General features: G+C 72.4%; 36 protein-coding genes (2 of these 36 running past the window's edge). 9 read left to right on the top strand and 27 right to left on the bottom strand.

Features of this window, described 5'->3' with window-relative positions:
- The 14 genes from tuf to MRBLMI1_RS06580 form a co-directional block, all read right to left on the bottom strand.
- Positions 1–414 carry the start of an elongation factor Tu gene (gene tuf / locus MRBLMI1_RS06645; RefSeq protein WP_108317909.1) on the bottom strand. The gene continues 780 nt to the left of window position 1, outside the view, so only the first 414 of its 1,194 coding nucleotides appear in the window; it begins with the start codon at positions 412–414; its stop codon lies beyond the left edge, outside the window.
- 161 nt (positions 415–575) lie between these two features.
- Positions 576–2,690 (bottom strand): elongation factor G, encoded by a 2,115-nt coding sequence (fusA, locus tag MRBLMI1_RS06640; RefSeq protein WP_367728609.1) that lies wholly within the window; start codon positions 2,688–2,690, stop codon positions 576–578.
- Between the two features lie 87 nt (positions 2,691–2,777).
- Positions 2,778–3,248: a 30S ribosomal protein S7 gene (gene rpsG / locus MRBLMI1_RS06635; protein WP_022878284.1), complete on the bottom strand. Its 471-nt coding sequence runs from the start codon at positions 3,246–3,248 to the stop codon at positions 2,778–2,780.
- A gap of 5 nt (positions 3,249–3,253) precedes the next feature.
- The gene (gene rpsL, locus MRBLMI1_RS06630) at positions 3,254–3,622 is read right to left on the bottom strand and encodes a 30S ribosomal protein S12 (protein ID WP_013584051.1); all 369 of its coding nucleotides are present in this window, start codon (positions 3,620–3,622) and stop codon (positions 3,254–3,256) included.
- Between the two features lie 327 nt (positions 3,623–3,949).
- On the bottom strand, positions 3,950–4,939 hold the full coding sequence (locus MRBLMI1_RS06625; RefSeq protein ID WP_367728601.1) for a hypothetical protein: 990 nt from the start codon (positions 4,937–4,939) through the stop codon (positions 3,950–3,952).
- Complete coding sequence (locus tag MRBLMI1_RS06620) at positions 4,936–6,552, bottom strand: DUF5684 domain-containing protein (RefSeq protein WP_367728588.1); 1,617 nt, start codon at positions 6,550–6,552, stop codon at positions 4,936–4,938. The genes MRBLMI1_RS06625 and MRBLMI1_RS06620 overlap by 4 nt, the downstream gene beginning before the upstream one ends.
- Positions 6,549–9,044: a DUF3488 and transglutaminase-like domain-containing protein gene (locus MRBLMI1_RS06615; protein ID WP_367728586.1), complete on the bottom strand. Its 2,496-nt coding sequence runs from the start codon at positions 9,042–9,044 to the stop codon at positions 6,549–6,551. The genes MRBLMI1_RS06620 and MRBLMI1_RS06615 overlap by 4 nt, the downstream gene beginning before the upstream one ends.
- Positions 9,041–10,414, bottom strand: a complete 1,374-nt coding sequence (locus tag MRBLMI1_RS06610) for a DUF58 domain-containing protein (RefSeq protein ID WP_367728584.1) — start codon at positions 10,412–10,414, stop codon at positions 9,041–9,043. The genes MRBLMI1_RS06615 and MRBLMI1_RS06610 overlap by 4 nt, the downstream gene beginning before the upstream one ends.
- 73 nt (positions 10,415–10,487) lie before the next feature.
- On the bottom strand, positions 10,488–11,453 hold the full coding sequence (locus MRBLMI1_RS06605; RefSeq protein ID WP_367728583.1) for an AAA family ATPase: 966 nt from the start codon (positions 11,451–11,453) through the stop codon (positions 10,488–10,490).
- Between the two features lie 42 nt (positions 11,454–11,495).
- A complete protein-coding gene (locus tag MRBLMI1_RS06600; RefSeq protein ID WP_367728581.1) occupies positions 11,496–17,417 on the bottom strand; it encodes an Ig-like domain-containing protein in 5,922 nt (1,973 codons plus the stop codon).
- Positions 17,417–18,550 (bottom strand): serine/threonine-protein kinase, encoded by a 1,134-nt coding sequence (locus MRBLMI1_RS06595; RefSeq protein WP_367728577.1) that lies wholly within the window; start codon positions 18,548–18,550, stop codon positions 17,417–17,419. The genes MRBLMI1_RS06600 and MRBLMI1_RS06595 overlap by 1 nt, the downstream gene beginning before the upstream one ends.
- A gap of 105 nt (positions 18,551–18,655) precedes the next feature.
- The gene (locus tag MRBLMI1_RS06590) at positions 18,656–19,318 is read right to left on the bottom strand and encodes a spermidine/putrescine ABC transporter substrate-binding protein (RefSeq protein ID WP_367728575.1); all 663 of its coding nucleotides are present in this window, start codon (positions 19,316–19,318) and stop codon (positions 18,656–18,658) included.
- Positions 19,319–19,382: 64 nt separating this feature from the next.
- Positions 19,383–19,859 carry a hypothetical protein gene (locus MRBLMI1_RS06585; protein WP_367728573.1) on the bottom strand — a complete coding sequence of 159 codons (477 nt, stop codon included), beginning with the start codon at positions 19,857–19,859 and terminating at the stop codon, positions 19,383–19,385.
- Positions 19,860–19,865: 6 nt separating this feature from the next.
- Positions 19,866–20,969 (bottom strand): ABC transporter, encoded by a 1,104-nt coding sequence (locus tag MRBLMI1_RS06580; protein ID WP_367728572.1) that lies wholly within the window; start codon positions 20,967–20,969, stop codon positions 19,866–19,868.
- A gap of 152 nt (positions 20,970–21,121) precedes the next feature.
- Between MRBLMI1_RS06580 and MRBLMI1_RS06575 the strand changes: the two genes are divergently transcribed.
- On the top strand, positions 21,122–21,703 hold the full coding sequence (locus tag MRBLMI1_RS06575; protein WP_367728571.1) for a hypothetical protein: 582 nt from the start codon (positions 21,122–21,124) through the stop codon (positions 21,701–21,703).
- A 13-nt stretch (positions 21,704–21,716) separates the two neighbouring features.
- Here MRBLMI1_RS06575 and MRBLMI1_RS06570 read toward each other — a convergent pair whose 3' ends face one another.
- The 5 genes from MRBLMI1_RS06570 to pxpA form a co-directional block, all read right to left on the bottom strand.
- Positions 21,717–22,325 carry a hypothetical protein gene (locus tag MRBLMI1_RS06570; RefSeq protein ID WP_367728569.1) on the bottom strand — a complete coding sequence of 203 codons (609 nt, stop codon included), beginning with the start codon at positions 22,323–22,325 and terminating at the stop codon, positions 21,717–21,719.
- Between the two features lie 139 nt (positions 22,326–22,464).
- Entirely contained in the window at positions 22,465–26,340 is a 3,876-nt protein-coding gene (rpoC, locus tag MRBLMI1_RS06565; protein WP_367728567.1) for a DNA-directed RNA polymerase subunit beta', read from the bottom strand.
- 41 nt (positions 26,341–26,381) lie between these two features.
- The gene (gene rpoB, locus MRBLMI1_RS06560; RefSeq protein ID WP_367728564.1) at positions 26,382–29,879 is read right to left on the bottom strand and encodes a DNA-directed RNA polymerase subunit beta; all 3,498 of its coding nucleotides are present in this window, start codon (positions 29,877–29,879) and stop codon (positions 26,382–26,384) included.
- A 315-nt stretch (positions 29,880–30,194) separates the two neighbouring features.
- Positions 30,195–31,793 (bottom strand): 5-oxoprolinase/urea amidolyase family protein, encoded by a 1,599-nt coding sequence (locus tag MRBLMI1_RS06555; RefSeq protein WP_367728563.1) that lies wholly within the window; start codon positions 31,791–31,793, stop codon positions 30,195–30,197.
- On the bottom strand, positions 31,787–32,539 hold the full coding sequence (gene pxpA / locus MRBLMI1_RS06550; protein WP_367728561.1) for a 5-oxoprolinase subunit PxpA: 753 nt from the start codon (positions 32,537–32,539) through the stop codon (positions 31,787–31,789). Before pxpA ends, MRBLMI1_RS06555 begins: the two co-directional genes overlap by 7 nt.
- 381 nt (positions 32,540–32,920) lie before the next feature.
- Here pxpA and MRBLMI1_RS06545 point away from each other — a divergent pair, with 381 nt between their 5' ends.
- Complete coding sequence (locus MRBLMI1_RS06545) at positions 32,921–34,585, top strand: ABC transporter ATP-binding protein (RefSeq protein WP_367728557.1); 1,665 nt, start codon at positions 32,921–32,923, stop codon at positions 34,583–34,585.
- Between the two features lie 51 nt (positions 34,586–34,636).
- Here MRBLMI1_RS06545 and MRBLMI1_RS06540 read toward each other — a convergent pair whose 3' ends face one another.
- Together MRBLMI1_RS06540 and MRBLMI1_RS06535 are read right to left on the bottom strand one after the other, a co-directional pair.
- A complete protein-coding gene (locus tag MRBLMI1_RS06540; protein WP_367728556.1) occupies positions 34,637–35,563 on the bottom strand; it encodes a DnaJ domain-containing protein in 927 nt (308 codons plus the stop codon).
- Positions 35,564–35,919: 356 nt separating this feature from the next.
- The gene (locus tag MRBLMI1_RS06535; RefSeq protein ID WP_367728548.1) at positions 35,920–36,987 is read right to left on the bottom strand and encodes an enoyl-CoA hydratase/isomerase family protein; all 1,068 of its coding nucleotides are present in this window, start codon (positions 36,985–36,987) and stop codon (positions 35,920–35,922) included.
- A gap of 179 nt (positions 36,988–37,166) precedes the next feature.
- On the opposite strand from MRBLMI1_RS06535, the gene MRBLMI1_RS06530 reads away from it, so the two are divergent.
- Both MRBLMI1_RS06530 and MRBLMI1_RS06525 read left to right on the top strand, forming a co-directional pair.
- Positions 37,167–38,228 carry an ABC transporter ATP-binding protein gene (locus MRBLMI1_RS06530; RefSeq protein ID WP_367728546.1) on the top strand — a complete coding sequence of 354 codons (1,062 nt, stop codon included), beginning with the start codon at positions 37,167–37,169 and terminating at the stop codon, positions 38,226–38,228.
- Positions 38,225–39,043, top strand: coding sequence for an ABC transporter permease (locus MRBLMI1_RS06525; protein ID WP_367728544.1), 819 nt, complete (start codon positions 38,225–38,227; stop codon positions 39,041–39,043). Before MRBLMI1_RS06530 ends, MRBLMI1_RS06525 begins: the two co-directional genes overlap by 4 nt.
- A gap of 138 nt (positions 39,044–39,181) precedes the next feature.
- Here the strand turns inward: MRBLMI1_RS06525 and MRBLMI1_RS06520 are convergent, their stop codons facing one another.
- On the bottom strand, positions 39,182–42,670 hold the full coding sequence (locus MRBLMI1_RS06520) for a family 43 glycosylhydrolase (protein WP_367728542.1): 3,489 nt from the start codon (positions 42,668–42,670) through the stop codon (positions 39,182–39,184).
- Between the two features lie 232 nt (positions 42,671–42,902).
- Here MRBLMI1_RS06520 and MRBLMI1_RS06515 point away from each other — a divergent pair, with 232 nt between their 5' ends.
- Positions 42,903–45,584 carry a LamG-like jellyroll fold domain-containing protein gene (locus MRBLMI1_RS06515; protein ID WP_367728540.1) on the top strand — a complete coding sequence of 894 codons (2,682 nt, stop codon included), beginning with the start codon at positions 42,903–42,905 and terminating at the stop codon, positions 45,582–45,584.
- Between the two features lie 551 nt (positions 45,585–46,135).
- Here MRBLMI1_RS06515 and MRBLMI1_RS06510 read toward each other — a convergent pair.
- The 3 genes from MRBLMI1_RS06510 to MRBLMI1_RS06500 form a co-directional block, all read right to left on the bottom strand.
- Positions 46,136–46,312, bottom strand: coding sequence for a hypothetical protein (locus MRBLMI1_RS06510; RefSeq protein WP_367728538.1), 177 nt, complete (start codon positions 46,310–46,312; stop codon positions 46,136–46,138).
- A gap of 87 nt (positions 46,313–46,399) precedes the next feature.
- Positions 46,400–49,345, bottom strand: a complete 2,946-nt coding sequence (locus MRBLMI1_RS06505; protein ID WP_367728536.1) for an immunoglobulin-like domain-containing protein — start codon at positions 49,343–49,345, stop codon at positions 46,400–46,402.
- Between the two features lie 167 nt (positions 49,346–49,512).
- The gene (locus MRBLMI1_RS06500; protein WP_367728534.1) at positions 49,513–49,902 is read right to left on the bottom strand and encodes a hypothetical protein; all 390 of its coding nucleotides are present in this window, start codon (positions 49,900–49,902) and stop codon (positions 49,513–49,515) included.
- 108 nt (positions 49,903–50,010) lie between these two features.
- On the opposite strand from MRBLMI1_RS06500, the gene cofG reads away from it, so the two are divergent.
- From cofG to cofC, 4 genes are all read left to right on the top strand, one after another.
- The gene (gene cofG / locus MRBLMI1_RS06495) at positions 50,011–52,467 is read left to right on the top strand and encodes a 7,8-didemethyl-8-hydroxy-5-deazariboflavin synthase CofG (RefSeq protein ID WP_367728533.1); all 2,457 of its coding nucleotides are present in this window, start codon (positions 50,011–50,013) and stop codon (positions 52,465–52,467) included.
- Positions 52,464–53,954 (top strand): flavin-containing monooxygenase, encoded by a 1,491-nt coding sequence (locus tag MRBLMI1_RS06490; RefSeq protein ID WP_367728531.1) that lies wholly within the window; start codon positions 52,464–52,466, stop codon positions 53,952–53,954. The genes cofG and MRBLMI1_RS06490 overlap by 4 nt, the downstream gene beginning before the upstream one ends.
- Complete coding sequence (gene fgd / locus MRBLMI1_RS06485; protein ID WP_367728528.1) at positions 53,951–54,961, top strand: glucose-6-phosphate dehydrogenase (coenzyme-F420); 1,011 nt, start codon at positions 53,951–53,953, stop codon at positions 54,959–54,961. Before MRBLMI1_RS06490 ends, fgd begins: the two co-directional genes overlap by 4 nt.
- Positions 54,962–55,063: 102 nt before the next feature.
- Positions 55,064–55,699 carry a 2-phospho-L-lactate guanylyltransferase gene (gene cofC / locus MRBLMI1_RS06480; protein ID WP_367728526.1) on the top strand — a complete coding sequence of 212 codons (636 nt, stop codon included), beginning with the start codon at positions 55,064–55,066 and terminating at the stop codon, positions 55,697–55,699.
- Positions 55,700–56,077: 378 nt separating this feature from the next.
- Here the strand turns inward: cofC and cofD are convergent, their stop codons facing one another.
- Positions 56,078–57,043 (bottom strand): 2-phospho-L-lactate transferase, encoded by a 966-nt coding sequence (gene cofD, locus MRBLMI1_RS06475; protein WP_367728524.1) that lies wholly within the window; start codon positions 57,041–57,043, stop codon positions 56,078–56,080.
- A 415-nt stretch (positions 57,044–57,458) separates the two neighbouring features.
- Positions 57,459–57,671 carry the end of a glutamate-1-semialdehyde 2,1-aminomutase gene (hemL, locus tag MRBLMI1_RS06470; protein ID WP_367728522.1) on the bottom strand. The gene runs 1,116 nt beyond the window's last position, so 213 of the gene's 1,329 nt are visible here — the last part of the coding sequence; its start codon lies beyond the right edge, outside the window; its stop codon occupies positions 57,459–57,461.

Genomic DNA, 57,671 nt, shown 5'->3' with positions numbered 1-57,671 from the left:
CAGCGCGACGAGCAGGTAGGGGACGCCGACCTGCTTGGCGAGCAGAACGTGCTCACGGGTCTGAGCCATCGGGCCGTCGGTGGCGGCGACCACGAGGATCGCGCCGTCCATCTGAGCGGCACCGGTGATCATGTTCTTGATGTAGTCGGCGTGACCCGGGGCGTCGACGTGAGCGTAGTGACGCTTCGGGGTCTCGTACTCGACGTGCGAGATGTTGATGGTGATACCGCGCTGGCGCTCTTCCGGCGCCGAGTCGATCGACGCGAAGTCACGCTGGACGTTGGTGGCCGACGGGAACTTGTCGGCGAGCACCTTCGAGATGGCAGCGGTGAGCGTGGTCTTGCCGTGGTCGACGTGACCGATCGTTCCGATGTTCACGTGCGGCTTGGTCCGCTCGAACTTGGCCTTAGCCACTGGGTCCTCCTCAGGACGTTGGTTGCGAGGTCGCGGGCGCTGGATTGCGACCGGTTCTTCGCGGGGATGGTTCTCAGATTACTAGAGAGTCGGTATTCAGTTTGAGCGGATGCCGGGAACCCGAGCAGAACCCGGGGTCCCCGGCATCCGTGAGAGCGGTGTTACTCGCCCTTGTTCTTCTGGATGATCTCGTCGGCCACGGCCTTCGGGACATCGGCGTAGCTGTCGAACTCCATCGAGTAGACGGCACGGCCCGAGGTCTTCGAGCGCAGGTCGCCGATGTAGCCGAACATCTCGGACAGCGGCACGTTGGCCCGGACGACCTTGACGCCGGCGGCGTCCTCCATCGACTGGATCTGGCCACGACGCGAGTTCAGGTCGCCGATGACGTCGCCCATGTACTCCTCGGGAGTACGGACCTCGACAGCCATGATCGGCTCGAGGATCGTGGGGTTCGCCTTGCGGACGGCCTCCTTGAAGCCCATCGAGCCGGCGATCTTGAACGCCATCTCGGACGAGTCGACGTCGTGCGAGGCGCCGTCGAGGAGGATCGCCTTCACGCCCACCATGGGGTAGCCGGCGAGCACGCCGACGTTCATGGCGTCCTGGAAGCCCTGGTCGGTCGGCGAGATGTACTCGCGCGGGATACGACCACCGGTGACCTTGTTCTCGAACTCGTAGGTCTTGTCGGCCGTGACCTCGAGCGGCTCGATCGCGAACTGGATCTTCGCGAACTGACCCGAACCACCGGTCTGCTTCTTGTGCGTGTAGTCGTGACGGTCGACGGTCTTGCGGATCGTCTCGCGGTACGCGACCTGCGGCTTGCCGACGTTGGCCTCGACCTTGAACTCGCGCTTCATGCGGTCCACGAGGATGTCGAGGTGCAGCTCGCCCATGCCCTTGATGACGGTCTGACCGGTCTCGGCGTTCTGCTCGACGCGGAACGTCGGGTCCTCTTCGGCGAGCTTCTGGATGGCGACACCCAGCTTCTCCTGGTCGGCCTTGGTCTTGGGCTCGATGGCGACCTCGATGACCGGCTCCGGGAACGTCATCGACTCGAGGACGACCTGGTTCGCCGGGTCGCACAGGGTGTCACCGGTGGTGGTGTCCTTGAGGCCGATGACCGCGTAGATGTGGCCCGCGGTGACGGACTCGACCGGCATCTCCTTGTTGGCGTGCATCTGGAAGATCTTCCCGATGCGCTCCTTCTTGCCCTTGGTCGCGTTGACGACCTGGGCCCCGGAGTCGAGGTGACCCGAGTAGACGCGGATGTAGGTGAGGCGACCGAAGAACGGGTGCGTCACGATCTTGAACGCCAGGGCCGCGAAGGGCTCCTCGCGGTCGGCGTGGCGCTCGATGACGACCTCTTCGTCCTTGGGGTCGTGAGCCTCGATGGCCGGCACGTCCAGGGGCGAGGGGAGGTAGTCGACGACCGCGTCGAGCATCGGCTGCACACCGCGGTTCTTGAACGCCGAACCGCACAGCACGGGGTAGACCTCGCTGGCGATCGTCATCTTGCGGATGGCGCCCTTGATCTCCTCGTGGGTGAGCTCCTCGCCGCCGAAGTACTTCTCGAGCAGCGCGTCGTCGGACTCCGCGACGGTCTCGAGGAGCTTCTCGCGGTACTCGTTCGCCTTCTCGACGAGGTCGGCCGGGATCTCCTGGATCTCGTACTTGGCGCCCATGGTCACGTCACCCTTGGCGTCACCGGGCCAGACCAGCGCGCGCATGTAGACGAGGTCGATGACGCCGACGAAGTCGTTCTCGGCACCGATCGGGAGCTGGATGACCAGCGGCTTCGCCTTGAGGCGGTTGACGATGGTGTCGACCGTGAAGTAGAAGTCGGCGCCCAGCTTGTCCATCTTGTTGACGAAGCAGATGCGGGGGACGTCGTACTTGTCGGCCTGACGCCACACGGTCTCGGACTGGGGCTCGACGCCCTCCTTGCCGTCGAAGACGGCGACGGCACCGTCGAGGACGCGGAGCGAGCGCTCCACCTCGACCGTGAAGTCCACGTGACCGGGGGTGTCGATGATGTTGATCTGGTTCTTTTCCCAGAAACAGGTGACGGCGGCGGAGGTGATCGTGATGCCACGCTCCTGCTCCTGCTCCATCCAGTCGGTGGTGGCCGCACCGTCGTGCGTCTCGCCGATCTTGTGGTTGACGCCCGTGTAGAACAGGATGCGCTCGGTCGTCGTCGTCTTGCCGGCATCGATGTGCGCCATGATGCCGATGTTGCGGACCTTGTGGAGGTCGGTGAGCACGTCTTGTGCCACGGGTGTCTTCCTTACCTGTTGGGAGGTTGATGCCGGGCCCATCGGAGGGTCCGCGACCGGGGTGCGGTCACGGACCCTCCGCGGGTTTTACCAGCGGTAGTGCGCGAAGGCGCGGTTCGACTCGGCCATCTTGTGGGTGTCCTCGCGGCGCTTGACCGCGGCACCGAGGCCGTTCGAGGCGTCGAGGATCTCGTTCTGCAGACGCTCGGTCATCGTCTTCTCACGACGACCCTTCGCGTAGCTCACGAGCCAGCGCAGCGCGAGGGTGTTCGCGCGGTGCGGCTTGACCTCGACCGGAACCTGGTAGGTCGAGCCACCGACGCGGCGGCTCTTGACCTCGAGGGTGGGGCGCACGTTGTCGAGCGCCTTCTTGAGGGTGGCGACGGCGTCCTGGCTGTTCTTCGCCTCGACACCGCGGAGGGCGTCGTAGACGATCGACTCGGCCAGCGACTTCTTGCCGTCGACGAGGATCTTGTTGACGAGCTGGGTGACGACGGGAGCGCCGTACACCGGGTCGTTGACGACGGGACGCTTCGGGGCGGGACCCTTACGAGGCATGGTTCTCAGCCCTTCTTCGCGCCGTAGCGGCTGCGAGCCTGCTTACGGTTCTTGACAGCCTGGGTGTCGAGCGCACCGCGGACGATCTTGTAACGGACGCCGGGGAGGTCCTTCACACGACCACCACGGACGAGCACGAGCGAGTGCTCCTGCAGGTTGTGGCCCTCGCCGGGGATGTAGGCGGTGACCTCGGTGCCGTTGCGGAGCTTCACACGAGCGACCTTGCGCATCGCCGAGTTCGGCTTCTTCGGGGTGGTCGTGTACACGCGGGTGCACACGCCGGCCTGCTGGGGGTTCGACTTCAGCGCGGGAGCCTTGGTCTTCGAGACCTTCGGCGAGCGGCCCTTGCGAACCAACTGCTGAATGGTTGGCACGTTCTCTCCTTGATTGTGCTGCACGGTGACAGCGTCGTGTCTCCCCCGACTCGTCGCGCATCTTGCGATTCGTGACGTGTCGGGCTCACGTGTGATCCACCGCGCGCCAGAATGATCGGACGCGGGAGTGGTGGATATGCCGTGGGGGTGGCCTGTTCGCAGACCCGTCCCTGAGATGTGGGAGCCTTCGTCGCCTGGTGTCGTACCGAGGCACGACGCAGCGCGCGCGAGTGCGCACACCCGCTCAATGATACGCGCGTTTCCGCGGGGCGGCAAACGTCCGGCGCCACTCCGGGTGGGAGGATCCTGGATGCCGCCCGGGACGGCTCAGAACGCGAGGACGGCGACGGCGATCGCGGCCGCCGTCACGGCGAGCAGCACCCCGGCGGCGACGAGGAGGAGCACCACCGCGCCCCGGCGTCCGGAGCGCGGCCGGACGGCGCCGGCGTCGCCCGCGCCCGCGGCACGGACGGGGACCGCGCGACGCTCGACGCGGATGGCCCCGTCGTCCCGAGGCCCGTACGTGTCGCGGTCCAGCGGGTCGGGCGTCCGCGCCGACCGCCGCGCGAGGTCGCCGAGGACGGGATCGGGCTCGGCCCGCCGGAGAGCGGCCCGCGTCCCCGGCGGGGGGTCGGGCGCGGCCGCGGGACCGGCGGTGCGCACGTCCCCGGGGCGGGTCCGCCGTTCCGTCTCATCCCGGCCCTCCGCGCGACGCGTACCCACCGCGGCGTCCGCGACGTCGTCGAGGGCCGCGGCCCGGGTCCGCCGGGTGCGGGCACCCGTCGTCGTGTCGTCGAGAACGGCAGCACCGGATGCCCGGGGGCCCGTCGTCGTGTCGTCGTCGTCGGCGGGACGCGAGGACCGACTGACGACAGCCGTCGCGTCGAGCGGGTCCTCGTCCTCCCCCGCGGGGCTCGACTCCCCCGAGTCGCCGGTCGGGACGGTCGGGCGCGGGCGCGACCGCACCGTCTCCTCCTCCGGCCCGTCGACCGACGGGCGGGGCTGCGAGCGCACGGTCACCTCGTCGGGCAGGTCCGGCGGCGCGAGCGGGCGCGACTCCCCCGCATCGTCGGCCGGCACCTCCGCGCGCGGGCGCGAGCGCACCGTCTCCTCGTCGGGCACGTCCGCGCGCGGGCGCGAGCGCACCGTCTCCTCGTCGGGGACGCCCATCGGCGGGCGCGAGCGCACCGTCGCTTCGTCCACAGCGTCGTCGTCCGGGGCGACGTCGACCGAAGCCGGGACCGCCGGCCACGGACGGAGACGGCCGGCCCAGAGGGTGACGTCGTCGACGTCGTCGGGCCCGTCCGCGCTGGTCACGCCTCGCTCCGCGACAGGCGGACCTCCGCGTCGCCGAGGAAGAAGCGCTCGCCCGCCTCGATCTCCTCGCCGGGAGGCGCCTCGACCTCGGTCCCCATGAGGGTGGCGAACAGGACGCCGTTCGTGGACCCGAGGTCGGTGACGTACCAGGTGTCCGATCGCAGCTCGAGACGCGCGTGCGTCTTCGAGACCGTGCGCGTCTCGTCCGAGATCGCGACGAGCTGCGCGTCGGGGTAGGCGGGATCCGGGGACGGGCGACGGCCGAGGATCACGACGGTCGAGGTGATGTCGACCGCGGTGCCGTTCGGCGGCACGAGCCGCCACGGGATGCGACGACGACGCGCGACCACGGTGCGGTCCATGGCCTCGAAGTCGTCCTCGCCGGGCACCTCCGGCTGCGTGTAGAGCGCGGAGACCGATGTCCGGGCGGAGCGCGGCGCCCCCGCGTCCGGCGCGCCGACCACCGCCGACACCGCCTCGGACGGCTCGGGGAAGTCGTCGTGCAGGTCGTCGTCGACGGTCGGGGTCGGGTCCGAGGGCGGCGCCGGACGGGTCAGCGGAACGCTGCCGATGGGAGCGACGGGAGTGCCCTCCCCTCGGCGCGGCACGTCCGCCCACGGGGCGTCGGACGCGTCGTCGCGCGTCTGCGGCTCTTCCGGCGCGGCGTCGGGGGCGACGGCGGAGGGGGCGACGACGGCGGGGGTCTCACCTGACGAGGGGTTCCCGCGCCGGACGGGCGCGTCGACGAGCGGAGCGGCCGAGATCAGCTCGGGCCGGTCGTGGTCGAGATCCCCCGCATCGAGGTCGGCGGGCGCGGACGTCGCCGGGCCGTCGTCGGCCGGGGCCGCGACGGGGGCGGCGGACGCGTTCTCGTCGCGCGTCGCCGAACGGGACGAGTCCGCGCGGCGACCGACGCCCTCGTCCGCGGGCGCACTGTCGCGCATCGCGTCGAGCGCCGCGAAGACGGAGGTGGGCGGAGCGGGGTCGTCCTCGACGGTGCGCGCGGGCGGCGCCCAGTCCACCGGGCCGGGGACCGCGTCGGACAGCGAGCCGGACGGCGCGGCGAAGGGGAGCGCCACCGGCTCGGAGAGCGGGGACGGCTCATGGCGGGGACCCGACGCGGAGCCGATCGGCGTCGCGGGGCCCTCGGGGGCGGCATCCGGGATCCATCCGCCGATGAGCGGGACGTAGGGACCGTCGAGGTCCTGCCGCCGGCGGGCGGGGTCGAGGTCCCCAGCCGTCCCGGACGGGCCCTCCCAGCGGGCGGAGCCGAAGCCGAGGATGCTCGCCCACACCGGGAACAGCACCACGCCCAGGACGGTCATGCCGCCGCCCGCGCCGAAGGCGGTCGAGACACGGTGCAGCACGATCACCCAGATGACGGCGAAGGCGATGAGGCCGAAGAACGGCACGAGGTTGATGAGGACCAACCACGGCGAGAAGCCGCCGACGCGCAGCAGCGTCGCGGTGTTCAGGACCGGCACCCAGGCCTTCCAGGCGTCCTCGCCGGTCTTGCGGAAGAGGGCCGCGAGCGCGAGCCCCACCCAGACGTACAGGATGACGATGAGCACGAGGGTCAGCAGTCCGAGGACCACCGAGGTCGAATCGTTCATGTGCTGCGGCGCGACCGATCGTCGGTCCGGCGCCTCCCCCTCTCGTCCCGGTGCGGAGCTGCGCGCCGAGACGGGCGCGGAGCCAGGAGCCGCACGAACGATCTCAACGATACGGCCGCGCGGAGCCGTCGCCAGAAGCCGCGCTGACGGAGCAGCTCACGCCGATCCGCCTCGACGATGCGCCAGAAGCGCTCCACCTCGTCGGCGGTCACCGTCGCGGGCGAGAAGACGGCACGGTCGGCGTCCTCCGCGAGCCGCTCCCCCGACGACGTCGCGAACGCCGTCGCCACCTCGCGGCGGGTCGGCGCGCGCGGCACGACCCGTCCGGCGTCCACTCCGGCGTCGACGTACTCGTCCCACCCTCCGGCGATCGCGGCGCGGGGGTTCGGGTCGCGGCGCCGGCCGCGACGCCGCAGGACCTTGGCGAGGACGATCGCGAGGGACGGGCCGAACAGGACGAGCAGGACGAGCAGCGAGAGTCCCGCGGCACGCAGGACGGGCCACAGCCAGGCGAGGTCGACGCCGTCGTCGGCGCGCGGGTCGTCGTCGAGACCGTTGTCCTCCTGGACGGGGTCGGGCGGGACGACCTCCTCCACCGTGTCGGGCCGCACCTCGGTGACGATCTCGGGATCCCGCTGCTCGGTGACCTCGAGGCTCGGCGACTGCTCCCACTGCGGCGTGACGTCGAGCGGCATCCATCGTCCGTCGACGCCGCGGACCTCGGTCCATGCCGTCAGGTCCTGCGCACGGCAGACGCCGTCGGTGCACGTGCTGACACCGGGATCGGGGGACGTCAGCCGCGCACCCACCACGACGCGGGACGGGAAGCCGAGCTCGCGCGCGATCAGCGCCGCCGCGACGGAGAACTGCTCGTCGTCGCCGACCGCGGCCACGTAGTTGCCGGTGGTCTCGGCGCGGGCGTCGCCCTCGCGCTCCAGGAGCCGCGAGAACATCAGGTCGATGCGGGCGAGGGAGTGTCCCGACGCGCTGGGCTGCAGCTGGTACCCGGGGAGCTCGGCGGTCCACGCGGGGGCCGGCGCGCCCTCGGCCGGCAGCAGGCCGTGGCTGAGGTATCCGCGGTCGCGCAGCAGTCGCACGAGCGCGTCCAGTGCCGCGCCGCCCTCGCCGGTCGCGTGCTCCTCCACCCAACGACGCAGGTTGTCGCCCCCGCGCGTCGCGTCGCCGGCCCCGGGCGCCTCGAGTGCGGCCAGGTCCGTCGTCGCGGGCTCGACCGCCGAGAGGACGTAGCCGTCGCCCGGCTCCAGACCGCCGTCGGCCGTCTGGACGCCGGCCTGCGCCCCGGCGCTGTAGTAGAAGCTGTCCGCGAGGAGCGTCTGCCGCTCGCCGTCGAACCGCACCCGGGCGAGGCTGCCCGCCGTCGGCATCCAGATCCCGTCCCATGCGTCGATGAGCACCCGCACGTCGACCTCGCGCCCCTCCCCCGGATCGATCCGGGAGGGCACGCGCACGAAACGCCCGCTCTCGGCGCCCGACGCGCGGAAGACCTCGCCGTCGTAGGCGTCGAGCGTCGCGACGCGGATCCGCTCCGGCAGGACGCCGTCGTCCCCGGTCACGGTGAAGAGCACCTCGTCGGCTCGCTCGTCGGAGAACATCGCGCGGTACTCCGCCAGCGGACTCACCGCGGCGGCGATCTGACGCTCCGGGCCGGTGGCCGCGCGCAGGACCTGGCGGTCGGCGTCCCGCGCGGCGGCGGGCACGACCGCGACCGCGGCGACGACGGCGACGGCGAGCATCGCCGCGCCGAGGGCCGTGCGACGGCGGTCCGCGGGCGACGAGCGGCGCGTCGTCGGCACGGGGCCGCTCTCGGCCGCACGGTCGAGGGCGCGCACGCGTTCGTCGTGCGCGCGCCAGGCGAGCCACAGCATCGCGGTGACCAGCGCCAGCAGACCCGTCGCGGTCTCGACGGGAGCGGGGACGGTGACCGGACCGATCGTCAGCGGGGCGCTCGTCGAGGTCCGACCGAAGAACAGGCCGAAGCCCGACATGGCCAGACCCGGCACCACCGCCGCGACGGCGAGCCGGTCGGTGCGCCACGACAGGCGCAGGGTGAGGGCCGTCCCGACGAGGAACACCACGAGCGCCGGGATCAGGAGGTTGCGGTACGTGCCGACCGGGAGGTCGACGGTGACGAGGTCCTTCCAGGCCAGCACGAGGCCCGCGAGCGCCTCCCCGAGCCCGCGGAGGATCTCCGCCGGACCGCCGAGCCGCGAGGGCACGGCGAGCGGCACCGCCAGCAGGACGAACGCGCCGCCGAGGGTCGCGGCCACGGTCCACCCGCTCCACCGCCGCCAGCCGGCGACCGCCGTCACGGCCCCGGCGACGACGGCGGAGACGGCCGCCAGGACGAGGAACGCGCCGCCCGCGTAGACCGGCCAGGCCGCCACCGCGGCGAGGGCCACGGCGGCCGCGGTGTAGAGCGCGCCGGAGACGACCCGCCGACGCGCCGCGGCGTCGCGGCGTCCCGCGCTCACGACGTCGCTCCGCGCACGAGCAGTCCCGCGAGGTCGTCGAGGGTTCCGATGGTCAGAACCGTCAGGCCCGACACCGCCTGCATGCGCGGGTGGGCCCGCTCGTCGCACACCACCGCGGCCACGGCCGTGTCGGCGGGGAAGGCGAGCGCGGCCTGCCGCAGCCGCGCGACGGGGACGAGGGATCCGGTGACGACGAACGCGATGGACAGGCGCTCGTTCGCCTCGGAGGTCAGCCGGCAGACGTCCTCGACCGCCATCGTGTTCTCGAAACGCTCCAGGGCGCTGAACCCGTCGAGCATGGCGCGGGGGGTCACCGTCGCGACGTTCCGGACGGCCCGCAGACGGCCCCTCACCACGCGCGGGATCTCGGAGCCGGTCACGACCGCGACATCGCGGGCGTCCTGGACCGCGCGGAGGCCCAGCGACGCGGCGGCGCTCACAGCGAGCTCGTACTCGTCGCCGTCGAGGAACTCGGCGTCGGCGGCGCCCAGGACGACCGCCATGCGCGACCGGCGGGACTCCTCGTACTGACGCACCATCAGGCGCCCCGTCTTGGCGGTGGACTTCCAGTGGATCTGCCGGCGGGAGTCCCCCGGCACGTACTCGCGGATGGCGTGGAAAGACATGTCCGCGTCGACGAGCCGCCGCGTGGCGTTGCCCTCCAGGTCGCGGATCAGCCCGGCGCTGGTGGACGGCAGCCCCACCGTGCGGGGGTGCACGTACAGGTCGTGCACGTCGTCGAACGCGTGCTCGCGCCGCAGGAGCCCCAGGGGGTCGCTGCGGACGGTGGTGACGGGTCCCACGCGGACGATCCCGCGCGGAAGCGCGGGCACCTCGAGCGGCTCGGAGACGCTCTGCCCCGGACGCAGCAGCGGAACGCCGAACTCGACGAGACCGCGGCCGACGGGGATGTCCAGCCGCCCCGGAAGGGCGAGGCGGGAGCCCTCGTTGCGGACGACGAGCGCACCGGTGACCCCCTGACCGGCGACCACGCGCTCGTGCGTGAGCGCCAGGTCGACGTCGTAGGCCCGGGCGCCGAACAGGAACGGCACGCTCATGACGAGCAGCGCGAGCGACACCGCGCCCGCGACCATCCACTCGATCCAGCCGAAGGCCACGCCCAGCAGCAGCCCCGCGGTCGCGGCGACTGCGACGAGCGCCCCCGCCGGCCGGACCGTCCGTCCCGCCCACCGCACCGCGGCGACCACGGCGGCGACGACGACGCGCCAGATCTCGGCCGCCCGGACGATCGCGCGCACGAGACGGCGCTGCCGACGCGACGACGTGGAGGTGATCGATGTGCGCGACCCCGTGGCCATGGTGCCCGCCGAGGTGCGGGTGAGGCGGGACTCGGTGCGGAGGTCGGTCATCGCGGCATCCGCACGCCTGAGGCGGTCACGGCCGCCGGGCCGGGACCGGGATGGATGCCGCCGGCGAGGCGTCTCATGCGCTTTCGCGCTGCGTGGGGGGCAGCGTGTCGAGCAGGACCTGGCCCACGACCGCCTCCTGCGTCACGCCGTCGAACTCCGCCTCCGGGTGCAGGATCAGGCGGTGCGAGAGGACGGGCACGGCCAGGGCCTTCACGTCGTCCGGGGTCGCGTAGGTGCGTCCCTGGGAGGCGGCGCGGGCGCGCGTCGCGCGCGTGAGGGCGAGCGCCCCGCGGATGCTGACGCCCAGGCGCACCTCGTCCGCCGACCGCGTGGCGTCCACGAGTCGGGCGATGTAGTCGAGCACGAGGGCGTCGACGTAGACGTTCGCGGCGAGGTCGGCCATGCCGACGAGGGCCTGCGGCGTGATGATCGGGCGCAAGTCGCCGGTCGCCACGGCGACGCCGTCGAGGATGCGGACCGTCGCCGCGTGGTCGGGGTAGCCGAGGGAGGTGCGCAGGAGGAAGCGGTCCAGCTGCGCCTCGGGCAGCCGATACGTGCCGGCCTGCTCGACGGGGTTCTGCGTCGCGAGCACGAGGAAGGGCACGCCGACCTCACGGGAGACGCCGTCGATGGTGACGCGTCCCTCCTCCATGACCTCCAGGAGCGCGGCCTGGGTCTTCGGGCTCGCGCGGTTGATCTCGTCGGCGAGCACGATGTTCGCGAAGATGGGGCCCGCGTGGAACTCGAACTTCCCGGTCTGCTGGTCGTAGACCGTGATGCCGGTGATGTCGCCCGGGAGCAGGTCGGGCGTGAACTGGATGCGGGTGTTCGTCCCCTGCACCGACTGCGCGACGGCGCGCGCGAGCGAGGTCTTGCCCGTCCCCGGGACGTCCTCGAGGAGGACGTGGCCGTCGCTGAGCATCGCGGTGAGCACGAGCTCGACCACGTGGCGCTTGCCGAGCACGGCGCGCTCGACGTTGTCGGCGATCTGCGAGAAGGTCTGGGCGAACCAGGTGGCCTGCTCCTGGGTGATCGTCATGCGGTGCGTGTCCTTCGGTGTGGGGGAGAGGAGGGGACGGGATCAGCCGGCACGGCATGAGCCGGAGACCGGGAGAACGGCGTTCGAGAGGCCCCATCCCTGGGCGGACCAGTCGATCGTCACGCGGATGCCCGAGACCGTCGCGGTCCCGGCGGGGACGGTGCGGGGGGTCTCGCCGGGGTCCACCCGTGCGCCGGATGCGTCGCGGTAGACGACGCCGGAGTAGTCGGCGGTGCCGGCCGCGGCGCCGTTGCTGGACGACCAGGTGGCCTCGACCTGCTGCCCGACCGTGCAGGAGGAGAGCTCGGCCGACGCCTGCACCTGGTACGGCGCACTGCCGGAGGCCGGCTTCACGGCCCCGCGCTGCGACTGCTTGCCGGTGCGCTCGTGCTCGAAGTACACGCGGATGCCGGGGTCGCTGCCGAAGACGGTCGAGCGCCCGCCGTCGAAGTTCTCGTACTTGACGTCGTTGCGACGGGGCGGCTCGCTGCCCGTCTTGATCTCGGTGATCCGCCAGCGGGCCGTGCTGCCCTCCACGACCGGGGCGCGGTCCACGGAGAACGTGTACCCGGTCGGGGCGGACGTGTCCTGCGCCACGTCGATCTGGGCGGTCGCCTCCACCGAGCCGAAGGAGCGGCCCTGGTAGAAGGACTCGGCGCACATCCGGTACTCGTACACCTCGCCGTCGGCGACGTTCGGGAACTCGCGGTGCTGCCCGTCGGCGCTCGTCGTGCAGCGGAAGCCGTCGGTGATGCCGAAGCGCACCTCCGAGTCGGCGCCGTTCTGTCCGGCCGCGGCGTCCGCGATGACGGTGGAGCGGTCGTTGCCGGTGGACCGTGACGTGAGGGTCAGGACCGGGTTGACGGGCGCCCCGACGCCGTGGGCCGAGAAGCTGTACCCCTGCCCGGGAGCGGCGCCGCCGAGGCCCGGCGGGGCGGTGAAGCGCGAGGCGGGGATGACCGTGACGGTGGTGGGGGCGTTGCTGCCGACCCGGAAGCCGTTGACGCGGACCGTGTCCTGCCCGCGTCGGACGTCGACGGTCTGGCGGTCGCCCGCGGCGCTGACGATCTCGAGGGACCCGACCTGAGTGGCATCCACTCCCCGGATCTCGATGTCGATCAGGTTGCCCTGGCCGTCCCGCGTCTGGACCGGGGTCCACGACACATTGGTCGGCGTCGGCGGCGGGTTGTACGCCCACGCCGTGGTCCGGGCGGCGGCGCGCGACTCGCCCACCCCGTTGACCGCGGTGACGACGTACTCGCGCTGCTCGCCGTTGGGGGCGGAGATGAGGGGGCAGGACCCGTCCGCGCTGCACTGCGCGACCGTCTGCCCGCCCGTGCGCACCACGAAGCCGGACAGCCCCGGGTAGGCGGCACGGGCCTCGCCCGGGTCGACGCGGAGGGTCACGGAGCCGTCGCCGTAGGCGGTCTGACGGACGCTGGCCGGCCCGCGGGGGTAGCCGAGCAGGTCGAGGACGACCCGGGCGTCGCGCGTCGCCGCCGTCGTGCGCCCCTGCGCGTCGCGCAGGGTGACGCTCGCGCTGCACGTGGCGCCCGGGGCGTCGGAGGACCACGACGCGAGGATGCTCGAGCTGTCGGCGACGGAGAAGCCCACGCCTGTGCACGCGCCGGTCGGACGGACGGCGACGACCTCGAGCGGCGTGCCGGGCAGCGGGTTGACCTCGCCGCCGGCGCCGACCACGTCGATCGTGCAGCTCGAGCCTCCCGCCTGCGAGCACTGCTGCGCCGTCGACCCGCCCTGGGGCAGGGTCGAGGGCGCGGCCCCCACGCGCAGGAGGAGGCGGGCCGGGGTCACCGCGGCGTGGCTGGTCACCCCGATGACGGCGGCGTTCTCGGAGCCGGGCACCGCGCGGTCGGAGCCCGTGATCCGGACGGTGGACCCTTCGAGGGCGACCTGGAACGCCGATCCGCTGTAGTCCAGCGCGTACGCGATGCCGGCCCAGTCCTCGCGCCCCAGCTGCCACGAGGTCATGTTGCGCAGGTCGAAGGTCGTGGTCTCCCCCGGGCCGACCGTGACCGAGCCCGGCCGCAGCTCGGGCTGCGGGTTGCGCGCGACGATGCCGACCGGCACCGACAGCAGCGTCCACTCCTCGGTCCCGGCAAGGCGGACCGGCACCTGGCAGGCGTCCGTGTAGGGCGACCCGGCCCCGGCGTCGTACCGCACCGTCGAGCCGCTCACGGAGCAGCGCCCCTCGGCCCGGGCCCCGGTGGACGCGACCTCGGGACCGACCTCGAGCGTCGCGCGCCGCGGGATGGCGACGAGGGATGCCATGTCGAACTCGACCGACGCCAGCTCGTCGACCTGCTGCGCCGCACCGGGCCGCAGGGCGAGCGTGAGGTCGTCGTCCCCCGGGACGCGGAGGAACGCGTACGTCGTGATCGTCTCGCCGCCGGCGGTTCCGCTGACCTCGAACGGGATGATGCGACGGGTCGCGGGCAGCTCGCCGCTCAGACGTCGCCCGTCCACGGCGACGCCCGTGGGCTGGCCCCAGAGCGACACCTGCAGGTCGCTCACCTCGCCGCCGGACCAGGTGGCCTTGCCCTCCAGCACGTCCACCCCGGTGGTGAAGTCCTCGCGGTCCTCGGCCGTGAGCACCGTGTCCGCGACGACGGGGTAGTCCGGGACGGGCTCGCGCACGACCTTGACCACCACCAGGCCGCGGCCGGTGTTGCCCGACGAGGACTCCACGTCGTAGAGGAACGACATCGTGCCGGGCAGTTCTCCGGCCCGCAGGACCACGCCCGTCGTGCCGACGTCGGCGATCAGCGCGTTCTGGCGGTCGTACTCGGGATTGTCGCTGCCGTCGACGAGCGTCTCGGGCAGGTCCGGGCGCACGGCCGTGAGCTGGAGGCGACCCTGCGTCGGGTCGACGTCGTTCGCGAGCGGGCTCACCCGGATCGTGCTCTCCGCGCCCGCCTGCACCTGCACGTAGTCGGTGAAGGTGACCGGGCTCGGGTTGGCCTCGGCATCCAGGACGCCGATCCGCACGGTGCCCTCCCCCGTCGCGCCGGAGCTGTCGGCGACGCGGTAGCGGAAGGAGACCTGCCCTCGGTCACCCGCGATCGAGGTGTACACGATGGCGGAGCCGTCGGCGGAGATCGCCGCGGTGCCGCGGTCCGGCTGGCTGACGATGCGGTCCAGGACGACCGCGTCGCCGTCCGGGTCCGTCGCGAAGCCGTCGAAGTCGATGCTCGTGGTGCCGCCGCTGAGCACGCGGCCCTCGAGCGTGTCCGGCAGGGGCGCGCGGTTGGACTCGGAGCCCAGGACGGTGATGCGGACGGTCGCCTCGTCCCACAGCGACGGGGTGCCGGTCGTCGAGACGCGGTAGGTCACCTCGTACGCGCCGGCGGTCGTGGGGGCCAGGTAGCGCAGGACCCCGCCGGAGGCGAAGGCGAGACCGTCCGAGGCCGGGCTGGCCTGCACGGTCGCCGGGTCGAGGGTCGGGCGCCCGCCCGCCGGGGAGATGTCGTTGTCGAGCACCGGGATGTCGACCTGGGCGCCTGCGCGCACGACGACCGTGTCGTCGACGGCGATGGGCGCGATCTCCGGGGCCGGCGGGAGCAGATACACGGTGGCCTCCCCCGCCACGCGTGCGCCCTCGTCGTCCGTGCCGTCGCTGACGGTGTAGCCGACGGTGCCCAGCAGCCCCGCCTCGCCGGTCGCGGTCGTCCCCGACACGCGGAGGTCGTTCTGCCCGACCGTGTCGACCGTGAGGGACGCGCCCTCCTCGGCGGTCGCCTCGACGTCGCTCAGGAGCAGCACGCGCCCGGTGGGGTTCGACACGGCGGTGAAGACGTCCAGCGTGGCGTCCTCCTGCGGGCGGACGAACGCGACGACGGGCGAGGTCGACAGCTGCGGCGGGGCGTCGGCGGCGAGGAGCGTGATGCGGGCCGTGCCCGTGGCATCCCGTCCTCCTCCGCTCACGGTGAAGTCGACGCGATAGACGCCCGGGTCGTTCGCCGCGAAGTCGAACGTGGTGCTGCCGCCGACCACGGTCGCCAGCGCACGGGCGTCGTCGACGACCCGCACCGACGACAGCGTGACGCTGCCCGCCGTGCCCGTCACGTGCGGGCCGACGTCGACGGTCAGACCCGAGCCGGCGGTGTCGACCACGGCGAAGGACTGGACGGCCAGCGCCGGGTCGGGCGCGACGCGGATGAGCAGCGGCTTGACGGTCGTCGCGCCGGCGGTGTCGGCCACGGTGACGTCGAGCTGCACGGTCTGATCGCCGCCGGAGCCGTCGTCGGCGTGCTGGTAGACGACCTCGCCGGCGGGCGTGGAGGCGACGCTGCCGATGCCGGACGGGTTCTGGACCGACAGCAGCAGCAGGGGGTCGCCGTCGGGGTCGACCCAGCCGGGGAGCACCGGCACGGTGACGGTGCCGCCGCGGGCCACCTCGGGGACGGGCCAGGGCTGCAGGCACTGGTCGACGCCGCACCACACGGGGGCGCTGTTGGCCTCGGACGGAGAGACCGTGAGGGAGACGGTGGTCGGGGCGGACAGCAGCCCGTCCGCCGCCGTGCCGTCGGTGACGGCGTACTGGAAGGTCGCGGTCCCCGTGGCGTCGGGGGCGACGCGGACGGCGAGACGCTGCCCGTCGTCGGTGATGGACAAGGAGCCGAAGCCGGGGTCCAGTCCCGTGACGCTCTCGCCGACGATGCTGAGGACGTCCTCGTTCGGGTCGTGGTCGTTCAGCAGGACCGGCAGGGTCGCGAGGCGCCCGGGGCGCACACCGAACGCGTCCGGCTCGGCGATCGGCGGCTTCGGGTCGAGGACGACGTTGAGCTGCTCCTCGCTCTGCACGGCGGCATCCTGGGTCTGGTCGTCGAGCGACCAGCTCTGGCTCGAGGAGACGAGCCGGCCGTCCGGGACGGTCCAGACCCATCCCGTGCGCGTCTCGTTCAGGATGACGGCGTTCTCGGTCGCGACGAAGACGGGGCGCCGCTGGTCGGGCAGGGTCGCCCCGGCGTAGTCGAGACCGGTCTCCCCCGCGACGGAGCTCCAGAGCGTGCCGCTCGCCTCGCCCGGGAGCAGCCAGGCCGCGTAGACGACGCCGTCGTGCACGATCGGACGCGCGGGCTGCCCGCGGACGCTCGCCGCGCCGCCGACCTCCGGCCGCGCCTCCCCGTCGACCGAGATGCTCCACAGCGACTGCTCGTCGGCCACGTAGACCGCGCTCCCCGTCGGGTCGGGCTCGCCGACCACCAGCTGCTCGGTCGTCTCGATCGTGGTCTGCGCCCCGCCGCGCGTCCACACCCGGCCGTCCTCGGCGTCGAGGAGGACCCAGTCGTCACCGGCCGCGGACAGCGCCGGCGCGGCCGCGTCCACGTCGAGCGCGTCGCGTCCGCGCAGCTCGTCGGCGTCGAGGTCGTACCTCACGACCGAGCCGTCCGCCGCCGAGTAGGAGAAGAGCATCCCTCGGGAGTCCAGCGCGACGGCGTCCGCCGTGTAGGAGGGGGCGTCCTCGTCGCCCGCGGTGCCGAACGGGTCGAACTCCGGCGGCGTCCGACCGGCCTCGCTCAACCGCCCGAGGTGCAGCACGCCGGTGTCGGTGCGGTAGACGACGAAGTCCCCCGCGGTGACCACCGAGGTCGTCCCGGACGGGCTGTCCGGCGCGTCGTCGAGCTGCTCCTGCTCCAGGTCGATCGGCTGCGCCTCGTCGATGCGGGCGAGCTTGCTGAAGCTGTCGGTGAAGAGGTACGCGCCGTCGCCGGCCTGCGCGACCTGCGTCGGATTGCCGACCGTGCGTACCGTGTCCAGCTCGCCGACGGTCGTGTTGACGCGCGCGTAGCGCTGGCCGTCGCCGGTCTGCAGCGCCCACACCGACGTGTCGACCTCGGGCGTCTCCTGGGCGTCGAGCCCCGGCCAGACGACGGAGGCGGTGACCACGAGCGCGGCCGCGGCGATGCTCGCCGCCAGACCGGCGATGGTGCGACGGCGCATCACAGCACCCCCGTCGCGAACAGCGCGGCCACGAGGACCGCGCCCGCGGCCACCGCGGCGAGGGCCCCGAGGACCCACGGCACCGACCGATGCAGCGACGGCCCGGGGGCCGAGATGTCGGTGTCCTCGTCCCGCGCGAGGCCCCGCACGCCGGAGGAGTCGCGGAACTTGCGCGACCTGTCGCGCTCGATCCGCGACCGGGCGGGGCCGCGCAGGGTCCCGTCCGAGAAGTCGACCGTGCCGACCTGCGGGGTCCACGGGGCGGCGGGCACTTCGAGCGGCGTCGATGCGAGCTGCAACTCGGCCTGCACCTGCTGCAGCGCCTCCCCGAGCTCGCGGGCGCTGGCGTAGCGGTCCTGCGGGGCGCGGGCCATCGCGCGCGCCAGCACGGCCTGCAGGGACGGGGGCACGTCGGTGCGGGCGATGTCGGTGTAGCTGGCGCGGGCGATGCGGCGACGCAGCTGCTCGCGCGAGTTCTGCCCGCGCTCCCGCCGCTCGAACGGGCTCTGGCCCGCGAGCAGCGAGTAGACGGTCGCCCCCAGGCTCCAGACCTCGCTGGCGATGGTCCCCGCGGTCTGCTCCGAGATCACCTCCGGCGCGCTCCACGGCACCGACATGGCCAGCATCTCGTCGGCGCCCTGCCGCACGAGCGAGGACGAGATCCCGAAGTCGGCGAGTACCGGCGCCCCGAAGGTGGTCACGAGGATGTTGCTCGGCTTGACGTCGCGGTGCACGAGGCCGGCGTGGTGGGCGGACTCGAGGGCCCCCGCCATGCGCACGCCGATGGACAGCACCTCGGGCACGGGGATCCGCTCGACCCGGTACCGCTGGGCGAGCGAGCCGGGGCAGAACTCCATGACGATGTAGGGCCTGCCGTCAGCCGAGATGCCCGCCTGGTACACGGTCACGATGGACGGGTGCGCGGACAGGTGCGCCAGCACGTCCGCCTCGGCATTGAACATGCGCAGCAGGTCCGGGTCGCGCACGTCGCTCGGCAGCACCTTGACCGCGACGTCGCGGCGCGGCATGTCCTGCCCGTAGAGGAAGACGTCGGCGAAGCCGCCCGACCCGAGCGGTCGGATGTACGCCAGCCCGGGGAGGATGGGGGGCGCGGAGGGCAGGCGCTGCGGCATCGTGCCCCTTTCCCCGGTCACACTCCCCGCACACCTCGTCGGGCCGCGGACAACCCGGCAATGCTAACAAAACCGCGTGCGGCCGCCTCGTCGTCATCCACAGGCTCAGGATGCCTCGGAGCCGGTGTCCCGGGGATCGAACGGCGCGTCCAGCGACCGGGCGAGGTCGTCGAGCATCGCGGCCACCTGCGGCTCCACGTACTCGGCCACCGCCGCCTGGATCCGCAGGCGATGGTGCAGCAGGATCGTGCAGACCTCGCGCCCGATCATGTTGGCGTAGTCGTCGGCGAGGCCGACCTCCTGGCGGAGCGCCGCCTTCGCCTCGTCGCTCAGCGGGGGGAGGGCGGGGATCGACGCGTCCTCCTCGGCGGCCAGTCCCGTCAGGGTGAAGAGGAACGGCGCCCCGGGCTCGGGCTCCGGGTCGAGCGGCATCCCCTCGAACTCCGGTTCCAGACCCTCGGCCGGACGGTACGCGCGCCGGCGGTTGCGCTCCGCCTGCTGGTCGAGCTCGGACTGCAGCATCGGGAGGTTGCGGGCCGTGTAGTCCGCGACGGCGAGGTCGACGATGCCCTTGAGGCGCGTCGACAGCCCGTGCTGCACGCCGTGGGGGACGTCGGCGCCCAGACCCGCTGCGGACAGCACCGGAGAACCGAAGCACCGGCGGCAGGGCGCGATGCGGCCACGATGATGCGCCGGCTCCCACCGGGGCAACCACCTCAGCCAGGCGTCGACCGCATGGCCGACCTGGGTCTCGAGCGACCGCTCCACGTCTCTACGCTAGCCCGACACGCCCGGAAAGCTCCGGATGCCACGGCCCGCGCGTCCGCCGGAGTCAGTCGTCCTCCGACTCCCACGACCAGTGCGCGCGATCGGTGGGCGTGCGCACGAGGAGGACGCCGAACGCGCCGGCCAGGAGCGCCGCCGCCGCGATGACCGCCCCGGGCCATCCGAGCGCGACGGACCCCGCGGCGGCGGCGCCGAGCGCCGGGTCCGCCCCCGTCACCAGGGCGCCGACGAGGATGCCGAAGACCTCGCCGAGATACGCGCCGAGCGCGCACGGCACCGCGGTGAGATATCCCGGCGGGACGGCTCGAAGACCCCACGCGAGCGCGCCGGCGAAGGCGCCGATCGCGCACAGCATCCCGATGACGCCCGGGAACGCGCCCAGTCCGCGGACCGGGATGACGTCGGCGTCCAGCACGAGGGCCGTGACGCCCAGCGCCGCGATGGCCAGCGCCGCGAACGACACCGTGGCCAGAACGACGGCGACCGGCGGGGTGACCCCCGCCGGTCGCGATGGCGAACTCATGTCGGCTCAGCGCTGGGAGAGCTGAGGCCCGGCCTCGAGGGTGCGCTCGTATTCGCGCTGCGCCTCGGCGTTGATCTCCGTCACGCGGCGGCCGCGGGCGGCCACCCAGGCGCCGAACCAGATGGTCAGCTCGCGTCCGAGGACGAACGCCACGATCGCGAGAGGCGCAAGGTAGTTGTCCCGCATGAGGACGAGCCCCTCACGGGCGGTGATCATCCAGAAGGGCGCGGCGAAGAGGACGCCGAGCAGGTGGCCCAGCCAGGCGATGACGCCGACGACGAGGCCCCAGATGACCCAGTGTCCCCACCGACCGCGGTTGATGAGCGCGCCCAGGAACCAGAACCCGACGAAGAAGGCCACCGTCGGGACCCACAGGCCCCACGTGGTGAGCGCCTCGAGGGCCGCCTGAGGCACGCCGGCGAGGTCGTACGCCCCGCTCAGCAGGCCGAAGCCGAGGATCGCCGCGAGGTAGAGCACGGCGAAGGCCAGCGCGGCCAGCAGGCCGATCGCCCCGGCCGCGCCGCGGTTGCCCTTGGGGCGGGGAGCCTCCGGGGCCTGCACGAAGATGGGCTGCGGACCGCTCGACGCACGCTGCGGCTCGGTGGCGTACGCGTCGTCGTTCCGCGGAGTCGCGTAGACGGCGGTGCGGTCGTCGGCGGACGCGGAACCGGCCGCGGCCGCCGCGGCGACGCCGGCACCTGCACCGGCGCCGTAGACGCCGTCGCGGGCCGCCGGCACGTCGCGGTCGGCGCCGTCGTGTGCGGACGCGGCGTGGTCGCCCCGCGCGTCGCGGTCGTCGTGGGCCTCGGGCTCGGCGGACGCGGCGTAGGCCGCCCAGCGGGCGTCCTCGTCGTCCAGATCGACCGAGGAGCGGGCCGGCGTCTCGGTGCGCGGTTCCTGCGGCGACGCGTCGTGCACGACGGGGGTCGCGCTCTCGCGCTTCTCCTCGTTCGCGCGTTCGTCCCACGCGGCCGCGGCGGCCTCGGGGTCGACCGCGTCCCGGCGGGCGGCCTCGGCGTCGGCGAGGCCCTCGTGGGCGCGGCCGACGACGTCGCCTCGCTCGTCCTTCGGCTCGTCGACGGGGTTGCCGTACGACTGGGGGTCGCTCATCGGAATACTCCTCACGCGGGCGGTTCTAGCGCCTCAGGCTAACCCGCGCCTGCCATCGCGCCGGGGAGGCGTGCCGTCGTGTGTCCGTGTCCGTGCGCGCCGGGATGCCGTGTCGGGCCGCGCGTGTCGGCGCTCGCGTCTATGGTGTGCACATGTCCGCGCGTCGCTCCGCCCGCCTCGCCGTCCTCGCGTGCGCGGCCGTGCTCGCGCTCACCGGGTGCGCCCCCGACCCGGCGGACGAGACGGCACCGCCCACCGCGGCCCCCGTCGAGTCCCGCACGCCCACGCCGACGGCATCCCCGACCCCCACCGCTGCCGCCGCGCGGATCCCGGGCGACTGTCGCGCGATGCTGCCGCAGGATGTGCTGGCGCAGCTGCGCACCGTGCCGCTGAACGACCCCGCCCTCGGGCCGTCGGGTCCGCAGGCGGACGGCTCGCTCGTGTGCATCTGGCGCGACCCGGCGGCCGACACGACCGGGCTGGTCACGACGATCAGCCGCGAGGACCGCGGTCCCGCCCTCGACATGCTCAATCAGCTCGTCGCCGACGAGGGCTTCAGCTGCTACACCCCCGACGAGGGTACGCGCTGCGAGAAGACCTGGATCAACCCGCAGTACCCGGTCAACGACGGACGCACCCTCTACTGGCGCGACGGCATCCTCATCGACACCCGGTACTCCAACCTCGCCCCGACGGGCTACACGGCCGGGGTCATCGCCGGCATCTTCGGCTGAGGCGCGACGGGTCTCAGTCGCCGAAGGCGCGGGATGCCACCACCCCGGTGTAGCCGTCCGGCTCCCACCCCGTGAGGGTGCTCGAGACCCACCGGTCGCCGCGCAGGTCGTGGACCTCGTGCACGACGCCCGACGTCCGCTCGCAGTGGATCGTCGCGGCATCCACGCGACAAGCGAAGCCCTGACCGGAGAGCGTCGCCTGGATCGCGGGGGCGGCCTCCGGCGGGACGGTCGAGACGGTCGTCGAGATGGACGAGTCGCCCGCGCCCCGCCAGTGGCAGGTCGTCACGACGGCCGGCTGCGCGACCGCGACGGCCTCGGGAGTCGAGACGGGCGGAGTGCGCACCTGCGACAGCAGCGCCCCGGGCGACCAGACCAGGGTCGACCACATCGGCTGGGTGTAGAGGCTGCGGCAGTCCTGGGCGGGCGCGTGCTCGTCGCGGAGGGAGGACTCCCCCGCCGCGACCGGTGCCGAGGTGCCGGCCCGCAGCGCGTCCCCGATGAACGAGACGGTCCGAGGGATGCCGGGGGCGGCGAGGTACAGCAGGCCGGCGACGACGGCCAGGCAGAACAACCCCGCCGGCCACGCGATCCAGGCGCTGCGTCCACCCACTCGTGCCATCCGTGCCTCCCCGTCCACGGTAGGACGACCACCCCTCCGGCACCGCACTTCGACACGCCGGACGCACGAAGGCCCCCGGCGGGAGCCGGGGGCCTTCGTGTCGATCATGGATGCCTCAGGCAGAGGCATCCATGCTCACTCAGTTGTACGTGCCGGGCGTGAAGTCGTCCGTCGAGAAGCTGTCGAAGTCGACGTAGCTCAGGTCGGCGTCGGAGTACGCCCCGTCGGACGCGAAGATGCGGTTGGGGTACCGCTCGCTCTTCGCCTCCTCCGTCGCCTCGACGGCGACGTTGCGGTACTTCGCAAGTCCCGTTCCGGCGGGGATGAGCTTTCCGATGATGACGTTCTCCTTGAGGCCGACGAGCGGGTCGCTCTTGCCCTCCATGGCCGCCTGCGTCAGGACGCGGGTGGTCTCCTGGAACGATGCCGCCGACAGCCACGACTCGGTCGCGAGCGACGCCTTCGTGATACCCATCAGCTCGGGACGGCCCGACGCGGGGCGCTTGCCCTCGCCGACCGCCTCGCGGTTGATGGTCTGGTAGCGCTTGAAGTCCACCAGCTCACCGGGCAGCAGGTCGGTGTCGCCGTGGTCGACGACGGTGACCTTGCGGAGCATCTGTCGGACGATGACCTCGATGTGCTTGTCGTGGATCGGCACACCCTGCGAGCGGTACACGCCCTGGACGCCGTTCACGAGGTACTTCTGCACCTCGCGGGCACCCTGCACGCGCATGACCTCCTTGGGGTCGAGCGTTCCGACCTGGAGGGGCTCGCCGACGGAGACGTGCTGGCCGTCCTCGACCAGGAGCGTCGCACGCTTCAGGACGGGGTAGACCACCGGCTCGTCGCCGTTGTCGGGCGTGAGGATGACCTTCTTGGCCTTCTCGGTCTCGTCGATCGTGATGCGACCGTCGGCCTCGGCGATCGGGGACGCACCCTTGGGGGTACGGGCCTCGAACAGCTCCTGCACGCGGGGCAGACCCTGCGTGATGTCGTCGGCCGACGCGGAACCACCGGTGTGGAAGGTACGCATCGTCAGCTGGGTACCGGGCTCACCGATCGACTGGGCCGCGATGATGCCGACGGCCTCGCCGATGTCGACGATCTTGCCGGTGGCCAGCGAACGGCCGTAGCACTTCGCGCAGACACCCACGGCCGAGTCGCACGTCAGGACCGAACGGACCTTGATGGACTCGATGCCGCCGGCGACCAGCTTGTCGATGAGCACGTCGCCCACGTCCTCGCCGGCCTCCGCCAGGACGGTGCCCTGCGGGTCGACGGCGGCCGTGGCCAGCGTACGGGCGAACACGGAGTTCTCGACGTTGGCGTCCTTGACGAGCGAACCGGACGAGTCGGCCGCGGCGATCGGGAGCTCGAGGCCCTTCGACGTGCCGCAGTCCTCCTCGCGGATGATGACGTCCTGCGAGACGTCCACCAGACGACGGGTCAGGTACCCCGAGTCGGCCGTACGGAGGGCCGTGTCGGCCAGACCCTTACGGGCACCGTGCGTCGCGATGAAGTACTCGGCGACCGACAGACCCTCGCGGTACGAGGAGATGATCGGACGCGGGATGATCTCACCCTTGGGGTTGTTCACCAGACCACGCATACCCGCGATGTTGCGGATCTGCAGCCAGTTACCACGGGCGCCCGACGAGACCATGCGGTTGATGGTGTTGTCGGCGGGGAAGTTGTCCCGCATCGCCTTCTGGACCTCGTCGGTGGCCTCGGTCCAGATCTTGATGAGCTCCTGACGACGCTCTGCGTCGGTGGTGAGACCCTTCTCGTACTGACCCTGGACCTTCGCAGCCTGCTTCTCGTAGCCCGCGACGATCTCGGCCTTGTTCGGCGGCGTGAGGATGTCGCTCAGCGCGACCGTCACACCCGAGCGCGTGGCCCAGTAGAAGCCGGCGTCCTTGATCCGGTCGAGCGATGCCGCGACCTCGACCTTGGGGTACTCCTCCGCCAGCTTGTTGACGATCTGCGACAGCTTGCCCTTGTCCGCCTGCTCGCGCACGAACGGGTAGCCCTTGGGGAGCGTGTCGTTGAAGATCGCCTGGCCGAGCGAGGCGTCGACGAGACCGTGCTTCTCGTAGCCCTCCGGAGCCTGACCCTCGAGGAAGGTCAGACCGGGGATGCGGATGCGCGCCTTGGCCTGCAGGTCGAGGGTGCCCTCGTCCTTGGCCAGGATCGCCTCGCCCACCGAACCGAACGCACGGCCCTCGCCCACGGCACCCTCCTTGAGGGTGGTGAGGTGGTGCAGACCGATGATCATGTCCTGCGAGGGCAGGGTCACCGGGCGGCCGTCCGACGGCTTGAGGATGTTGTTCGACGCGAGCATGAGCACGCGGGCCTCGGCCTGGGCCTCGACCGACAGCGGCAGGTGGACGGCCATCTGGTCGCCGTCGAAGTCGGCGTTGAACGCCGCGCAGACGAGCGGGTGCAGCTGGATCGCCTTGCCCTCGACGAGCTGGGGCTCGAACGCCTGGATGCCGAGACGGTGCAGCGTGGGCGCACGGTTCAGCAGCACGGGGCGCTCGCGGATGATCTCCTCGAGCACGTCCCAGACCTCGGGACGGTAGCGCTCGACCGCGCGCTTGGCGGCCTTGATGTTCTGGGAGTGACCCAGGTCGATCAGGCGCTTGATGACGAACGGCTTGAACAGCTCGAGCGCCATCTGCTTGGGCAGACCGCACTGGTGCAGCTTGAGCTGGGGTCCGACGATGATGACGGAACGACCCGAGTAGTCCACGCGCTTGCCGAGCAGGTTCTGGCGGAAGCGACCCTGCTTTCCCTTGAGCATGTCGCTCAGGGACTTGAGGGCGCGGTTGCCGGTACCGGTGACGGGGCGACCGCGGCGGCCGTTGTCGAACAGCGCGTCGACGGCCTCCTGCAGCATGCGCTTCTCGTTGTTGACGATGATCTCGGGGGCACCGAGGTCGATCAGGCGACGGAGGCGGTTGTTGCGGTTGATCACGCGACGGTAGAGGTCGTTCAGGTCGGAGGTCGCGAAGCGGCCACCGTCCAGCTGCACCATCGGGCGCAGCTCCGGCGGGATCACCGGGACGACGTCGAGGACCATGGAGGCCGGGCTCATGCCGGTCTGCAGGAACGAGTTGACGACCTTCAGGCGCTTGATCGCGCGGATCTTGCGCTGGCCCTTGCCCTCCGAGATCTGCAGGTGCAGGTTCTCGGACTCGGCGGCGAGGTCGAAGGTCTCGAGGCGACGCTTGATCGACTCCGCGCCCATGTGGGCCTCGAAGTACTGACCGAAGCGGTCCTGCAGCTCGTGAAAGACGTCGTCCTCGGGCTTCAGGGCGCCGACCTCGAGCGTGCGGAAGTCCTCCCACACGCGCTCGAGCTTGGCGATCTGCTCGTCCGCGTTCTTGCGGATCGAGGTCATGTCCTTCTCGGCGGCGTCCTTGACCTTCTTCTTCTGGTCGGCCTTGGCGCCCTCCTCCTCCAGGGAGGCGAGCTCCTCCTCGAGCTTGGCGAGGCGGGCGGCGATGCGCGAGTCGCGCCGGTCGCCGAGCGTCTTCAGCTCGAGACGGATGTTGTTCTCCTGCGTGGCCAGGTCGCGGTGACGAGCATCCTCGTCGACCGAGATGACCATGTAGGCGGCGAAGTAGATGACCTTCTCGAGGTCCTTCGGCGCCATGTCCAGCAGGTAGCCGAGGCGCGAGGGCACGCCCTTGAAGTACCAGATGTGGGTGACGGGCGCGGCGAGCTCGATGTGGCCCATGCGCTCCCGGCGGACCGAGGACTTGGTGACCTCGACGCCGCAGCGCTCGCAGACGATGCCCTTGAAGCGGACGCGCTTGTACTTGCCGCAGGCGCACTCCCAGTCGCGGGAGGGTCCGAAGATCTGCTCTCCGAAGAGGCCGTCCTTCTCGGGCTTCAGCGTGCGGTAGTTGATCGTCTCGGGCTTCTTGACCTCGCCGAAGGACCAACGACGGATGTCGTCGGCGGTGGCCAGGCCGATACGAAGCTGATCGAAAGTGGTTGATTCGAGCACTGGTTCTCCTGTGTCGGAATTCTGTTCGTTGCCTGGCCGGGTCAGATCTCGTCGATCGACGAGGACTCGAAGCGGCTGGAGATGTTGATGCCGAGCTCTTCCGCAGCGCGGAAGGCGTCATCGTCGGTGTCGCGGAGGTTGACCGCCGTGCCATCGGCCGAGAGGACCTCGACGTTCAGGCAGAGCGACTGCATCTCCTTCATGAGCACCTTGAACGACTCGGGGATGCCGGGCTCCTGGATGTTCTCGCCCTTGACGATGGCCTCGTACACCTTGACGCGGCCGAGGATGTCGTCGGACTTGATCGTGAGGAGCTCCTGCAGCGCGTACGCGGCGCCGTAGGCCTCGAGCGCCCACACCTCCATCTCACCGAAGCGCTGGCCACCGAACTGGGCCTTACCGCCGAGCGGCTGCTGGGTGATCATCGAGTAGGGGCCCGTCGAGCGTGCGTGGATCTTGTCGTCGACGAGGTGGTGCAGCTTCAGGATGTACATGTAGCCGACCGAGATGGGCGCCGGGAAGGGCTCGCCGGAGCGACCGTCGAACAGACGGGTCTTTCCGGTCGAGTCGATCAGGCGGTCGCCGTCGCGGTTCGGGATCGTCGAGTCGAGCAGACCCGCGATCTCGTCCTCGAACGCACCGTCGAACACCGGGGTCGCGACCTTGGTGCCGGGAGCCGCCTCGCGAGCGACCTCGGGCAGGCTCGCGGCCCACTCGGGGGTGCCCTCGACCTTCCAGCCCTGCTGGGCGATCCACCCGAGGTGGAGCTCGAGCACCTGGCCGAAGTTCATTCGACCGGGGATGCCGAGCGGGTTCAGCACGACGTCGACGGGCGTGCCGTCGGACAGGAAGGGCATGTCCTCGATCGGGAGGATCTTGGCGATGACACCCTTGTTGCCGTGGCGTCCCGCGAGCTTGTCGCCCTCGGTGATCTTGCGCTTCTGGGCGATGTAGACGACCACGCGGCGGTTCACGCCGGAGCCGAGCTCGTCGTCGCCGTCCTCGGCGTTGAACTCCTTGACGGCGATGATCGTGCCCTGCTCGCCGTGGGGCACCTTCAGCGAGGTGTCACGGACTTCGCGGCTCTTCTCGTTGAAGATCGCGCGGAGCAGGCGCTCCTCGGCGCTCAGCTCGGTCTCGCCCTTGGGCGTGACCTTGCCGACGAGGATGTCGCCGGGACGAACCTCGGCGCCGATGCGGACGATGCCGCGCTCGTCGAGGTCCTTCAGCAGGTCGGGGCTGACGTTGGGGAGGTCACGGGTGATCTCCTCCTTGCCGAGCTTGGTGTCGCGCGCGTCGACCTCGTACTCCTCGATGTGGATCGACGACAGCGTGTCGTCCTTCACGAGGTCCTGGCTGAGGATGATCGCGTCCTCGAAGTTGTGACCCTCCCAGGTCATGAACGCCACGAGGAGGTTCTTGCCGAGCGCGAGCTCGCCGTTCTCGGTCGCGGGACCGTCGGCGATGACCTCGCCGGCCTCGACGCGCTCGCCCGCGGAGACGACCACGCGCTGGTTGTACGAGGTGCCCTGGTTCGAGCGGTCGAACTTGCGGAGGAAGTAGTCCTGCGTGCCGCCCTCGTCGAGCTGCACGGTCACGACGTCGGCCGAGACCTCGATGACGACACCGGCCTTCTCGGCGGTGACGACGTCACCGGCGTCGATGGCGGCGAAGCCCTCCATACCGGTACCGACCACGGGCGACTCGCTGCGGACCAGCGGCACGGCCTGACGCTGCATGTTCGCACCCATGAGGGCGCGGTTGGCGTCGTCGTGCTCGAGGAACGGGATGAGCGAGGTCGCCACCGACACCATCTGGCGCGGCGAGACGTCCATGTAGCCGATCTCGTCGACGGGGAACAGGTCGACCTCGCCACCCTGACCGCGGCGGGCCAGGATGCGGTCCTCGACGAAGTGTCCGTCGGCCTGGAGGGCGACACCGGCCTGGGCGACGATGTGGTCGCTCTCCTCGCTGGCGGTGAGGTAGTCGATCGTGTCGGTCACGCGACCGTCGACGACGCGGCGGTACGGCGTCTCGATGAAGCCGAACGCGTTGATGCGCGCGAACGACGCGAGCGAGCCGATCAGACCGATGTTCGGGCCTTCCGGCGTCTCGATCGGGCACATGCGGCCGTAGTGCGACGGGTGGACGTCGCGGACCTCGACGCCGGCGCGCTCACGCGACAGACCGCCGGGGCCCAGCGCCGACAGGCGGCGCTTGTGGGTCAGGCCCGCGAGCGGGTTGTTCTGGTCCATGAACTGCGACAGCTGCGACGTGCCGAAGAACTCCTTGATCGCCGCCACGACGGGACGGACGTTGATCAGGGTCTGCGGCGTGATCGCCTCGATGTCCTGCGTGGTCATGCGCTCGCGGACGACGCGCTCCATGCGCGACAGACCGGTGCGGACCTGGTTCTGGATGAGCTCGCCGACCGCGCGGATGCGACGGTTGCCGAAGTTGTCGATGTCGTCGGTGTCGAGGCGGATGTCTGCCGCCTGGCCGCCGCGCACGCCGTCGAACGACGAGTCGCCGCGGTGCAGGCGGACGAGGTACTTGATCGTCGCGACGATGTCGTCGACGGTGAGCACCGAGTCCGACAGCGGCTTGTCGACGCCCAGCTTCTGGTTGATCTTGTAGCGACCCACCTTGGCCAGGTCGTAGCGCTTCGGGTTGAAGTAGAAGTTGTCGAGCAGCGCGCGCGCGGCCTCGGCGGCGACCTGCTCGCCCGGACGCAGCTTGCGGTAGATGTCGCGGAGCGCGTCCTCCTTGGTGAGGATCGTGTCCTTGGACAGCGTCTCCTCGATGGAGTCGAACCCGGCGAACTCGGCGAGGATGTCCTCGCTGGTCAGGCCGAGCGCCTTGAGGAAGACGGTGACCGACTGCTTGCGCTTGCGGTCGATGCGGACGCCGACCTGGTCGCGCTTGTCGATCTCGAACTCGAGCCAGGCACCGCGCGAGGGGATGACGCGCGCCGAGACGATGTCCTTGTCGGAGGTCTTGTCCGGGGTCTTGTCGAAGTAGACGCCGGGCGAACGCACGAGCTGCGACACGACGACACGCTCGGTGCCGTTGATGATGAACGTGCCCTTGTCGGTCTGAAGCGGGAAGTCGCCCATGAAGACCGTCTGCGTCTTGATCTCACCGGTCTGGTGGTTCATGAACTCGGCCTCGACGTAGAGCGGGGCGGCGTACGTCTTGCCGCGCTCCTTGCACTCCTCGATGGAGTACTTCTCGGGCTCGAGGTAGGGGTTCGTGAACGAGAGCTGCATGGTCTCGCTCAGGTCCTCGATCGGGGAGATCTCCTCGAAGATCTCCTCGAGGCCGCTGATCTCGGGCACGTCGGTGCGACCGGCGGCCTGGGCCTCGGCGACGCGCGCCTTCCAGGCCTCGTTGCCGACCAGCCAGTCGAACGACTCCGTCTGCAGGGCCAGCAGGTCGGGGACGGTCAGCTTGTCGGAGATCTTGGCGAACGAAAGACGCGAGGCGCCGCGTCCGCTCTTGGGGGTGGTGGTGGTGGATGCGTTGCTCGCAGCAGCCAAGGGAATAACCTCCAGAAGCCCGGGCGAGGGGCTCGTGATTCCTTGTCGTCAGGTGGAGTGCTCCCGTACCCCGGAAGCCTGCGTGTCGCACACCGCGGTGAAGCGGGGACGCACAGGCACAGCCGACCACCATATGAGGGCAGGGGGAAGTTGGGAGCGCAAAGTCCAAGCATACGCGGGAGGACTCGCCGTGTCCAGTCGAATTCTTGACGACTTTGCGTACCTGCGGTATAACCGCGCACGCCCCCGGCGCATTCCGCGATCCACTCGTCGAACGGGCCCCGTCGCCGTCGCGCGTCCGGCGCGCCAGCCGTCTCAGCTCCGCCGGAAACGCACCATGTCGCCCGGTCGCGCCTGCGCCAGAGCGTCCAGCGCGTCGTCCCGCACCACCGCGATCACGGGGTACCCGCCGGTCACCGGGCCGTCCGCGAGCAGCACGACCGGCCGCCCGTGCGGCGGCACCTGCAGCGCCCCGGGCACCATCCCCTCGCTCGCGAGCTCTCCTTCGACGCGCCGTTCCAGAACCGGACCGTCCAGACGGAGCCCGACCCGATCGGCGTCCGACGACACGGTCCACCGCGCATCGACGAGCAGCTCCCGCGCGGCGACGGTGAACCATTCGTCGCGGGGCCCCCGGGCGAGGGGGACGTCGATCTCCGACGGCGGCACCGTCCACGGGAACACGTCGACGGCGGGGACAGGATGCCTCTCTCCGTCGGCCGCGACCAGCTCGTCCCCCGCGCGCAGCGGCTCGGGCCCGAGTCCGGCGAGGACGTCGCGGGACGCCGATCCCAGAGCCGTCGTCGCGCGGAGACCGCCGCGGACCGCGACCGAGAACCGCAGGCCCGCCCGCGCCGCACCCAGCGCGAGCTCGGCCCCCGCGGGGAGGAGCAGCGGCCGGTAGGCATCCATCGCTCTGCCGTCGACGAGGACGTCGCCGAGCGTCCCGGTCACGGCCACCCACGTGTCGCGGAGGGCGCGGACGCGCAACCCGCCGAGCAACACCTCGAGACCCGCGGCGTCCTCGGCGTTGCCGACCAGCCGGTTGGCGACGCGCAGCGCGCGGCGATCGAGCGCGCCGGACCGCGCGACTCCCAGCGCCGCGCGCCCGGGCCGGCCGAGGTCCTGCACCGTCGTGAGCGGCCCTGGCGCGAGCACCGCGAGTGCGGCGCCGCGCTCGGCGGAGGAGATGCGGCCGGCGGAGGACGGAAGAGGGGTCGCGGCTCCTCCGCTCGCGGCATCCCCTCCCTCCACCACCGGGGATTCGGGCACGCCTCCCCTCACGACCGGACGCTCGGGCACGAACCGCACCCGTGCGCGCGGCGGCAGGAGCGCGGGCTCGGCGGCATCCGGAGAGAAGAGGGGAGCCGCCGTCGTGGCGATGAGCCGCCACCCGCCCGGCGTCTCGCGCGGATAGGCGCCGCTGAACTCCCCGGCGAGACCGACCGACCCCGCGGGGACGCGCGTCCGCGGGCGCGCCAGCCGTGGCACCTCGAACGGCCAGTCCGCGCTGACGAGGTACGCGAACCCGGGGGCGAAGCCCGTGAAGGCGACCGTCCAGCCCGCGGCGGCGTGCCGGCGGGCGAGCTCGGACGGAGGGATGCCGAGGACCTGCGCGGTCTCGGCGAGATCGGGGCCGTCGTAGCGCACGGCCACCTCCACGACGGGTGAGGCCGCCGTGACGTCGGGAACGGGAGAGGACGCCGCGTCCTGCACCCAGGCGACGACGGCGGCGCGGGGCAGGCGGGCCGGGTCGAAGCGGATCAGCACCGTCCGGGCGGCGGGCACGAGGTCCTCGACCCCCGCGGGGACATCCGCGGCGAGCGCCGCGTGGAGCAGGAGGACGGCGGCGAGGTCGTCGACCTCCGCGAGCACCGCCCGCTCCCCCATCGGGCGGATCGCCGCGGTCACCACGGCGCGCGCACCTCGATCCCCGCGGTGTCGAGGGCGCGGCGGACGGCACGGGCTATCTCGACTGCGGCGGGGGTGTCGCCGTGCAGGCAGAGGGAGGCGGCATCCACGTCGACGATCGTGCCGTCGACGGCCTCGACCTCACCGCGCGCGACCAGCCGGACGGCGCGGGCCGCGACGACGGCGGGGTCGTGGACGAGCGCGTCCGGCTCGCCGCGCGGGACCAGGGAGCCGTCGGGGCGGTATCCGCGGTCGAGGAACGCCTCGTGCACGAAGGGCAGGCCGGCGGCACGGGCGGCGTCGGAGATGCGGCCGGGGAGTCCGAGCAGGGGCAGGGGGCGGCCCAGGCGCGCGGAGAGGTCCGCGACGGCCCCGATCACCGCGGCGGCCTGGGCGGCGTCGTCGATGACCGCGTGATAGAGCGCCCCGTGCGGTTTGACGTAGCGGACGTCCCCTCCTACCGCGACGAGCGCGTCGAGCTGCGCCGCGACGCTGGCACGCAGCTCGGCGGGCGGGGGGTCGCGGCGGACGCGTCCGAAGTTCGCGCGGTCCAAGTACGAGGGGTGCGCGCCGACGGCGACGCCGTCCGCGAGGGCGCGCGCCACGGAGAGACGCAGGGATGCCGCGTCCCCGGCGTGGCCGCCGCAGGCGATGTTCGCGCTGGAGACGAGCGGGAACATCGCCGCGTCGTCCGCCGTGGGACGGCCGTCGACGGTCTCGCCGAGGTCGGCGTTCAGGTCCACGCGCATGCGCTCACGCTACCCGCGAGGGGGCGGGAGGAGATGTCGGGAAGGGAGGACCCCCACCCCGCGAAGCATCCTCCCCCGGCGGCATCCCCTCCCCTCCCCGACACGGAACGCCGACGCCGACGGGAGGAGATGTCGGGAAAGAAGGACCCCCACCCCGCGAAGCATCCTCCCCCGGCGACATCCCCTCCCCTCCCCGACACAGAACGCCGACGCCGACGGGAGGAGATGTCGGAAAGGGAGGACCCCCACCCCGCGAAGCCTCCTCCGCCGTCGGCATCCCCTCCCCTCCCCGACAACCCCAGCACCGGCCGCACGTTACGGGCGCGTGACGATCGCGCGGGACGTCCGCGTCAGGAGCGCGCCGCAGGGCAGGATGGGGGGATGACCTCCGACGTCGCCGGTCCCCCCGCATCCTCCCTCCTCCTGTCGGTCCGCGACCTCGCCGTCGACTTCGCCACGATGGACGGCCCGGTGCGCGCGGTGGACGGCGTGAACCTCGACATCCACGCGGGCGAGACGATCGCGATCGTCGGCGAGTCCGGCTCCGGCAAGTCGACGACGGCGATGGCCATCATCGGCCTGCTCGCCTCGGGCGGACGCGTCGCACGCGGGCAGATCCTGCTCGACGGCGAGGATCTGACGACGTTCGGCGAGGCGCGCATGCGCCAGGTGCGCGGCCGTCAGATCGGCCTCGTGCCGCAGGATCCCATGTCGAACCTCAACCCGGTCGCCAAGATCGGCACGCAGGTCGCCGAGACGCTGCTCGCGCACGGCCTGGCCGAGCGGTCCGACGTCAAGGACAAGGTCGTCGAGGCGCTCGAGGCGGCGGGACTCCCGGATGCCGCCAAGCGGGCGACCCAATACCCGCACGAGTTCTCCGGCGGTATGCGTCAGCGCGCCCTCATCGCGATCGGTCTCGCGTGCCGTCCCCGTCTGCTGATCGCGGACGAGCCGACCAGCGCGCTCGACGTGACGGTCCAGCAGACGATCCTCGACCAGATCGACAAGCAGACGAAGGAGCTCGGCGCCGCCGTCCTCCTCATCACGCACGACCTGGGCCTCGCGGCCGAGCGGGCGTCGAAGGTCGTCGTCATGCACCGCGGCCGAGTCGTCGAGCAGGGTCCCGCCCGGCAGATCCTCGAGGACCCGCAGCACGCCTACACGAAGTCGCTCGTGGCCGCCGCGCCGTCGGTCGCCGCCGTGCGCCTGCGCCCGGAGGACTTCCGCACCGGGGGCGAGGCATCCGTCTCCCCCGCCCGCGACAACATCGTCGAGATCACGGGGCTCACCAAGGTGTACCCCACCCGCGGCAAGGGCGAGGACTTCCGCGCCGTCGACGACGTGTCGCTGTCGATCCCGCGCGGCGAGACCGTGGCGATCGTCGGCGAGTCCGGGTCCGGCAAGACCACGACCGCCCGCATGCTCCTGAAGGTCGTGGAGCCGACCAGCGGCACCATGACCTTCGACGGTCAGGACGTGTCCGCTCTCAAGGGCGACGCCCTGCGGCAGTTCCGTCAGAAGGTCCAGCCGATCTTCCAGGACCCCTACTCGAGCCTCAACCCGATGTTCACGGTCGAGCGGATCGTCCAGGAGCCCCTCGACTTCTATAAGCGCGGCTCCCGCGCCGACCGCGCCAAGCGGGTGCGCCAGCTGATGGACGACGTCGCCCTGCCGGCATCCATGCTCCGCCGCTACCCGTCCGAGCTGTCCGGCGGTCAGCGCCAGCGCGTCGCGATCGCCCGGGCCCTCGCCCTCTCCCCGGAGCTCATCGTCTGCGACGAGCCGGTCTCGGCGCTCGACGTGCTCGTGCAGGCGCAGATCCTCACGCTGCTCGGCGACCTGCAGCGCGAGTACGGCCTGAGCTACCTCTTCATCTCGCACGACCTCGCGGTGGTCCGGCTCATCAGCGACTACGTGTGCGTCATGAAGGACGGCCGTCTGGTGGAGGCGGCATCCAGCGAAGAGGTCTTCACGAACCCGCGCGACCCGTACACGCGCCGCCTGCTGTCGTCGATTCCGGGGAACGAGCTCGGCCTGGCCGGCTGAGGACACCGGATGCCGCCTCCCCCGCGGCCGCGAACGGCGGGGGGACGCGGCTCAGACGTGCCGGACGCGCTGCTGCAGCCGGGTGCGGATGTCGAACAGCTCGGTGCCGCCGACCTCGCGGGCGCCGGTCAACCCCCGGCGGAGCAAGGTCGTCAGGGCGCTGCGGGTGACCAGGGCCACGGGCGTGCCCCGGACCTTGCCGAGCTCGGTGACGGCGTCGTGGATGTCGTCGTCGGGCAGGACCACCAGGGCGCCGCTGAAGCGGACCCCGGCCGCGCGCGCGACGACCCGCGTCCGCGAGACGAGCTGCGTGACCGGGGAGCCGATGACGTTCGGCCCGGAGATCTCCCCGCGACGGACGCCGACGGCGCCGCCGAAGTCCTCGCTGAGCATCGCGTAGAGCCCGCTGGGGCCGAGCACGAGGTGGTCCACCTTCTGCTCCGGGTCGATGCCGTCGCGGTCGGCGAAGACGTCGTGCCACACCGTGTAGCCCATGCCGAGATCGGCGACGAGCCGGGCCGTCTCCTCCTCCGCGAGCGCGTCGGCGAGGATGTGCCGGATCTCGGGCGGCGCCGAGCGCACGAGCGCGGCGTCGTACGGGTCGGGGATCTCGACGCCCCGTCCTACCCACTCCCGGATGAGGGTCAGGTACCGCTCGCGACGCCACCCGCCGGGCTGGCCGTACGCGCGGGCGCGGGGGCGCGTGTCGGGACGGGCGGAGGGGGCGGATGCCGCGGGCCCTCCCGACCACTCGGTCGCGGTGGTCGTCCGGCCCCGGTCGTAGGCGCTCCGCGCCTCGGGGGTGCCGACGAGCTCCCAGGCGCGCTGCACCTGCACGAACAGCGCCGCATCGCCCCCGGTGTCGGGATGCGTCTCGCGCAGCCGGACGCGGTACGCCCGGCGCAGGCCCTCGTCGTCGACGTCGGACTCGACGCGGAGCACCTGGTATGCCGAGAGCGACATGGGACTGTCGAACACTGTGGGATTCTTCCGTTCCGCCGCGCGGATGCGGCACCGTTCAGCCTATGACGGCTGCGACGGGCCGGTCCTGTGCGCGAGCCGTGCACGCCATCGGGGAACGCTGGGCCGCGTGTTCTCCAGCGCTGACTTGTCGCAGATGTACGCCGGGGGCGGGGTCGCGCGTACATCTGCGCCCACTCACGGCATGAGGCAAGGGCAGCGGGCAGAGACCGGCGGGAATACTCCAGCACTGACTTGTCGCAGATGTACGCCGGGGGCGGCATCACGCGTACATCTGCGCCCACTCACGGCCACGAGCAGGGCAGGGCAGGGCAGGGGGCGGGGCGGGGCAGGGCAGGGCAGGGGGCGGGGAGCTAGCCCCAGAGGGGCGGGGCGGGGGCGAAGGCGAACGCCTCGTCGACGAGGTCGGGCGACACGTCCTCGTGACGGCGGGGCGTCCAGGACGGCGAGCGGTCCTTGTCGACGAGCTGCGCCCGGATCCCCTCGCGGAGATCTGGCTGCGTCGTGGCGAACCACAGCACGAGTCCGTACTCCTGGGCGAGCGCGGCGCGGAGGGACGGCAGCGCCCGCGCACGCCGCACCGCCTCGAGCGTCACCGCGACCGCCAGGGGCGCCGAGGCCTCCAGCAGGTCGGCCGTCTCGCGCGCCTCGGGCTCCGGCCGGTCGCGGAGGCGTCCCAGGATGCCGCGGACGTCGTCGGCCGCGAAGGCGTCGTCGATCCACGGACGCGCGGCCTGCAGCCGGGACGGCTCGGGCGTCTCGTCGAAGAGGAGCACGAGCTCCGTCGGGGTCGAAGGGTCGGCCCGGTTCTGCAGCGCCTCGGAGAGGGCCGGCAGATGCGCCGCGGGCACGAGGTGATCGGCGAATCCGGCGTACAGGGCGTCGGCGGCATCCATGGTCCCGCCCGTCAGGGCGAGGTACTCGCCGAGGCGACCGGGGGCACGGGAGAGCAGCCACGACCCGCCCACGTCGGGGGTGAAGCCGATGCGCGTCTCGGGCATGGCCAGACGCGAGCACTCGGTCACGAGACGGATGCGGGCGTGGCCGGCCAGGCCGATGCCGCCGCCCATCGTGATGCCGTCGGCGATCGCGACGACCGGCTTGGGGTAGGTCGCGATGCGGTGGTCGAGGGCGTACTCCTCGCGGAAGAACGCGTGGACCTCGTCGACGCGGCCCTCGACGACCATGTCGTACAGCGCGCGCACGTCGCCGCCGGCGCAGAAGCCGCGGTCGCCCGCACCGTCGAGCAGCACGGCGTCGATGTCGCCGTCGTGCTCCCAGCGGTCCAGGGCCAGGGAGAGCCGTCGGATCATGTCCAGGTCGAGCGCGTTGATCGCGCGCGGGCGGTGGAGGGTGAGGTGGCCGACACCGCGGCGAGTCCGCACCAGGACCGGGGCCTCGTCACCGTTCTGCTCGTTCACGCCCGCCACGCTACCTCCCCGTCACGTCCGCCCCCGCGACGACCTCCGCGCCGCGCGCCCGGTGATGCGTGCGTGACGGGGGCCGGCGCGGATCGGATGCCGCCGGTGCGGGCGTTCGTGGAAATGGCCTCCCATCGGCCAGGATGGACAGAACGCCCGTTTCCGACGAAAGGTCCCGCATGCCCGACGGCCAGGTTCTGCAGTTCGCGGAGCTGACCAAACGCTTCGGCGCGGTGTCCGCCGTCGACGGCCTCACCGCCCGGGTCGCCCCGGGTCAGGTCACCGGCTTCCTCGGCCCGAACGGCGCGGGCAAGACGACGTCGCTCCGGATGCTGCTGGGGCTGGTCCGTCCCACCTCCGGCACCGCCACGATCGGCGGCCGCGCGTACGCCGACCTGGAACACCCCCTTCAGACGGTCGGCGCGGCGCTGGAGGCGTCCAGCTTCCACCCCGGCCGTTCGGCCGCGAACCACCTCGCGATCCTCGCGCAGGCCGCGGGCCTCCCCTCGCGCCGTATCGACGAGGTGCTCGGGCTGGTCGGCCTCGCCGACGTCGCCGGCCGCCGCATTGGCGGGTTCTCGCTCGGCATGCGGCAGCGGCTCGGGCTCGCCGCCGCCCTGCTCGGCGATCCGGGCGTCCTCGTGCTCGACGAGCCGACGAACGGCCTGGACCCCGAAGGCATCCGGTGGATGCGCTCGCTGCTGCGCTCCCTCGCCGACGAGGGCCGCACCGTCCTCGTGTCGTCGCACCTCCTCGCCGAGGTGCAGCAGACGGTCGACGCGCTGCTCATCATCTCCGCCGGGCGCCTCGTCTTCCAGGGCGACATCGACGCCCTCGCCGACCCGGACGAGTACGCCACCATCGTCGACGCCCCGGACCGGGACGCCCTGCTGCACCTGCTCGACGAGCGCGGCATCGGCTATCAGGTCCTGCGCAACGGCGTCACCGTCCGGCACTCCGAGCCCGCCGAGCTCGGCGCCCTCGCCGCCGGCGCGGGCATCGCCCTGTCGTCCCTGCAGCGCAAGGGCGCGAGCCTCGAGGAGATCTTCCTCGACCTCGTCAGCGGCGCGCGCGTGCACCCGAGCGCCGCGGGCGCCGGTCCGGTCGCCGCTCCCGCGGAGGACGCAGCCGCTCCTGAGGCGACCGCGCCCGACGCCGCCCCGGCGCGCGCGGACTGGGCCGCCCCCGACGCGGCAACCGTCGAGACCGTTCCCACCCCCGCCCCCGAGGAGCAGCGATGAGCCTGGTCGCCGCCAGCCGGTCCGAGCTGACGAAGCAGTTCACCACCTCCCTGTGGTGGGTGCTCGCGCTCATCCTGGTGCTCTACGTCGGGTTCACGACGGCGCTCCTCGGGCTGACCTTCGCGGGGGTCTCCACCGGTCGCCTGCCCGGGTCGTCCGGCCCGCCCATCCCCATCGACGGGCTCGCCGCGCTGGTCTACAGCACGGCGACGTCCGTCGGCTATGTCTTCCCGCTGCTCATCGGCACGCTGATGGTGACGGCGGAGTTCCGGCACAAGACGCTCACGGCGACCTTCCTCGCCGTGCCGCGCCGGGGGCTGGTGCTCGGGGCGAAGTTCGCCGTCGGCATCCTGCTCGGCCTCCTCTACGGCGCGATCGGGATCGCCGCCGCCGTGGGCGCCGGGGCCGGGTCCCTGGCCGCGTTCGGCGTCGACACCGCCCTCGGCTCCGCCGACACCTGGGCCTTGGTCGCCCGGATGCTGCTGGCCTACGTGCTGTGGGTGCTCGTCGGCATCGGCGTCGGCACCGCGGTGCGCAACCAGGTCGCCGCCATCGTCATCGTGCTGGCCGTGACGCTGTTCGTCGAGCCGATCGCGCGCACGGCCGCAGGGTTCGTCGACGGCATCGACGAGGTGACCCGCTGGCTGCCGAGCGCCGCCAGCGACGCCCTCGTCGGTCAGACGATCTTCACCGCCATGTCGGCCACCGGCGGCGAGCAGCCCGTCTGGTGGGTGGGTGGTCTCGTCCTGCTGGGCTACGCCGTGGTGCTGCTGCTCGTGGGACAGCTCTCCACCTGGCGCCGCGACGTCAACTGACGGCAACCGAGGTCGCCCCCGGACGGAGTCGTGCCCGGACGGAGTCGCGCCCGGCCGGAGCCGTCCTTGGACGGAGCCGTCCTTGAACGGAGTCGTGCCCGGGCGGAGGAGCGCCCGGGCACGACGGTCTGATCCGTGTCAGCGGCAGCTCGCCGACGGGTAGTCCAGCGGTACCGTCTCGACGACCTTTTTGCCGTCGACGGTCGCGGTGGCCGTCAGCGTCACCGTGCCGGCGGGGATGGTGACCTGACGGGAGGAGAACGCCGCCGACGCCGTCTTGCCCGCCGCCAGGGACCCGAACGCCTTCGACCCGAACGGGCCCTGCGCCGTCACCGTCACCGGGAACGTCGCCGCGTTTCGCACCGTGACCACCTGGGTGACCTTGCCGGCCACGCAGCGCGCGGCGGCCGTCCCCGACACGTCCAGGCGCGGGGCCGCCACCACCTCGACCGTCGTCGTCACGCGGCGGTTGTCGGGGGCCACCTCCTCGTCCTGTTCCATGTCGAAGATCGGCAGACCGTCGGCGGCGAAGTGGACGCGGCGGACGAACATGTCGCGACCGCTCAGGCCGTTGTTGTCGGTGCGGGCGTGGAACACGTAGAGCAGGTTGTCGTCCTCGTCCTGGGACCACATGCCGTGACCGGTGCCGAGCTGCCACGCACCGTTGAACAGCCCGGACTTCTGGATCGGGTAGTTCAGCTTCGTCCACGCGGCCGGCGAGGTCAGGTCGACCTTCGCGCCGGCCTTCGCGGTCGCGAGACCGGTCGTGTAGGTGTCGCCCACCGTCGAGCCGGAGTAGATCATCTGGAGCGTCCCGTCCTTCGCGAGGACGTTGGGCCCCTCGGCGATGACGTTGTCCCACGCGTACTCCGGCGCGAGGATGCGCACCGGCTCCGACGTCAGACGCGTCGGGTTCGCGGGGTCCATGCGCGCGATGAAGAGCGCTCCAAGCTGCTGCCACACGTAGTACGACTGGCCCGAGTCCTGGAAGTAGGTCATGTCCAGCGAGATGGTCTGGACGGGGTTCAGGATGCCGCCCCCGGACCGCAGCACCTTCTGGGCCTTGGTCCAGTTGGCCGGGACCGCCGGATCGAGGTCGCGACCCTGCGCGTCCTTCTTCAGCTGGATGATGCTCGCCTGGCCCGTGAACATGTCCGGCCGCCCGTTCGAGCCGTTGTAGCAGGGCATGAACAGGATCGAGAGCTTGCCGCCGATGACGTGGTACTCGGGCGCCCAGAAGCATCCGGTCATGACCCCGCCGTCGGCGTCGGTGTCCCCGCGGCGCAGAAGGTCCACCTCGACGTTGCGGCCCGCGCGGACCGCCTCGTCGGACAGGTCGCCGATCGAGTCCGCGACGCGGATCGGCATGTGGGCGCCGCCCTGCGGGTCGATGTTGCCGCCGTAGATGTCCTCGGTGGCGATCATGAGGAACTTCTGCCGGCCGTTCCAGTCGTACCGGAACACCGAGGGGTCGGCGCGTTCGTCCGCGAACGGGGTCGCGTACTCCGTCTGCTTCACCGAGCCGGTGACCTCGTACACGCCGGGTGTGGTGGTGTCCACGGCCGAGAGGGACGCGGCATCCCACTGCACGGCGCGCGTCGCGGTCGACCCGTCAGAGTAGGACAGCTCCGCGCGGGCGGGGAGAGCCGCGGCATCCAGGGTCGTGTTCTGGGCGACCTTCACCGGGGCGAGGTCCGCGACACCGGTGTTCGCCACGCGGCCGAAGCGCACCTCGAGCGCGGCGAGGGTCTCCGCGTCGACCGGCACGGTGTTGCCCGAGTCGAAGTCCGGCACGCCCGCGCCGTCCGCTCCCGCGGTCGCCGACACGACGCCGCGTCGCACGTCACCGCGGGTCGCACCGTCCGCCAGATCGGCGAACGACGTGTACATCGCAGCGCCGGCGTCCGAGGTCCAGGAGACGACGTAGCGGTCGGATGCCGCGTCGTAGACGGCCGCCGGGTCGTTGACGCCGCTCGTGACGCCGACGTTCACCATCCCGACCTCGTCGTAGGTCCGCAGGTCCGCGCTGCGGGCGAACAGGACGCTCGACGTCTGCGTGCCGTCGGCTCCGCCTCCGCGGGCCGTGCGGGTCGCGACGATGCCGTACCCGCCGTCCTCGAGGGTGAACAGGTGCGGGTCCCGGAGGCTGCGGATGTCGCCCTCGCGCGGGCCGTTGGCCGGCACGGGTACCGCCGTCTTGGGGAAGAAGATGCCGTAGTTCTCGTTCAGCGGCTCCCACCCGTCGGCATCCGACACGGCGAGGTGCATGCTCAGGGCGACGTCGGCGTTGTTGGCCTCCTCGACGCGGGTCGGCACGCGGTTGTAGGCGAGCAGCTGCGCGGTCGCGTCGGCCGGCAGCACGGTGATCGCGAACGTCCGGTCGGCGGTCGCGCCGGTGGACGCGTCCGTGACCCGGACCGTGATCGCGCCGTCCGCGCCCGAGACGACGCCGTCGCGGACGACGATGCCGCCGTCGGTGCGGGTCACCGCGACGGTGGCTCCCGTGGGGGCGGCCGGCAGGGCGGTGCCCGCCTCGAGCACGGAGGGGATGACGAAGCGCTCGGCCAGCCGGGCCGCGCGCTGGGCCGCCGTCTCGGTCGAGGGGGTGACGGTCACCGTGATCGTCTGTGTCGCCGAGACGCCGCGGATGCTCGCGGTGGCCGTCAGGCGAGCCGATGCGGCGGGCTGCCCCGCCACGGGGGCGTTGACGGTGCCGTCGGCGGCGACGAGGCCGGGGTCGCTCGAGGTCCAGGTGACGCGACCGCCCGCGGTGGGCAGGTCGATGTCGGTCGAGGTGGTGCGGTCCGCGAGAGCGAGACCGTCGAGCACGGCGCGGGCGCCGGCCTGCAGCTCGGCGGCGTGCGTCTGCGCGTCCGCCTCCGCTCCGGCCGCGACCTCGCTGCCGGTGAGCGCGCGGTCGTAGACGCGGAAGGCCGAGACGGCGCCCTGGAACAGCGGGTCGGGCCAGGGGGCGCGACCGATGGTGTTGAGCGACTGGTCGACGACGTCGGCCGGGGTGCGGTCGATCGCCCCGTCGGCGACGCGGACGCCGTCGATATACAGCGAGGCGCGGCCGGTGGACCCGTCGACGATCGAGGCGACGTTGACCCACTGGTCCGCGGTCACGCCGCAGGAGCCGGAGGGGACCAGCCGCTCGACGCCGGCGGACTTCACGCCGACCAGCGGCGAGCGCCCGGAGGCGCAGTTGAGGGAGGCGAAGAAGTACTCGGTGGCGGCGGACTCGTTGCCGATGTTCCAGAGGAAGTGGAACCCGTTGAGCATCGCCGACGACGCCTTGACCTCGGCGACGACGCTCGCAGACCGCTCCCCCGCGAGGAGGCCGTCGGGGAGCTCGACCCAGTTGCCGGTGGAGGTCTTCGCTCCACCGCGCAGGGTCAGGCCGGTGCCCGTCCAGTCCGTGGACTGGACGTTGCGCACGGTCGCCGGCCCGAAGGACGACCCGGGCGCGGTGTTGGGGACGGTGGTCCCCGTGGTCTGGGTGAAGGCGTAGGCGGCGACCAGTCCGTCGTCCGGGACGGCGGCCGACGCCGCTCCCGGGGCTGCCACCAGCGTCGCCGCTCCGACCGCCCAGGCGGTCAGCAGCGCGAGGCGTCGTCGAGTTCGCATGAATCCGGCTCCCTTGCTCGGTTCGCACGCGGAACCCTCCGTGGCGACGGCGAGTGACCGGACCGGGGGATCCGCGTGGTCGAGATGTTAGCGGCAACATATCGAGGGTGTCCAGAGTCGGCCCGCACCGCCGCTGGGCGGGATCCCTTGTGCCCCGGCATTAGTGAGCGGTAACATCACGACGATCCCCGACCCCCTCCGGGTCGATCGTCCATGCGAAGGAGCTGGAACGATGACCGCACCCCCGACGCCCTCGACGCGCCGACGGTTCCGCACCCTGTTGACCACCGCCGTCGGCACCGCCCTGATCGCCGCGGGCCTGGTGCCCGTCGCTCCGGCGGTCGCGGCGGCATCCATCCCCTCGTCCGGCCTGCGCGCCGAGTACCTGTTCGACGAGACCGCCGGCGCCTCCGTCCCGAACAGCGCCCCCACCGCGCTGGGTGCGGCCACAGTCGTCAACGGGACGGACGCCCTGTGGACCGGCTCGTCGCTGGTGTTCACCGGCGGCGCGAAGTCCAGCCCGACCGCCAGCTGGGTCCGTCTGCCCGACAACGTCCTCTCCGGTGCCCGGTCGGCCACTATCACGATCGAGACCAAGCTCGACGCGTCGATGAAGAACAACTGGAACTTCCTCTGGAACATCGGCAGCGACTCGCCGACCCGGTCGTACTTCTCGTCGGTCCGCGACAACCCCCGCACCGTCATCACGACGAACGGCGGCGGCGGCGAGGTCAACGCGCGCTCCGGCTCGCCCCTCACGGCGGACCGGTGGTACAGCCTCACCTCGGTCATCGACGGGGTAGCGGGACGGATCACCTTCTACGTCGACGGTGCGCAGGTGGCATCCACCCCGACCTCCCTCTCGCCTGCCGACATCACCGATCAGACCCTCAACGCGATCGGACGCGCGCCCTACCCCGACCCGATGTACAAGGGCGAGGTGTCGACGTTCCGCGTGTACGACCGGGCGTTGAGCTCCGCCGAGGTCGCCGGGGTGTCCGACGCGGACGCCGCGATCCATGCGGACGCGCACCGCGCCGCCGCCCAGGCCGTCGTGGACGCCGTCGCTCCCGTCACCATCGACGAGAGCGTCACCACGCTGCCGACCTCCGGCGGCCGCGTCAGCTGGACCTCCACCGACCCGGCGATCACGGTCGCCGCCGACGGCCGGACGGTCACGACGCAGCTGCCCGCGGCGGGCAGCGACCCCCGCTCCGCCACGCTCACCGCCACCGCGACGGTGCGCGGAGTCGCGGCGACGCGGTCCGTGCCCGTGACGGTGCAGCCCACCCCGGCGGCCACCGACGCCTTCGGCTACGCGATGGTCCACTTCATCGAGGACGCCAACGGCTACGCCGAGAAGATCTACCTCGACGTCTCGCGCGGCGACGACCCCGAGGTGTGGGACCCGCTCAACGGCGGCCAGCCGATCCTCGCGTCGCAGCTCGGCACCACCGGCGTCCGCGACCCCTACCTGACCTTCAACCCCGAGACCAAGACGTACTACATCATCGCGACCGACCTGCGGGTGTTCGGCGGCGACCGCGGTCGCAGCGGGTGCACGGACTGGTGCTACTGGTCCTCGCAGGGCAGCACGAAGCTGAACGTCTGGGAGTCGAAGGACCTCGTCACGTGGAGCGACCTGCGGCAGTTCGACGTCGCGCAGTCGCCGGCGGGCACCGACGTCGCCGAGCTGGGCATGGCGTGGGCGCCGGAGGCGACCTGGGTGCCCGGCTACAACGCCGACGGCAGCGGCGCGTTCGTCCTCTACTGGTCGTCGACGGTCTACCCCGACGCCGCCCACACGGGACCCTCGTACTCCCGCGTGCTCTGGGGCGCGACCACCGACTTCACGCAGCAGAGCTACCGGTACGGCGGCGTCATGATCGACACCGGCGGGGATGCCATCGACACGACGGTCATCCAGAACGACGGGAAGACCTACCGGGTGACGAAGGACAACGCCTTCGGCCGCGGCATCTACATGGAGTCGACCACCGCCGCCGACTGGTGGAAGCCGGGCACCCGCTGGATCACCGTGCAGGAGCGGATCGGCGCCTCTTGGGCCGGCGGCAACGCCGGCGGTGTGGAGGGCCCCGCGGTCTTCCAGCGCCACGGCGAGGACGCGTGGTACCTCTACGTCGACGTCATCCCGTCCACCGGGTACCGCCCGATGCAGACGACCGACCTCGACGCCGGCTGGACGACCCTGATGTCGGACACCTTCTCGATGGCCCCGAGCACCAAGCACGGCGGGATCGTCCCGCTGACGTTCGGGCAGTACGACGGGATCCGCAAGGCGGATGCCGCGAGCGTCGTCGCGACGGACCTCGGCGACGCCGCCGTGGCCCAGGGCGCGGACGCGCAGGCCGTCACGGGCGCGCTGCCGCGCGAGGCGCAGGTCACGCTGGCCTACGGCCGCGGGACGGCCGCACAGCCGGTGACGTGGAACCTCTCCGGCGTCGACACCAGCCGGCCGGGCACCTACCCCGTGACCGGGACGGTCCGCACCATCGGCGCGAACCTGAACCAGTGGGCGGGCGCGAACGGGTCGACGGCCTACGACGCGGCGGACCGGCGCCTGTTCAGCTCCACCGCCCTGACCGTGACGGCGGACGTCGTCGTCACCGCCCCGGCGCTGAACGTCACGGCGACGGCGGAGACCCGCTGCGTGGCGGGCAAGGTGACCGTGCTGACGCGCGTCGTCAACGGCGGCACGACGGCCGTCGCCCTGAAGGTCGAGTCGGCCCACGGCACGAAGTCGGTCGCGTCGCTGGCCGCCGGGAAGACCACCAGCGTCTCCTTCACGACTCGCAGCGCCACGGTCGCGGCCGGCGAGGCGACGGTGACGGCCACGGGCAACGGAGCGACCGCCACGGTGAAGGCACCGTACGCGGCGGCGACCTGCCGCTGACGTCCCCGGAGGCGCCGGTCCCGTCGGGGATCGGCGCCTTCGTCGTGTCCGGGCGTCGGGGAGGGATGCCGCGGGCCCTCGAACGAACGCTGAGTTGGCGCGAATGCACGCCGCGGGACCACCCCGACGTACATCTGCGCCACGTCAGCGCCGGCGAGGGCGACAGGGCGGTCTGCGGGGCGGCGGGGGGTCCGGAGCAGTAGAGGGAGGGATGCCGCGGGCTCACACCCCTCACCGCAGCGCTGAGTTGGCGCGAATGCACGCCGCAGGACCACCCCGGCGTACATCTGCGCCACGTCAGCGCCGGCGCGGGCGACAGGGCGGTCTGCGGGGCAGCGGGGGGAACCCGGAGCAGTAGAGGGAGGGATGCCGCGGGGCCAGCCCCGATGGCATCCATCGCCCTTCTCCTCGCTGAGAAAGGCAGGGCATGGCGCCAGCCCCCGCCACCACGCTGACTGGGCGCACATGTACGCCGGAGGAGCATTCCGGCGTACATCTGCGACAAGTCAGCGCCAAGAGCTCCGGCGGCAGCACGGCAGCAGCGGCGGGGCCTACTCGAGGAGGAAGGCCCGGCCGTTGATGAGGAGGGTGTCGGGCTCGGCGCTGTCGATCTCGTAGATCGAGGCGCGGATCTCGTCCGCGGGCGTCGCAGCGGCGACCGCAGGGGCCACGGCCGATGTGACGAGGAGTCCGTGGGCGAGGGCGGTGAGGATCTGGCGGCGGGTCATGGGGTCTTCTCCGGGGGTGTCATACGCGGGACGCCGAGGCGGACGAAGAGGGGTGCCACCCTCTCCGCCCGTCTCGGCGTGAGCCCGTCAGCGGCAGCTGGCCGCCGCGAACGAGGCGGTGATGGTGCGGGAGCCGGAGGCGCCCTTGGCCGTCACCTCGACCGAGCCGGCGTCGACCGCCGAGGCCCGGACGGTGGTCGCGGTCGAGACCGTGGCACCCGGTGCGACGGCGCTGTGGGTCTTCGTTCCCCACGCCGAGCGCACCGTGATGTCCGCGGCCGCGTCGCTGTCGTTGGTCGCCCGCGTGGTCAGCACCACCTTGCCCGCGACGCAGCGCGTCGAGACGACGGCGCTGACGGCGGGTCCGGGGGGAGCCGTCGCGGTGACGGTCGCGATCGCCGGGGTCGCGGCCGAGTTCGCCAGCTGTCCGCGCACCTGGACGGTGTCGCCGGCCTTCCTCAGCGAGGAGAGGTCGGCCTTGTCCCACGTGACGGCGACCGTCTCGCGGTGCCCGTCCTTGAAGGTGGCCTGCACGGTGGCGGGGAGCGCCACCTCGGTGGCGCCGGCCTGCACGGTGGCGGAGACCGGGTCGACCGAGGTCACCAGCAGCGACGGGTTCCACTTCGCCGCGAGGGCGTCGCGCTCCTCGGCCGTGATGGCCAGGATCGAGCCGTGGCGGGGCGAGGCCGGCAGCGAGAAGCTGCTGGGGATCGTCCACTGGATGTCGCCCTCGAGCGAGTTCGTGCCGAGCGGGATGTACCCGCGGCCGCCGTAGTTGTCGACCCACAGGAAGTACTTGTAGCCCGCGCGGTCGCCCTCGTTGGCCTTGAAGATCTCCGGCCCCTCGACCTCGGGGGTCCCGGCCGTGCGGCCGATGCAGGTGTCGATGAGCGACCAGGCGCCCGACGCGGTCGTGGCGCGCAGGTCGGTCGACTTCTGTCCGATGATGTCCGGCGATGCGCAGCCAGTGCGCTCGGTCGCCTTCGTGAACCGGTACCAGGTGTCGCCCTCCTTAAGGACGGTCGAGTCGATCAGACCGTTGCCCTGGACCAGTCCCGGGACGTCCGCCGCCTTGAACCACGGCTCGGGCGTGGTGAAGTCGCGGAAGTCACGGGTCGTCGAGAGCAGGATCTGCGGGCCGTTGCCGTCCGGCATGGTGCGGGCGTCGTCGGCGAACACCGTCGAGGTCCAGTAGACGGTGTAGGCCTCGATGCTCTCGTCGTAGATCGCCTCGGGCGCCCAGGTCATGCCGGTGTTGGGCAGGTTGACCTCGACGTGCCGCTGCTCGCCCCAGTTGACGAGGTCGGTCGACTCCCAGATCTCGAGGAAGTGGCTGCCGCGATCGGTCGAGCCGCCCCAGCCGCTCCGGCCGACGGAGAGGTCCGTGGCCAGCAGGAAGAACCGGTCGCCCTCCTTCGAGCGGAGGATGAACGGGTCGCGCAGGCCCATCGTGCCCTTGGTGGAGGTCAGCACGGGCTGGGCGTCGTTGAGGGTCTTCCAGCGCAGCGAGTCGTTGCCGTCGGAGGTGGCGAAGCGGATCTTCTCGCCCTCGATGTTGTCGCCGGTGAAGTACGCGAACATGTACGCGTCGAGGTCGCCGGCGGCCACGGGGGCCGCAGCCGGGACCGTGCGCGTGAGGGTGCGGGTGACGGATGCCGCTCCCGGCACGGTCACCGTCGCGGTCAGCGTGATCTGCGTGTCGGTCGCCGGACGCGTCACCGCACCCTTGGCGACGACGTTCGGCGCCGTCCCCTCGTCGACGGTCGACAGGACGGCCTCGTTCGACGAGGACCACGAGATCGCGGCCTTCGCCGCACCCGGGCGGGTCGCGGTGGCGTCGACGTCCGCGCCGGTCGTCGGCAGGGTGACGCTGCCGCGGATCGGACCGGCCAGCGCGGGCTCGGCGGCGACGGCGTCGGCCACCGCGCGAGCGAGCTCGGCCTCGGCGCTGTCCCCGGCGGCGTAGGCCGGGACGGTGACGGTGATGCCCGCTCCGGCGACGGCGGCGCCGCCGTGGGTGGCCGTGGGCGTCAGGACGACGGTCGCGTCGGCGGACCCGGCGACCGGGCGGGTCACGGCACCGGTGGTGCTGACGACGGCGGGGTTGCTGGAGGTCCATGTGAGGGTCGAGCCGCCCGCGCCGGTGGTCGGCAGGGCGAGGTCGGAGGTCACGCGGGAGGTGTCGCCGAGCGAGACGGCGGCGTCGCCGCGGGCGATCCCCGCGTGCACGTCGCTCTCGGTCTGCTGGAGCTGCGCGGCCGACAGGGCGGACGTCCACACCTTCACGTCGTCGATGGCCCCGGCCCAGTAGGCGTCCGGACCGTAGAACGACTTGCCGAGATAGCCGGAGAAGGTCGAGCTGCCGATGGCGGCCGAGGCGGTGTAGCTCGTGGCCGCCTGGCCGACGAGGGTGCCGTCGAGGTAGGTGGCGACGGACGTGCCGCCCGTGACGACGACGGCCATGTGCACCCAGCGCGACGCGGCGACCGGGGCCGTTCCCGAGGCGCGCACCTCGGCGCCGTTCTTGATCGCGCCGTACCCGGCATTGCCGCACTGCGTGGTGGCGAGGATGTGCGCGTTCACGCTCGAGCCGAGGGTGAACGGCCACGTGCACTGCGGGGCTCCGCTCCAACGGATCCACGCGGACATCGTCACGTCAGCGGTTCCCGCCGGGATGAGACCGGGAGCGATCCGCACGTGCGGTGCGGCGGCCGTGCTCGCCCCGCCCGGAAGCGACAGCGCCTTGTCGGCCGCAGCGCCCGAGGGTCCGGCGACGCTGGAGGCGCCCGCGTTCACGACGGTGCCGGGGTGATTCCCGGGGGCGGCGTCGGCGATGACGGCGCCGTCGGCCGGGCTGGCCGCGAGCTGGTCGAACGTGTACTCCAGCACGGGCGCGGGCACGGAGACGGCCGCGGTCGCGGCGGACACCGGGGCCAGCAGCGCGCCGAGGCACGCGGCGGCGACCGACACGGCGAGCGTCCGGCGCGGCAGGCGTCCGGGGGTCGCTCGCGAGGACGTGGGTAGGGGCGACATCGACGATCCCTTCCGAAGGACGGTCGACGGCGACGCGGCCTTCTCGGGTTCGGCATCGAACCCGGTTGTGAGGTGTGCGGGTCCGAGCAGGTTAGCGCAGATTGTTCTCGGTAACAATGCGCGTCGCGTCCTTGTCGCCGGCCTCTCAGGAACCGCCCCGTCAGCGCTCAGTCGACGATGTCGGCGACGTCCTCGGGCTCGGCGGCGACATCCAGACGCAGCGCCTTCAGCAGGGCGATGCCGTGCTTCGTCGTCAGGATCAGACGCTCGAACTCGTCGTGCCCCTGCAGGTCGACGACGACGCTCGGCTTGCGCCCGCGGATGATGACGAAGTCGTTCCCCCCGGCGGACTTCCACGTGCCCATCGCCCCGACCACGGGCACGTTGACACCCGGGTTCGGGACGCCGCGCAGCCACGTCCAGGCGTCGTCGGTGAGCTGGACGCGCTCGATGGTGTCGCGCGGCACGACGATATTCCGTTTGCGGAATGACATCGCACGCTCGGTCGGCGAGAGCACCACCTCGAGCTGCGTCGAGTCCAGCAGCAGGGTCACCATGGCATCCAGTCTGCCAGCGCCCCCGGGCCGTTCCCGGTCGTCCACCTCACGAGAGCGCAACGATCGCGCCCCGACCCGGATGCGCAAGCGGAGGGATAGCCTGGAGCGATGAGCACGGGCAGCGCTGCGCCGCAGGTCGCACCGGCCCGAGGCGCCTCGATCGACGATCTCCTCGCTCGCGTGACGGACGGGCACCGCCCCACCGTCGACGAGGCCGAGATGCTGCTGCACGCGCCGCTCGACCGGCTGCTCCCCGCGGCGGCGGCCCTGCGGGACGTCGGCCTCGGGCGCGCCGGACGTCCGGGCGTCGTCACGTACTCGCGCAAGGTCTTCGTCCCGCTGACGACCCTGTGCCGCGACCGCTGTCACTACTGCATCTTCGTCGACACCCCCGGGCAGCTGAGCCTGCTGCGCAAGCCGACCTACATGAGTCCCGAGCAGGTGCTCACGGTCGTCCGGCAGGGCCAGTCCCTCGGGTGCAAGGAGGCGCTGCTCACCCTCGGCGACCGCCCCGAGGACCGCTGGCCGGAGGCCCGGGCCTGGCTCGACGCGCACGGCTTCGCCTCGACCGTCGAGTACGTGGCCCACATCGCGCGCCTGATCACCGCCGAGACGGGCATGCTCGTGCACGCCAACCCCGGCGTCATGCTCCCCGACGAGCTCGCGATGCTGCGTCCCGTCGCGCCCTCGATGGGCATGATGCTCGAGACGACCTCGCGCCGACTGTTCGAGGAGCCCGGGCAGGTCCACTACGGCTCTCCCGACAAGGACCCCGCGCTGCGTCTGAAGGTCATCGACGACGCCGGGGCCGCCGGCATCCCGTTCACGACCGGCATCCTCGTCGGCATCGGCGAGACCGTCCGCGACCGCGCCGAGTCGCTGGTCGCCCTGCGCGAGAGCGACGACCGGCACGGGCACGTGCAGGAGGTCATCGTCCAGAACTTCCGGGCCAAGCCCCGCACCGCGATGCAGGGGGCTCCGGATGCCGACACGGCCGAGTACCTCGCGACGGTGGCGGTCGCACGCCTGGTGCTCGGGCCCGACATGCGCATCCAGGTCCCGCCGAACCTCTCCGACCCGCGCGAGCTCGGACTGCTCCTCGACGCCGGCATCGACGACTGGGGCGGGGTGTCGCCGCTCACCGCCGACCACGTCAACCCGGAACGCCCCTGGCCGCACATCGACGACCTCGCCGCCGCGACCGCCGACCACGGCTTCGAGCTCCGGGAGCGTCTGACGGCGCACCCCGAGTACCTCGCGGACCCGGACCGGTGGATCGACCCGGCCCTGCACGGCCCCGTCCGGGAGCTGAGGGATGCCACCGGCCTCGCCGCCGACGTCCTCCCTCTCGGCGCGGGTCGGCGCGCGACGGGAGGAGAAGACGCGGAGGGAGGATCTCCCGCCACGGGAACATCCTCCGTTCGCGACATCTCCTCCGCCCCCGGCGCTCACGGCGCCGGCCCGGGCGGCCACGGCGCCGGAGACCCCGGTGTCGGGCGCCTCGCCGAGCGAGCGGCGGCCGACCCGCTCGCGCTCGACGACGCCGACTGGGTCCGGCTGCTCCGCGCGACCGGCGACGACCTCGACGCCCTCACCGCCGCCGCCGACGACGCGCGCCGGTACACCGTCGGCGAGCCGATCACCCTCGTGCAGAACCGCAACCTGACGTCCACGGGCTTCCGTCCGGGCGGGCGGACGGCGGAGGGCGAGTTCGACCTCGACGACGCGGCGGCCATCGCGGCCGACGCCGCCGGACTCGGCGCGACGGAGATCTGCGTTCAGGGCCGTCTGCCCGACGACGTCGACCCGACCGCCTACCTCGACATCGTCCGGGCCGTGAAGCTCGGGGCGGGTGGCATCCATGTCCACGCGTACCGCCCGCAGGACGTGGTGGATCTCGCCGAACGCGGGGGGCTCGGACTCGACGGCGCCCTCGCCGCGATGCGCGACGCCGGCGTCGACACCGTTCCCGGCACGGGGGTGAAGGTGCTGAGCGAGCGCGTGCGCGAGCGGATCGCACCCGGCGACCTCGACATCGACCGATGGGTGGAGACGATCACGGCGGCGCATCGCGCCGGGTTCCGCTCGACGTCGGTCCTGTTCTACGGGCACGTCGAGACCGCGGCCGAGCGCATCGCCCACCTCCGGCGTCTGCGCGAGATCCAGGGGCGGACCCGCGGCTTCGCCGAGTTCGTGCCGATCCCGCTGCCCGGCGGCGACGTGCCCCTGGTCGAGGGCCGGGCGGCCCGGGACGAGCACCGCGCCATGGTGGCCGTGTCGCGGCTGCTGCTGTCCGGCAGCATCCCGCACGTGCAGATCCCCTGGACCCGGGTGGGTCGCGAGACCGCGGCCGTGCTGCTGCGGTCGGGCGGCGACGACCTGGGCGGCACCCTCTACGACGGGCGCGTCCTCCCCGACACCGGCATCGAGCACGGGAACGAGCTGCCCGTCCCCGACGCCGAGCGTCTCGCGCGCAGCCTGATGCGACCCTTCCGCCTGCGGACGACCGACTACCGCGTGTCGGCGGACGTCCGCACGATCGGGTCGGCGGGGTCCCCCGCGTGAGCGTCGTCGACGTCGCCATCGTCGGAGCCGGGTTCGCCGGGCTCGGCATGGCGGGTGCCCTGCGGCGCGCCGGGCGCGACGACATCGTCGTCCTGGAGCGCGCCGACGACGTCGGCGGCACCTGGCGCGACAACACCTACCCCGGCGTCGCGTGCGACGTCCCGGCCCACCTCTACAGCTTCGCCGCCCACCCGCACGCCGGATGGTCGCGCACCTTCGCCGGCGGAGACGAGATCCAGGCGTACCTGCGGGACGTCGCAGCGCGCGAGGGCCTCGGCGAGCGCCTCCGGCTGCGCACTCCGTTGCTGGGGGCGGAATGGGATGCCGCCGCCGCGGTCTGGCGCCTCGACACCGGCGCCGAGCCGGTCGTGGCTCGGTCGCTGGTCCTCGCGTGCGGCCGGCTGTCGGAGCCGTTCGTCCCCGCGATCGACGGTCTCGAGTCCTTCCCGGGACCGCTCTTCCACTCGGCGCGATGGGACCACGACGTCGACCTCTCCGGCCGGCGGGTGGCCGTCGTCGGGACCGGCGCGAGCGCCGTCCAGCTCGTCCCCGAGCTGGCGCGTCGCGCCGCGCACGTCACGCTGTTCCAGCGCACGCCCGCCTGGATCGTCCCCCGCGGCGGGCACGACATCGCTCCCGCCGAGCGCGAGCGCCTCGCCTCGCAGCCGGGGGCGCTGGCGCGCCTGCGCGCGGACCTGTACGCCGAGGGCGAGGCGCGGTTCGCCTCCCGGTCGGGGGACGCCGTGGCATCCGGAGCCGCCCGTTCCGCCGCGCTCGCGCACCTGCACGCCCAGGTCGCCGACCCGGCGCTCCGCGACGCCCTCACCCCCGATTACGCCTTCGGCTGCAAGCGGGTGCTCCTCTCCGACGCGTTCTACCCGGCCGTCGCCTCGGACGCCGTCACCTTGGAGTCCTCCGCGCTGGCCGCCGTCGACGGCTCGACCCTCACCGCCGGCAGCGGGCGACGCCACGAGGCGGACGTGCTCGTCCTGGCGACGGGGTTCGCGTCGACGCAGCAGCCCTACGCCGACCTCGTCCGCGGCGAGCGCGGCACGCTGGCGGATCACTGGAGCGAGGGCATGACCTCGTTCGGGTCCACGGTGGTGTCGGGCTTCCCGAACCTGTTCGTGCTGAACGGGCCCAACGCCAGCCTCGGCCACAACTCGGCGGTGCTCATGATCGAGGAGCAGGCGGCCTACGTCGTCCGCGCCCTGGCCGAGCGCGACCGCCGCGACGACGCGACGCTGCGGGTCCGCCCCGCGGCGGAGGCGGCCTACACGGACGAGATCGCCGCGGCCGCCGCGTCGACGCCGTGGATGACCGGCGGCTGCCGGAACTGGTACGTCGACGACCGGTCCGGGCGGCTGACGCTGCTGTGGCCGGGGACTGTGCAGGCGTTCCACGAGAGACTGACCGGCACAGACGGGTCGGAGTTCGAGCCCGCGCACACCCCCGTGCGCGGGTGCGGGATAGGAGGAGAGCGATGAGCGTCCCACTGCGTTTCGGATACAAGGCCTCGAGCGAGCAGTTCGGCCCGAACGAGCTGCTCGGGTTCGGTGTGCTCGCGGAGGAGATGGGGTTCGACTCGGTCTTCCTCTCGGACCACCTGCAGCCCTGGATGCACGACGGCGGGCACGCGCCCAACGCCCTGCCCTGGCTGGGGGCCCTCGGCGCCCGCACCGAGCGGGTCATCATCGGCACGTCGGTGCTGACCCCGACGTTCCGCTACCACCCGGGCGTCATCGCGCAGGTGTTCGCGACCCTCGGCGTCATGTACCCGGGTCGCGTCGTGCTGGGTGTCGGCACCGGCGAGGCGCTCAACGAGGTCACGCTCGGCCTCGACTGGCCCGAGCCGCCGGAGCGCTTCCAGCGCCTCAAGGAGGCCATCACCCTCATCGACAAGCTGTGGGAGGGCGAGCGGGTCACGTTCGACGGCACCTACTACTCGGTGAAGGACGCCACCATCTACGACCGCCCGGAGCAGAAGGTGCCCATCTACATCGGCGCCTCCGGTCCGGCGGCCACGCGCCTGGCCGGCCGCATCGCCGAGGGCTACATCACCACGAGCGGCAAGGACCCCGAGCTCTACACCGAGAAGCTCCTGCCCGCGCTCGACGACGGGCTGTCGAAGGCCGGTCGCACGCGCGACGACGTCGACACCCTCATGGAGGTGAAGGTGTCGTACCACCCCGACCACGACACCGCCCTCGAGAAGACGCGCTTCTGGGCGCCGCTCGCCCTCACCGCCGAAGAGAAGATGAGCGTCCACGACCCCATCGAGATGCAGCGCCTGGCCGCCGAGCTGCCGATCGAGCGGGCGGCATCCCGGTTCATCGTGTCGACCGATCCGGACGAGCACGTCGAGCGCATCGCCCGGTACGTCGACCTGGGGTTCCGGCACCTCGTCTTCCACGACCCGGGCCACGACCAGGAGGAGTTCCTCCGCACGTACGGCGAGGAGATCCTGCCCCGCCTGCGTGCGCGCTTCTCCTGACCGGCGGGCGGCGGGCGGGATCCGGGATGCCACTGGCACGATCCCGGGTTCGCCCGCTACCCCCCACCGGGAATGTCGTCGGATGAGCGGACAATGGACGCGATGACCACTCTCGACTCCCCCGGCTGGACGATCATCGTGCCGGTCAAGCCCGCCGCCGTGGGCAAGTCACGGCTGATCGACGTCCCCGTCGACCGCGAGTCGCTGGCGCGCGCCATCGCGCTCGACACGGTCGCCGCTGCGGCCGCCGCAACGGAGGTCGGCCGGGTCCTCGTCGTCACCGACGACGCGGGCGTGCGGGCCGAGGCCGCCCGGCTCCCCGGGGTCGAGGTCGTCGCCGAGGGCGACAGCCGCGGTCTCGACGCCGCGATCGCCCGGGGTGCCGACGCCGCCGGTCAGGGGGCGCCGCGCGCGGCACTGCTCGGCGACCTGCCCGCGCTGCGGCCGGGCGATCTGGACGCCGCGCTCCGGCTCGCGGCGGGCGTGGAGCGCGGACTGGTCCCGGATGCCGAGGCCACCGGATCCACCCTGGTCACCGCCCGCGCGGGGGCGGTGTGGGTGTCCGCGTTCGGCGTCGACTCCGCCGCCCGGCACCGCCTCCTCGGCTGCACCGACCTCGCCGTCAAGCGCGACTCGTCGCTGCGCCGCGACGTCGACACCGCGGGGCAGCTGGCCGCGGCCGTCGAGCTCGGCGTCGGACCGCGCACGTCGGCGGTCCTCGCCGCGGCCGCCGCCTGACCCGCGCCGCCGCCGGGGCCCGCGCCCCGCTGTCGCGCGCCGCCGCGTGACGCCCGCGGCCCCCGCCCCGCCGCCGCGCGCTGCCGCGCCGCTGTCTCGTCCTGCCGTGAGGTGGCGCAAATGCACGCCGAACCCCCGCCGCAGCGTACATCTGCGACAAGTCAGCGCCCGGGGAACCGCCCGGCCGCCGCGCGCTGCCGCACCGCCGTGACGTGGCGCAAATGCACGCCGAAGCGCCGCCGCAGCGTACATCTGCGACAAGTCAGCGCCCGGGGAACCGCCCCGCCGCCCCATGCCCGAATGCCGTGACATGGCGCATATGCACGCGAAGCCACCGCCGCGGCGTACATCTGCGACAAGTCAGCGCCAGGGCGTCGGTCAGGCGCGGAGCGCTGCCGCGGCGATGGCCGCAGAGGCATCCACGTCGGTCATCCACAGGGGCGCGACGACCGCACGGATCCCCGCCGCCGTGACCTCGGGCGCCGCGTCGGCGTCCTCCTCGGCGAGCAGCCACGCGTCGAGGATCCCGCCGTCGGAGCGCGCGCCGTAATGCCGGGCGACGGCCGCGGCGCTGGTCTCGACACCGATGGCGGTCAGGCAGACGTCGGCCATCCCGCGCACCACACGGCCGCCGATGATCGGCGAGACGCCGACGACGGTCGCCTCCGTGCGCTGCAGGGCCTCCCGGATGCCGCGGACTCCGAGGATCGGACCGATCGACACGACCGGGTTGGACGGCGCGACGAGGACGACGTCGGCCCCGGCGATCGCGTCGACGACGCCCGGCGCGGGAACGGCCTCCGCGATACCCGGATTCTCGAACGCGCGGGGGACGAGCGCGGCGCGGTGACGCGTCCACCACTCCTGAAAGTGCAGGCGCCCGCCGTCCTCGAGCAGGACGTGGGTGTCGACCTCGCTGTCCGTCATCGGCAGCAGACGCGCGCCGAGCGGCCAGCGCTCCGCCATCCGGGCGAGCACCTGCGTGGGCGTCGCACCGTCGCGGAGCCACCCGGTGCGCGCGAGATGCGTGCCGAGATCGAGGTCGCCGAGGGTGAACCACGGCCAGCCGCCGCCCCAGGCCTGGAGCTCCTCGTTGACGCGCTCGGTGTCGCCGGCGCGACCCCAGCCGCGGACGGTGTCGTTCACGCCCGCGAGCGCGTAGGTGATCGAGTCCACGTCGGGCTGCAGACGGACCCCCGCGAGCCACAGGTCGTCGCCCGTGTTGACCACGACCGTCGCCTCCGGCGCACCCACCTTCCGCAGCGCGGCGCGCACGCCGAGGGTGAACTTGGAGCCTCCGACCCCTCCGGCGAGGACGACGACACGGGTCTGGGCGAGCGGCATCCCTCCATCCTCCCACCCTGCGAGCCGGCGAATGGATGCCGCCCCCTCCGGATCCGCCCCCTCCCCTCCCCCGTCGCGACCCGCCCATCTCCTGAGCCCCGCACCGCGCGACCCGCCGAACTCCTGAGCCCCGCACCGCGCGACCCGCCGAACTCCTGAACTCTGCTCGCCGCGCCTCCCGAGCGGGACGAAGCACCAGGACAACGGCCGGGCACAGCCGACGGCCAGCCGCTCGACGCACGCGGAACTCAGGAGTTCGGCGACCCACCGCCGCGCGTGCGCACGCGGAACTCAGGAGTTCGGCGACCCACCGCCGCACATGCGCACGCGGAACTCAGGAGTTCGGCGACCCACCGCCGCACACACGCACCCGCGACTCGGGAGCGCGGCGGGACCGGTGCGACGGCGGCCGGGCTCAGGCGGGGGCGACCGCCGCGGCGGCGGCCCGGGCCGCACCGGGCAGAGCCTCGAGCACGCGCGCGAGCGCGACGTCGTCGTGCGCCGCGGTGAGGAACCACGCCTCGAAGACGCTCGGCGGGAGCGAGACGCCGGCGTCCAGCATCGCGTGGAAGAACGACGCGTAGCGCCAGGACTCCTGGGTGAGCGCCGTCGCGTAGTCGCGCGGCAC

The sequence above is a fragment of the Microbacterium sp. LMI1-1-1.1 genome (assembly GCF_040815675.1).
Classification (GTDB): Bacteria; Actinomycetota; Actinomycetes; order Actinomycetales; family Microbacteriaceae; genus Microbacterium.
The sequence above is the reverse complement of the archived record's forward strand: the minus strand, read 5'-3'. Positions and strand labels throughout refer to the sequence as shown.

What these genes read in the sequence shown, in the direction of transcription:
- pxpA (WP_367728561.1), bottom strand. Translation starts at nt 32,539, where the DNA reads ATGCGCGTGGACCTGAACGCCGACCTCGGCGAGACCGTCGACGGCCGT.
- MRBLMI1_RS06505 (WP_367728536.1), bottom strand. Translation starts at nt 49,345, where the DNA reads ATGTCGCCCCTACCCACGTCCTCGCGAGCGACCCCCGGACGCCTGCCG.
- MRBLMI1_RS06520 (WP_367728542.1), bottom strand. Translation starts at nt 42,670, where the DNA reads ATGCGAACTCGACGACGCCTCGCGCTGCTGACCGCCTGGGCGGTCGGA.
- cofD (WP_367728524.1), bottom strand. Translation starts at nt 57,043, where the DNA reads ATGCCGCTCGCCCAGACCCGTGTCGTCGTCCTCGCCGGAGGGGTCGGA.
- MRBLMI1_RS06600 (WP_367728581.1), bottom strand. Translation starts at nt 17,417, where the DNA reads ATGCGCCGTCGCACCATCGCCGGTCTGGCGGCGAGCATCGCCGCGGCC.
- MRBLMI1_RS06580 (WP_367728572.1), bottom strand. Translation starts at nt 20,969, where the DNA reads ATGAGCGACCCCCAGTCGTACGGCAACCCCGTCGACGAGCCGAAGGAC.
- MRBLMI1_RS06570 (WP_367728569.1), bottom strand. Translation starts at nt 22,325, where the DNA reads ATGGCACGAGTGGGTGGACGCAGCGCCTGGATCGCGTGGCCGGCGGGG.
- MRBLMI1_RS06610 (WP_367728584.1), bottom strand. Translation starts at nt 10,414, where the DNA reads ATGACCGACCTCCGCACCGAGTCCCGCCTCACCCGCACCTCGGCGGGC.
- MRBLMI1_RS06595 (WP_367728577.1), bottom strand. Translation starts at nt 18,550, where the DNA reads ATGCCGCAGCGCCTGCCCTCCGCGCCCCCCATCCTCCCCGGGCTGGCG.
- MRBLMI1_RS06575 (WP_367728571.1), top strand. Translation starts at nt 21,122, where the DNA reads ATGTCCGCGCGTCGCTCCGCCCGCCTCGCCGTCCTCGCGTGCGCGGCC.
- MRBLMI1_RS06525 (WP_367728544.1), top strand. Translation starts at nt 38,225, where the DNA reads ATGAGCCTGGTCGCCGCCAGCCGGTCCGAGCTGACGAAGCAGTTCACC.
- MRBLMI1_RS06530 (WP_367728546.1), top strand. Translation starts at nt 37,167, where the DNA reads ATGCCCGACGGCCAGGTTCTGCAGTTCGCGGAGCTGACCAAACGCTTC.
- MRBLMI1_RS06515 (WP_367728540.1), top strand. Translation starts at nt 42,903, where the DNA reads ATGACCGCACCCCCGACGCCCTCGACGCGCCGACGGTTCCGCACCCTG.
- cofC (WP_367728526.1), top strand. Translation starts at nt 55,064, where the DNA reads ATGACCACTCTCGACTCCCCCGGCTGGACGATCATCGTGCCGGTCAAG.
- MRBLMI1_RS06545 (WP_367728557.1), top strand. Translation starts at nt 32,921, where the DNA reads ATGACCTCCGACGTCGCCGGTCCCCCCGCATCCTCCCTCCTCCTGTCG.
- MRBLMI1_RS06500 (WP_367728534.1), bottom strand. Translation starts at nt 49,902, where the DNA reads ATGGTGACCCTGCTGCTGGACTCGACGCAGCTCGAGGTGGTGCTCTCG.
- MRBLMI1_RS06585 (WP_367728573.1), bottom strand. Translation starts at nt 19,859, where the DNA reads ATGAGTTCGCCATCGCGACCGGCGGGGGTCACCCCGCCGGTCGCCGTC.
- MRBLMI1_RS06605 (WP_367728583.1), bottom strand. Translation starts at nt 11,453, where the DNA reads ATGACGATCACCCAGGAGCAGGCCACCTGGTTCGCCCAGACCTTCTCG.
- MRBLMI1_RS06620 (WP_367728588.1), bottom strand. Translation starts at nt 6,552, where the DNA reads ATGAACGATTCGACCTCGGTGGTCCTCGGACTGCTGACCCTCGTGCTC.
- rpsG (WP_022878284.1), bottom strand. Translation starts at nt 3,248, where the DNA reads ATGCCTCGTAAGGGTCCCGCCCCGAAGCGTCCCGTCGTCAACGACCCG.
- cofG (WP_367728533.1), top strand. Translation starts at nt 50,011, where the DNA reads ATGAGCACGGGCAGCGCTGCGCCGCAGGTCGCACCGGCCCGAGGCGCC.
- MRBLMI1_RS06510 (WP_367728538.1), bottom strand. Translation starts at nt 46,312, where the DNA reads ATGACCCGCCGCCAGATCCTCACCGCCCTCGCCCACGGACTCCTCGTC.
- fgd (WP_367728528.1), top strand. Translation starts at nt 53,951, where the DNA reads ATGAGCGTCCCACTGCGTTTCGGATACAAGGCCTCGAGCGAGCAGTTC.